This is a genomic window from Streptomyces sp. Y20 (genome assembly GCF_043195475.1).
Lineage (GTDB): Bacteria > Actinomycetota > Actinomycetes > Streptomycetales > Streptomycetaceae > Streptomyces.
The window spans coordinates 339,771-395,626 of the sequence record NZ_JBIDDP010000003.1 but is presented as its reverse complement, the minus strand read 5'-3'; the positions used below and the strand labels follow the sequence as shown (position 1 = coordinate 395,626).

At 72.9% G+C, this 55,856-nt stretch carries 48 protein-coding genes and 1 pseudogene; 26 read left to right on the top strand and 23 right to left on the bottom strand.

Annotated elements, in window-relative coordinates; all coding sequences use genetic code 11:
- The first annotated feature begins 134 nt into the window (after positions 1-134).
- The 7 genes and pseudogenes from pdhA (ACGFT1_RS10090) to ACGFT1_RS10060 all read left to right on the top strand — a co-directional run bounded on the left by pdhA (ACGFT1_RS10090) (position 135) and on the right by ACGFT1_RS10060 (position 7,596).
- Positions 135-1,289, top strand: coding sequence for a pyruvate dehydrogenase (acetyl-transferring) E1 component subunit alpha (gene pdhA, locus ACGFT1_RS10090; protein WP_373908549.1), 1,155 nt, complete (start codon positions 135-137; stop codon positions 1,287-1,289).
- Complete coding sequence (locus tag ACGFT1_RS10085) at positions 1,286-2,290, top strand: alpha-ketoacid dehydrogenase subunit beta (RefSeq protein ID WP_356819002.1); 1,005 nt, start codon at positions 1,286-1,288, stop codon at positions 2,288-2,290. Before pdhA (ACGFT1_RS10090) ends, ACGFT1_RS10085 begins: the two co-directional genes overlap by 4 nt.
- The gene (locus ACGFT1_RS10080) at positions 2,290-3,804 is read left to right on the top strand and encodes a dihydrolipoamide acetyltransferase family protein (protein WP_373908548.1); all 1,515 of its coding nucleotides are present in this window, start codon (positions 2,290-2,292) and stop codon (positions 3,802-3,804) included. Before ACGFT1_RS10085 ends, ACGFT1_RS10080 begins: the two co-directional genes overlap by 1 nt.
- Positions 3,805-3,922: 118 nt before the next feature.
- On the top strand, positions 3,923-4,834 hold the full coding sequence (locus ACGFT1_RS10075; RefSeq protein WP_373908547.1) for an NTP transferase domain-containing protein: 912 nt from the start codon (positions 3,923-3,925) through the stop codon (positions 4,832-4,834).
- Positions 4,831-6,237, top strand: a complete 1,407-nt coding sequence (locus ACGFT1_RS10070; protein ID WP_373908546.1) for a molybdopterin molybdotransferase MoeA — start codon at positions 4,831-4,833, stop codon at positions 6,235-6,237. The genes ACGFT1_RS10075 and ACGFT1_RS10070 overlap by 4 nt, the downstream gene beginning before the upstream one ends.
- Before the next feature lie 40 nt (positions 6,238-6,277).
- A pseudogene (locus ACGFT1_RS10065) lies at positions 6,278-6,586 on the top strand (Ion channel protein); the annotation flags it as partial.
- A gap of 29 nt (positions 6,587-6,615) precedes the next feature.
- Positions 6,616-7,596: an NAD(P)H-quinone oxidoreductase gene (locus ACGFT1_RS10060; protein WP_373908545.1), complete on the top strand. Its 981-nt coding sequence runs from the start codon at positions 6,616-6,618 to the stop codon at positions 7,594-7,596.
- A gap of 67 nt (positions 7,597-7,663) precedes the next feature.
- Here the strand turns inward: ACGFT1_RS10060 and ACGFT1_RS10055 are convergent, their stop codons facing one another.
- Positions 7,664-8,434: a hypothetical protein gene (locus tag ACGFT1_RS10055; RefSeq protein WP_373908544.1), complete on the bottom strand. Its 771-nt coding sequence runs from the start codon at positions 8,432-8,434 to the stop codon at positions 7,664-7,666.
- 174 nt (positions 8,435-8,608) lie between these two features.
- Between ACGFT1_RS10055 and ACGFT1_RS10050 the strand changes: the two genes are divergently transcribed.
- Positions 8,609-9,154 carry a bacterial proteasome activator family protein gene (locus ACGFT1_RS10050; protein WP_373908543.1) on the top strand — a complete coding sequence of 182 codons (546 nt, stop codon included), beginning with the start codon at positions 8,609-8,611 and terminating at the stop codon, positions 9,152-9,154.
- A 113-nt stretch (positions 9,155-9,267) separates the two neighbouring features.
- Here ACGFT1_RS10050 and ACGFT1_RS10045 read toward each other — a convergent pair whose 3' ends face one another.
- Positions 9,268-10,911, bottom strand: coding sequence for a protein kinase (locus ACGFT1_RS10045; protein WP_373908757.1), 1,644 nt, complete (start codon positions 10,909-10,911; stop codon positions 9,268-9,270).
- Positions 10,912-11,246: 335 nt separating this feature from the next.
- Here ACGFT1_RS10045 and ACGFT1_RS10040 point away from each other — a divergent pair, with 335 nt between their 5' ends.
- The gene (locus ACGFT1_RS10040) at positions 11,247-12,887 is read left to right on the top strand and encodes a protein kinase (RefSeq protein ID WP_373908542.1); all 1,641 of its coding nucleotides are present in this window, start codon (positions 11,247-11,249) and stop codon (positions 12,885-12,887) included.
- A gap of 67 nt (positions 12,888-12,954) precedes the next feature.
- Here the strand turns inward: ACGFT1_RS10040 and ACGFT1_RS10035 are convergent, their stop codons facing one another.
- Positions 12,955-13,971, bottom strand: coding sequence for a phosphotransferase (locus tag ACGFT1_RS10035; protein ID WP_373908541.1), 1,017 nt, complete (start codon positions 13,969-13,971; stop codon positions 12,955-12,957).
- Between the two features lie 551 nt (positions 13,972-14,522).
- On the opposite strand from ACGFT1_RS10035, the gene pdhA (ACGFT1_RS10030) reads away from it, so the two are divergent.
- Genes pdhA (ACGFT1_RS10030) through ACGFT1_RS10020 form a run of 3 tightly spaced genes read left to right on the top strand, consistent with a single transcriptional unit; the run spans position 14,523 to position 18,115 of the window.
- A complete protein-coding gene (gene pdhA / locus ACGFT1_RS10030) occupies positions 14,523-15,731 on the top strand; it encodes a pyruvate dehydrogenase (acetyl-transferring) E1 component subunit alpha (protein WP_373908540.1) in 1,209 nt (402 codons plus the stop codon).
- 1 nt (position 15,732) lies between these two features.
- Positions 15,733-16,710, top strand: a complete 978-nt coding sequence (locus ACGFT1_RS10025; RefSeq protein WP_373908539.1) for an alpha-ketoacid dehydrogenase subunit beta — start codon at positions 15,733-15,735, stop codon at positions 16,708-16,710.
- Positions 16,711-16,720: 10 nt separating this feature from the next.
- Entirely contained in the window at positions 16,721-18,115 is a 1,395-nt protein-coding gene (locus ACGFT1_RS10020) for a dihydrolipoamide acetyltransferase family protein (RefSeq protein WP_373908538.1), read from the top strand.
- A 74-nt stretch (positions 18,116-18,189) separates the two neighbouring features.
- On the opposite strand, the gene ACGFT1_RS10015 is transcribed toward ACGFT1_RS10020, so the two are convergent.
- Both ACGFT1_RS10015 and ACGFT1_RS10010 read right to left on the bottom strand, forming a co-directional pair.
- The gene (locus tag ACGFT1_RS10015) at positions 18,190-19,194 is read right to left on the bottom strand and encodes a Bro-N domain-containing protein (protein ID WP_373908537.1); all 1,005 of its coding nucleotides are present in this window, start codon (positions 19,192-19,194) and stop codon (positions 18,190-18,192) included.
- A 161-nt stretch (positions 19,195-19,355) separates the two neighbouring features.
- On the bottom strand, positions 19,356-20,258 hold the full coding sequence (locus tag ACGFT1_RS10010) for a D-alanyl-D-alanine carboxypeptidase family protein (protein WP_373908536.1): 903 nt from the start codon (positions 20,256-20,258) through the stop codon (positions 19,356-19,358).
- Between the two features lie 188 nt (positions 20,259-20,446).
- Between ACGFT1_RS10010 and ACGFT1_RS10005 the strand changes: the two genes are divergently transcribed.
- Positions 20,447-21,121 (top strand): GntR family transcriptional regulator, encoded by a 675-nt coding sequence (locus ACGFT1_RS10005; RefSeq protein ID WP_373908535.1) that lies wholly within the window; start codon positions 20,447-20,449, stop codon positions 21,119-21,121.
- Positions 21,118-22,428: a nitrate/nitrite transporter gene (locus ACGFT1_RS10000; RefSeq protein WP_373908534.1), complete on the top strand. Its 1,311-nt coding sequence runs from the start codon at positions 21,118-21,120 to the stop codon at positions 22,426-22,428. The genes ACGFT1_RS10005 and ACGFT1_RS10000 overlap by 4 nt, the downstream gene beginning before the upstream one ends.
- Before the next feature lie 201 nt (positions 22,429-22,629).
- On the opposite strand, the gene ACGFT1_RS09995 is transcribed toward ACGFT1_RS10000, so the two are convergent.
- Entirely contained in the window at positions 22,630-23,454 is an 825-nt protein-coding gene (locus ACGFT1_RS09995) for a maleylpyruvate isomerase family mycothiol-dependent enzyme (RefSeq protein ID WP_373908533.1), read from the bottom strand.
- Positions 23,455-23,637: 183 nt separating this feature from the next.
- Between ACGFT1_RS09995 and ACGFT1_RS09990 the strand changes: the two genes are divergently transcribed.
- The gene (locus ACGFT1_RS09990; RefSeq protein WP_373908532.1) at positions 23,638-24,462 is read left to right on the top strand and encodes a carbon-nitrogen family hydrolase; all 825 of its coding nucleotides are present in this window, start codon (positions 23,638-23,640) and stop codon (positions 24,460-24,462) included.
- 14 nt (positions 24,463-24,476) lie between these two features.
- Here the strand turns inward: ACGFT1_RS09990 and ACGFT1_RS09985 are convergent, their stop codons facing one another.
- Positions 24,477-24,971 carry an LURP-one-related family protein gene (locus ACGFT1_RS09985; protein ID WP_356818973.1) on the bottom strand — a complete coding sequence of 165 codons (495 nt, stop codon included), beginning with the start codon at positions 24,969-24,971 and terminating at the stop codon, positions 24,477-24,479.
- A 449-nt stretch (positions 24,972-25,420) separates the two neighbouring features.
- Here ACGFT1_RS09985 and ACGFT1_RS09980 point away from each other — a divergent pair, with 449 nt between their 5' ends.
- Together ACGFT1_RS09980 and ACGFT1_RS09975 are read left to right on the top strand one after the other, a co-directional pair.
- On the top strand, positions 25,421-26,299 hold the full coding sequence (locus tag ACGFT1_RS09980; RefSeq protein ID WP_373908531.1) for a calcium-binding protein: 879 nt from the start codon (positions 25,421-25,423) through the stop codon (positions 26,297-26,299).
- A gap of 69 nt (positions 26,300-26,368) precedes the next feature.
- The gene (locus ACGFT1_RS09975; protein ID WP_373908530.1) at positions 26,369-28,234 is read left to right on the top strand and encodes an NHL domain-containing thioredoxin family protein; all 1,866 of its coding nucleotides are present in this window, start codon (positions 26,369-26,371) and stop codon (positions 28,232-28,234) included.
- On the opposite strand, the gene ACGFT1_RS09970 is transcribed toward ACGFT1_RS09975, so the two are convergent.
- The 3 genes from ACGFT1_RS09970 to ACGFT1_RS09960 form a co-directional block, all read right to left on the bottom strand.
- The gene (locus tag ACGFT1_RS09970) at positions 28,222-28,470 is read right to left on the bottom strand and encodes a DUF6458 family protein (RefSeq protein ID WP_373908529.1); all 249 of its coding nucleotides are present in this window, start codon (positions 28,468-28,470) and stop codon (positions 28,222-28,224) included. The genes ACGFT1_RS09975 and ACGFT1_RS09970 overlap by 13 nt on opposite strands.
- 119 nt (positions 28,471-28,589) lie before the next feature.
- Positions 28,590-29,888 (bottom strand): M18 family aminopeptidase, encoded by a 1,299-nt coding sequence (locus tag ACGFT1_RS09965; RefSeq protein ID WP_373908528.1) that lies wholly within the window; start codon positions 29,886-29,888, stop codon positions 28,590-28,592.
- A gap of 115 nt (positions 29,889-30,003) precedes the next feature.
- Positions 30,004-31,830, bottom strand: coding sequence for an acyl-CoA dehydrogenase (locus tag ACGFT1_RS09960; protein WP_373908756.1), 1,827 nt, complete (start codon positions 31,828-31,830; stop codon positions 30,004-30,006).
- 287 nt (positions 31,831-32,117) lie between these two features.
- On the opposite strand from ACGFT1_RS09960, the gene ACGFT1_RS09955 reads away from it, so the two are divergent.
- On the top strand, positions 32,118-32,603 hold the full coding sequence (locus ACGFT1_RS09955; RefSeq protein ID WP_356818959.1) for an SseB family protein: 486 nt from the start codon (positions 32,118-32,120) through the stop codon (positions 32,601-32,603).
- A 122-nt stretch (positions 32,604-32,725) separates the two neighbouring features.
- Entirely contained in the window at positions 32,726-33,697 is a 972-nt protein-coding gene (locus tag ACGFT1_RS09950; protein WP_373908527.1) for a pirin family protein, read from the top strand.
- 152 nt (positions 33,698-33,849) lie between these two features.
- On the opposite strand, the gene ACGFT1_RS09945 is transcribed toward ACGFT1_RS09950, so the two are convergent.
- From ACGFT1_RS09945 to ACGFT1_RS09925, 5 genes are all read right to left on the bottom strand, one after another.
- Positions 33,850-34,458, bottom strand: a complete 609-nt coding sequence (locus tag ACGFT1_RS09945) for an alkaline shock response membrane anchor protein AmaP (RefSeq protein WP_373908526.1) — start codon at positions 34,456-34,458, stop codon at positions 33,850-33,852.
- A 30-nt stretch (positions 34,459-34,488) separates the two neighbouring features.
- Positions 34,489-35,157: a DUF6286 domain-containing protein gene (locus ACGFT1_RS09940; protein ID WP_373908525.1), complete on the bottom strand. Its 669-nt coding sequence runs from the start codon at positions 35,155-35,157 to the stop codon at positions 34,489-34,491.
- Between the two features lie 52 nt (positions 35,158-35,209).
- Positions 35,210-35,623, bottom strand: coding sequence for an Asp23/Gls24 family envelope stress response protein (locus ACGFT1_RS09935; protein WP_373908524.1), 414 nt, complete (start codon positions 35,621-35,623; stop codon positions 35,210-35,212).
- Entirely contained in the window at positions 35,620-35,790 is a 171-nt protein-coding gene (locus ACGFT1_RS09930; RefSeq protein ID WP_361990024.1) for a hypothetical protein, read from the bottom strand. Before ACGFT1_RS09930 ends, ACGFT1_RS09935 begins: the two co-directional genes overlap by 4 nt.
- Positions 35,791-35,866: 76 nt before the next feature.
- Positions 35,867-36,355, bottom strand: a complete 489-nt coding sequence (locus ACGFT1_RS09925; protein ID WP_373908523.1) for an Asp23/Gls24 family envelope stress response protein — start codon at positions 36,353-36,355, stop codon at positions 35,867-35,869.
- A 153-nt stretch (positions 36,356-36,508) separates the two neighbouring features.
- Here ACGFT1_RS09925 and ACGFT1_RS09920 point away from each other — a divergent pair, with 153 nt between their 5' ends.
- The 4 genes from ACGFT1_RS09920 (at position 36,509) to ACGFT1_RS09905 (ending at position 39,324) form a co-directional block, all read left to right on the top strand.
- A complete protein-coding gene (locus ACGFT1_RS09920; RefSeq protein ID WP_373908522.1) occupies positions 36,509-37,084 on the top strand; it encodes an RNA polymerase sigma factor in 576 nt (191 codons plus the stop codon).
- On the top strand, positions 37,075-37,755 hold the full coding sequence (locus ACGFT1_RS09915; RefSeq protein ID WP_373908521.1) for a hypothetical protein: 681 nt from the start codon (positions 37,075-37,077) through the stop codon (positions 37,753-37,755). The genes ACGFT1_RS09920 and ACGFT1_RS09915 overlap by 10 nt, the downstream gene beginning before the upstream one ends.
- The gene (locus ACGFT1_RS09910) at positions 37,752-38,129 is read left to right on the top strand and encodes a hypothetical protein (protein ID WP_373908520.1); all 378 of its coding nucleotides are present in this window, start codon (positions 37,752-37,754) and stop codon (positions 38,127-38,129) included. The genes ACGFT1_RS09915 and ACGFT1_RS09910 overlap by 4 nt, the downstream gene beginning before the upstream one ends.
- 130 nt (positions 38,130-38,259) lie before the next feature.
- Positions 38,260-39,324 (top strand): AI-2E family transporter, encoded by a 1,065-nt coding sequence (locus ACGFT1_RS09905; RefSeq protein ID WP_373908519.1) that lies wholly within the window; start codon positions 38,260-38,262, stop codon positions 39,322-39,324.
- Here the strand turns inward: ACGFT1_RS09905 and ACGFT1_RS09900 are convergent.
- Positions 39,276-41,429, bottom strand: coding sequence for a SpoIIE family protein phosphatase (locus ACGFT1_RS09900; RefSeq protein WP_373908518.1), 2,154 nt, complete (start codon positions 41,427-41,429; stop codon positions 39,276-39,278). The two genes, ACGFT1_RS09905 and ACGFT1_RS09900, sit on opposite strands and share 49 nt — an antisense overlap.
- Before the next feature lie 176 nt (positions 41,430-41,605).
- On the opposite strand from ACGFT1_RS09900, the gene aspS reads away from it, so the two are divergent.
- Positions 41,606-43,369, top strand: a complete 1,764-nt coding sequence (gene aspS / locus ACGFT1_RS09895; RefSeq protein WP_373908517.1) for an aspartate--tRNA ligase — start codon at positions 41,606-41,608, stop codon at positions 43,367-43,369.
- 68 nt (positions 43,370-43,437) lie between these two features.
- Here aspS and ACGFT1_RS09890 read toward each other — a convergent pair whose 3' ends face one another.
- Positions 43,438-44,166 carry a hypothetical protein gene (locus tag ACGFT1_RS09890; RefSeq protein WP_373908516.1) on the bottom strand — a complete coding sequence of 243 codons (729 nt, stop codon included), beginning with the start codon at positions 44,164-44,166 and terminating at the stop codon, positions 43,438-43,440.
- 171 nt (positions 44,167-44,337) lie between these two features.
- Between ACGFT1_RS09890 and ACGFT1_RS09885 the strand changes: the two genes are divergently transcribed.
- A complete protein-coding gene (locus ACGFT1_RS09885; RefSeq protein WP_373908515.1) occupies positions 44,338-45,681 on the top strand; it encodes a polysaccharide lyase family 1 protein in 1,344 nt (447 codons plus the stop codon).
- Positions 45,682-45,759: 78 nt separating this feature from the next.
- On the opposite strand, the gene metG is transcribed toward ACGFT1_RS09885, so the two are convergent.
- From metG to ACGFT1_RS09860, 5 genes are all read right to left on the bottom strand, one after another.
- Positions 45,760-47,481, bottom strand: a complete 1,722-nt coding sequence (metG, locus tag ACGFT1_RS09880) for a methionine--tRNA ligase (RefSeq protein WP_373908514.1) — start codon at positions 47,479-47,481, stop codon at positions 45,760-45,762.
- Positions 47,482-47,630: 149 nt separating this feature from the next.
- On the bottom strand, positions 47,631-49,523 hold the full coding sequence (locus tag ACGFT1_RS09875; protein WP_373908513.1) for a VWA domain-containing protein: 1,893 nt from the start codon (positions 49,521-49,523) through the stop codon (positions 47,631-47,633).
- Positions 49,524-49,611: 88 nt separating this feature from the next.
- The gene (locus ACGFT1_RS09870) at positions 49,612-51,555 is read right to left on the bottom strand and encodes an FUSC family protein (RefSeq protein WP_373908512.1); all 1,944 of its coding nucleotides are present in this window, start codon (positions 51,553-51,555) and stop codon (positions 49,612-49,614) included.
- Positions 51,556-51,588: 33 nt separating this feature from the next.
- Positions 51,589-52,545, bottom strand: a complete 957-nt coding sequence (locus ACGFT1_RS09865) for an endonuclease/exonuclease/phosphatase family protein (RefSeq protein WP_373908511.1) — start codon at positions 52,543-52,545, stop codon at positions 51,589-51,591.
- A 16-nt stretch (positions 52,546-52,561) separates the two neighbouring features.
- The gene (locus ACGFT1_RS09860; protein WP_373908510.1) at positions 52,562-53,344 is read right to left on the bottom strand and encodes an alpha/beta fold hydrolase; all 783 of its coding nucleotides are present in this window, start codon (positions 53,342-53,344) and stop codon (positions 52,562-52,564) included.
- 87 nt (positions 53,345-53,431) lie between these two features.
- Here ACGFT1_RS09860 and ACGFT1_RS09855 point away from each other — a divergent pair, with 87 nt between their 5' ends.
- On the top strand, positions 53,432-54,778 hold the full coding sequence (locus tag ACGFT1_RS09855; RefSeq protein WP_373908509.1) for a PLP-dependent aminotransferase family protein: 1,347 nt from the start codon (positions 53,432-53,434) through the stop codon (positions 54,776-54,778).
- Here the strand turns inward: ACGFT1_RS09855 and ACGFT1_RS09850 are convergent.
- A complete protein-coding gene (locus ACGFT1_RS09850; protein ID WP_373908508.1) occupies positions 54,678-55,601 on the bottom strand; it encodes a hypothetical protein in 924 nt (307 codons plus the stop codon). The genes ACGFT1_RS09855 and ACGFT1_RS09850 overlap by 101 nt on opposite strands.
- Between the last annotated feature and the right edge of the window lie 255 nt (positions 55,602-55,856).

The window sequence follows — 55,856 nt, the reverse complement described above, 5'->3', positions numbered from 1 at the left end:
AGGCTGTGCAGAACCGTTTGTCCACAGCCTGACGGTGCCTGTAGCCAAAATGCGTCGGCGACCGAACAATCGGTTGGTGAGGCGGGTCACATCCGACACGCCTCCCGTAGCCGCTCCCACGAGGAGGTGCCGTCATGACGGTTCTGGAGCAGCGGGGCGCGTACCGGCCTTCGCCGCCGCCCGCCTGGCAGCCCCGTATGGACCCCGCGCCGCTGCTGCCCGACGCCGAGCCCTACCGCGTCCTCGGCACCGAGGCGGCCGGAAAGGCCGACCCGGACCTGCTGCGCCGGCTGTACACCCAGCTGGTGCGCGGGCGCCGCTACAACACGCAGGCCACCGCGCTGACCAAACAGGGCCGGCTCGCCGTCTACCCGTCCACCACCGGTCAGGAGGCCTGCGAGATCGCCGCCGCGCTGGCCCTGGAGGAGCGCGACTGGCTCTTCCCGAGCTACCGCGACACGCTCGCCGTCGTCGCCCGCGGCGTGGACCCCGTGGAGGTCCTCACCCTCCTGCGCGGCGACTGGCACAACGGCTACGACCCCCACACCCATCGGGTGGCCCCGCTCAGCACCCCGCTCGCCACCCAGCTCCCGCACGCCGTCGGCTTGGCCCACGCCGCCCGCCTCAAGGGCGACGACGTGGTAGCGCTGGCCATGGTCGGCGACGGCGGCACCAGCGAGGGCGACTTCCACGAGGCGATGAACTTCGCCGCGGTCTGGCAGGCGCCGGTCGTCTTCCTGGTGCAGAACAACGGCTTCGCCATCTCGGTCCCGCTCGCCAAGCAGACCGCCGCGCCCTCCCTGGCCCACAAGGCCGTCGGGTACGGCATGCCGGGCCGGCTGGTCGACGGCAACGACGCCGCGGCCGTGCACGAGGTCCTCAGCGACGCCGTACGGCACGCGCGCGCCGGCGGCGGTCCGACCCTGGTGGAAGCGGTGACGTACCGCATCGACGCCCACACCAACGCCGACGACGCCACCCGCTACCGCGGCGACGCCGAGGTCGAGGCCTGGCGCGCGCACGACCCGGTCCAGCTGCTGGAGCGCGAACTGACCACGCGCGGGCTGCTCGACGGGGCCGGGATCGAGGCAGCCCGGCAGGACGCCGAGACGATGGCCGCCGACCTGCGGGAACGCATGAACCGGGACCCCGAACTGCGGCCCATGGACCTCTTCGACCACGTCTATGCCGAGAGCACCGCGCAACTGCGGGAGCAGCGCGCCCTGCTGCGGGCCGAGCTGGAGGCCGAGCAGGAGCAGCACGACACGCAGGAAGGCGACGCCCGATGACCACCGTGGCCGTCAAACCCGCCACCATGGCGCAGGCCCTCACGCGCGCGATGCGTGACGCGATGGCCGACGACCCGGCCGTGCACGTCATGGGCGAGGACGTCGGCACCCTCGGCGGTGTCTTCCGGGTCACCGACGGGCTCGCCAAGGAGTTCGGCGAGGACCGCTGCACCGACACCCCGCTCGCCGAGGCCGGCATCCTCGGCACCGCCGTCGGAATGGCCATGTACGGCCTGCGGCCCGTGGTGGAGATGCAGTTCGACGCCTTCGCCTACCCGGCGTTCGAGCAGCTGATCAGCCATGTCTCCCGGATGCGCAACCGCACCCGCGGCAGGATGCCCCTGCCGATCACCGTCCGCGTCCCGTACGGCGGCGGCATCGGCGGCGTCGAGCACCACAGCGACTCCTCCGAGGCCTACTACATGGCCACCCCGGGCCTGCACGTCGTCACACCGGCGACCGTCGCCGACGCCTACGGACTGCTGCGCCGGGCCATCGCCTCCGACGACCCGGTCGTCTTCCTGGAGCCCAAGCGGCTGTACTGGTCGAAGGACGCCTGGAATCCCGAGCAGCCCACGGACGTCGAACCCATCGGCCGGGCCGTGGTCCGGCGGCCGGGCCACAGCGCCACGCTCATCACCTACGGCCCCTCGCTCCCGGTCTGCCTGGAGGCGGCCGAGGCCGCCCGGGCCGAGGGCTGGGACCTGGAGGTCGTCGACCTGCGCTCCCTGGTGCCGTTCGACGACGAGACGGTCTGCGCGGCCGTCCGGCGCACCGGACGCGCGGTCGTCGTGCACGAGGCCACCGGATTCGGCGGGCCGGGCGGGGAGATCGCGGCCCGGATCACCGAGCGCTGCTTCCACCACCTGGAGGCGCCGGTACTGCGCGTGGCCGGGTTCGACATCCCGTATCCGCCGCCCATGCTGGAGCGGCACCACCTGCCCGGCGTCGACCGCATCCTGGACGCCGTGGCCCGGCTGCAATGGGAGGCCGAGGGCTGATGGCTCAGGTGCTGGAATTCAAGCTGCCCGACCTCGGCGAGGGGCTCACCGAGGCGGAGATCGTGCGCTGGCTGGTCCAGGTCGGTGACGTGGTGGCCGTCGACCAGCCGGTGGTCGAGGTCGAGACGGCCAAGGCGATGGTCGAGGTGCCCTGCCCCTACGGCGGCGTGGTCACCGCCCGCTTCGGCGACGAGGGCGCCGAACTGCCCGTCGGCGCCCCACTGCTGACGGTGGCCGTGGGGGAGGCGACGGCGGAACCCGAGGGTTCCGGGAACGTCCTGGTCGGCTACGGCACCCAGGCGCCGGCGGCGCGGAGGCGCCGGGTCAGGACGGCGACGACCGGGACGGCGACGACCGCGACCGGGACGGCGACGACCGCGACCGTGACGACGGGCACGGCGGCGGCCGGTACGGGCACGGCCGGTACGGCGACCGGGCACGGCCAGGGCGCGGAACCCGGACAAGGCGCAGGCTCCGGGCCGGGCGCCGGTCCTGGGCACGGCGCCCCCAACGGGCAGGCCGCAGCGCGCGGGAACACCTCGGCGGGCGTCCACGCGCGCGTGGCCGCAACGGCACCGGTACCCGCGCCGACCCCGGTGACCGACCCGCCCCCCGCGTCCGCCGACGGGCCGGTCCCCGTGATCTCTCCCCTCGTGCGCCGGCTCGCCCGTGACAACGGGGTGGATCTGCGGCAGCTGGCCGGCTCGGGGCCGGACGGGCTCATCCTGCGCGCGGACGTCGAGGGCGCGCTGCGGGCCAAGGCCGTGCGGACACCGGCGGCCGAGGAGACGGCCGTAGGCACGTCCGTCGCCGCCCCGGCCGGGGGTGAGGTCCGCGTTCCGCTCAAGGGAGTGCGCGGTGCCGTCGCGGACAAGCTCTCCCGCAGCCGCCGGGAGATCCCGGACGCGACCTGCTGGGTCGATGCCGACGCGACCGAGCTGCTGCGTGCTCGGGCGGCGGTCAACGCGGCCGGGGGCCCGAAGATCTCCCTCCTCGCGCTGCTCGCCCGCATCAGCACGGCCGCCCTGGCCCGGTTCCCCGAGCTGAACTCCTTCGTCGACACCGACGCCCGCGAGATCGTCCGGCTCGACCGGGTCCACCTCGGGTTCGCCGCCCAGACCGAACGCGGACTGGTCGTACCGGTCGTCCGGGACGCCCACGCGCGGAACGCCGAGTCGCTGACCGCAGAGTTCGCCCGCCTCACCGAAGCGGGCCGCGCGGGAAAGCTCACGCCGGGGGAACTCACCGGCGGCACCTTCACCCTGAACAACTACGGGGTGTTCGGCGTCGACGGATCCACCCCGATCATCAACCACCCCGAGGCGGCCATGCTCGGCGTCGGCCGCATCGTCGCCAAGCCCTGGGTGCACGACGGCGAGCTGGCCGTCCGCCAGGTCGTGCAGCTCTCGCTCACCTTCGACCACCGGGTGTGCGACGGCGGCACGGCGGGCGGCTTCCTGCGGTACGTGGCGGACTGCGTGGAACAGCCGGCGGTGCTGCTGCGCACCCTGTGAGCGCGTCCCGTGGACGCACCCCGCGAGAGACGGAGCGCACCCCCGCGCGAGGTGAGCGGGCACACCGTGTGACGTACGCCGACACCGGAGGGAGAAGCCGGCAGGACATACTCGGAGGGTGACCGACACCACCCACGCCACGCCCGGGGCATCCGCGCCGTACGACGCCGTCGTACTGGCCGGCGGTGCCGCCCGGCGGCTCGGTGGGGCCGACAAGCCCGGTCTCCGGGTCGGCGGCCGTACGCTCCTCGACCGGGTGCTCGCGGCCTGCGCGGGCGCCCGGACGACCGTCGTGGTGGCCGCGCCCCGGCCCACCGCCCGGCCGGTGCGCTGGGCGCGCGAGGAGCCGTCCGGCGGCGGACCGGTCGCCGCGCTGGCGGCCGGCCTGCGGCACACCGCCGCCGCGCACACCGTCGTCCTCTCCGCCGACCTGCCGTTTCTTCAGCGGGCCACCGTCCGGCGGTTGCTGACCGCCCTACGGGACTCCGGCGCCGACGGCGCGCTGCTCACCGACCCCGGCGGCCGTGAGCAGCCGCTCGTGGCCGCCTACCGCACCGCCGCGCTCCGCCGCGAGCTGACCGCCCTCGCCGCCGCACCCGACGGCCTCTCCGGGCTGCCCCTGCGCCGGCTGACGGGCGCCCTCCGCCTCACCCGCGTCCCGGATGCGCAGGCGTCCTTCGACTGCGACACCTGGGACGACATCGCCCATGCCAGGGCACGGATCAGGGAGCATGGGCACGTGTTGGATGAATGGATCTCCGCAGTCAAGGACGAGCTGGGCATCGACCTGGACGTCGACACCGGCGGCCTGCTCGACCTGGCCCGTGACGCCGCGCACGGCGTGGCCCGGCCGGCCGCCCCGCTGACCACGTTCCTCGTCGGCTACGCCGCGGCACAGGGCCGGGGCGGCCCCGAGGCCGTCGCGGAGGCCGCCCGCAAGGCCGCCGCGCTGGCCCTGCGGTGGGCGGAGGAGAGTGACGGGGGCACGGAAGAGAGCAGCGGGGGCCCGAGCGCCCCGGACGCCGGATGACCGCCCCCGGCACCCGCGCCCAGGAAGCCACCGAGGAGAGCGACGACCTCGACGTCGAGGAGGCCCTGGCCCTCGTGAGGGAAGCCCCCCGGGAAGCCGGGAACGACAGCGAGGGCCACGCGACCGCCCCGGCCCCGCAGCCGTCCGGCGGGCAGCCCGCCGAGCGGCACAGGGCCACGGCCTGGCCCCGGGCCCGTGAGATCGCCGCCCGCGCCGCGCGCCCCCCCGCCCCGAACGGCACGGCGGCCGCGACCGCCGGTGCCCGCCGTACCCGCGTCTCCGTACCGCTCGGTGACGCCCTCGGACTGGTCCTGGCCGCCCCCCTCGACGCGCTGACCGACCTGCCCTCCTTCGACACCTCCGCGATGGACGGCTGGGCCGTGGCCGGACCCGGCCCCTGGCAGGTACGGGCCGAGGGCGTGCTCGCCGGGCACGCGCAACCCGGGCCGCTGACCGACGGCGAGGCGGTCCGCATCGCCACGGGCGCCCGGATCCCCGCCGACACGACCGCCGTCCTGCGCGCCGAGCACGGCCGTACCGACGCTCAGGGCCGCCTGCACGCCACCCGCGACATGCTCCACGGCCAGGACATCCGCCCCCGCGGCCAGGAATGCCGCAGCGGTGACCAGTTGCTGCCCGTCGGCACCCTGGTCACCCCGGCCGTCCTGGGCCTGGCCGCCGCGGCCGGATACGACACGGTCACCGCTGTACCCCGCCCCCGGGCCGAGGTCCTCGTCCTCGGCGACGAGCTGCTGACCGGCGGACTCCCGCACGACGGGCTGATCCGGGACGCGCTCGGCCCCATGCTGCCGCCCTGGCTGCGGGCGCTCGGCGCCGAGGTCGTCGCCGTACGCCGACTCGGGGACGACGCCCGGGCGCTCCGCAAGGCGGTCACCTCCTCCGGCGCCGATCTCATCGTCACCACGGGCGGCACCGCGGCCGGACCGGTCGACCACGTCCACCCGGTCCTGGAACGCATCGGCGCCGAACTCCTCGTCGACGGCGTCAAGGTGCGCCCCGGCCACCCGATGCTCCTGGCCCGCACGAACGAGAACCAGCACCTCGTCGGGCTGCCCGGAAACCCGCTCGCCGCCGTCTCCGGCCTGCTCACGCTCGCCGAGCCGCTGCTGCGCACCCTCGCCGCCCGTCCCGCCCCCGAGCCGTACACGCTGCCGCTGCGCGAGGCGGTGCACGGGCATCCGTACGACACCCGGCTCGTCCCCGTCGTGCTGCGGGGTGACCATGCCGTGCCGCTGCACTACAACGGCCCGGCCATGCTTCGCGGTATCGCCGCGGCCGACGCACTGGCCGTCGTACCGCCGGGCGGGGCCCGGCAGGACGAGGAGGCGGAGCTGCTGGACCTGCCGTGGGCGACCGCCGGGATCGGAGTGTGTTTCACGTGAAACCACCGGGACAGGACGCCCTCGCCCGCCAGGCGGGCGAGCATGCGTGGCCGGCCGGCTGCTGGGGCTCTCCGTGCCCAGCCCCGCCGCCGGCATGGTGATGGAGGACCTGATCCGGCAGGGCAGCGGGCTCGACATCGTCGAACGGCCGGTCGTCCGCGGCGAGGCGGGCAGGAAGCCGCGCGAGACGGACGACCTCGTGGTCAGCTTCGTCCGGGGACACCGCGTGCCCGGCTACGACGATCCGCCGCTCGGCACCCTCCAGCTGACCGACCGGCTCATCACCATCGTCCGTGTCACGCCCGGCGCCCGGATCACCCCGGACACCCGCCCCCTCCCACACGGGTGACGGGGCCCGCGGGGGGTAGCGTCACCCGCATGCATGCGATCACGATTCCCCAACCTGGTGGTCCCGAGGCTCTGGTGTGGGACGAGGTCCCCGATCCGGTGCCCGGCGAGGGCGAGGTCCTGGTCGAGGTGGTGGCCAGCGCCGTCAACCGCGCGGACATCATGCAACGGCAGGGCTTCTACGACCCGCCGCCCGGCGCGTCCGCCCATCCCGGCCTGGAGTGCTCCGGCCGGATCGCCGCGCTCGGCCCCGGGGTGTCCGGCTGGTCCGTCGGTGACGAGGTGTGCGCGCTGCTCGCCGGCGGCGGCTACGCCGAGAAGGTCGCCGTACCGGCCGGACAACTGCTGCCCGTCCCCCGGGGCGTCGACCTCCGGCAGGCCGCAGCGCTGCCCGAGGTGGCCTGCACGGTCTGGTCCAACGTGTTCATGGTCGCCCACCTGCGTCCCGACGAGACGCTGCTGGTGCACGGCGGCTCCAGCGGCATCGGCACCATGGCGATCCAGCTCGCCAAGGCCCTCGGCGCCAGGGTGGCGGTGACCGCCGGCACGAAGGAGAAACTGGACTTCTGCGCCGAGCTGGGCGCCGACGTGCTGATCAACTACCGCGAGCAGGACTTCGTCGCCGAGATCAAGGAAGCCACCGGCGGCGCGGGTGCCGACGTCATCCTCGACAACATGGGCGCCAAGTACCTGGACCGCAACGTCCAGGCCCTCGCCGTCAACGGGCGCCTCGCCATCATCGGCATGCAGGGCGGCACCAAGGGCGAGCTGAACATCGGCGCGCTCCTCGCGAAGCGTGCCGCGGTCAGCGCCACCTCGCTGCGCGCCCGTCCGCTGGACGAGAAGGCGACCATCGTCGCCGCCGTACGCGAACACGTGTGGCCGCTGCTCGCCGACGGCCACGTCCGCCCGGTCGTCGACCGCGAAGTGCCGATGCCCCAGGCTCCCGAGGCCCACCACCTGGTGGAGGCGAGCGGCCACATCGGCAAGGTGCTCCTGGTGGCGCCGTAACGGAAGCGGCCGGTGGACGGCTCGCGCGGGACCCGAGCGGGGCCGGGAACACCCGGGGTCCCGGGAGTCAGGTCCTGCGCAGTCTCAGGCCCAGGAGGGCCAGGGCCAGGCCCAGGCCGATGAGGACCAGGCCCGTGCCCAGCGGGAGGATCCGCAGGACCGGCTCCGTGGGGCCCTCGCCCTGCTGGACCGCCTGCCGGGCCGCCGGCCGCAGGGAAGGCCTGGCGGGGTCGAGTCCGGCTTCCTCGGGCGGCGGTGAGGCCGTCGGCGTCCCGTCCGGTACGTCCGCCGTCTCCGGCTCCTCCGCCCGCGCGGCCTCGGTGTCGGGCTCGTCGCCCTCCACCTCGGCGGCGGGCCCGTCCGGCCGGCCCGGCCGTATCCGTCCCTCACCCGCCCGGCTGCCCGCCCGGGACGGTTCGGCGGCGAGGCGGGCGGAGACCGAGGGGCGGACCGACGCCGACGCCGGGCCGGACGGCACGGGGACGACGGCGGCCGGCGGTTCGCCGGCGGGCGGGTCCGGGTCGCGCGGGCCCGGCGCGGGACCGAGGGCGGCGGTGGCGGGAGCTGGGAGGCCGTGACCCGGCCGGCCGTGGCCCGGGTCACGGCCGTCGGGCCCGTCCCGGCCGGGCCGCCCGAGGCCCGGTGCCGTGGCGCCCGGTAGCGCCGGCCCCGGCGGGACCCGGTGCCCCGGAGCCGACGGGCGGACGGGACCCCGCTCGCCGGCGTGGGCAGGTGTGGCGCCGTACGCGACGGTGGTGCCGTACGCCGGCAGAGCCGCCGCCGTGAGGAAGAGCAGCAGCCCTACGCAGCGCGGCGCGAGCCGCAGGCATGGAGTCACGTCGGTGACCTCCCGGAACCCAGGTGTCGTGACCGATGGAAAACCGACGGGGACAAGCCTCACATTCGTCGGCTGCTGGGGCATTTCGGGTTGCGCCGTCAGGTCTAAACGGCGGATCGGCCACACGGGGGGGCACCACGGTGGTGAGGTGGTGGCGTGCGAGACAATGGCGCCATGGAGATGCCGAGGAACGAACGGTCGCCGGAGAATCCCCAGATCCTCGTCGTGGGGCAGGACGGGATGGCGCTCGGTGGCGGCGGGGACGAGGACTCCCGCGAGACCCCGGTGACGGAGATGGTGGAACAGCCGGCCAAGGTGATGCGGATCGGCAGCATGATCAAGCAGCTCCTGGAGGAAGTGCGCGCGGCTCCCCTCGACGAGGCCAGCCGGGTGCGGCTGAAGGACATCCACGCCAGCTCGGTGAAGGAGCTGGAGGACGGACTGGCGCCGGAGCTGGTCGAGGAACTGGAACGGCTCTCCCTGCCGTTCACCGACGAGGTGACCCCGAGCGACGCGGAACTGCGGATCGCGCAGGCGCAGCTGGTGGGCTGGCTGGAGGGCCTCTTCCACGGGATCCAGACGACGCTGTTCGCCCAGCAGATGGCCGCGCGGGCCCAGCTGGAGCAGATGCGCCGCGCGCTCCCTCCGGGCGTGTCCGGCCCCGACGGGCTGGTCGACGACCCCCGCGGCGGCGCCCACACGGGCGGACCGTACCTGTAGGCAGCCGATCCCACCCGGCCACGAGGCCACGGGTCACGACATCCGAAGGGCCCGGCGGACACCCGCCGGGCCCTCACCGCGTCCGGTTCGGCCTCACCGTGCCCGGCAGGGCGTCACTGCGGCGGATTGCCCGTCGACACGCTCAGGTCGATGGTGCCCACGTTGTGGGGGTTGACGTCGGTGCCATGGTCGGGGAACTGCTTCAGCACGGTCCCCTCGCCCCAGGTGTCGTCGTCCTCGTGGTCGATGCTCCACTTCCAGCCCGCGGCCTGGAGGCACTTCTTCACGGAGCCGATGTCCTTGTACCGGAAGTCGGGCATCTCGACCTTCTTCGGGTCGGTGTACGACTCCTGCGGCTCGGTGCACTCCGACTTGTCGATCCGCCGCGTGGTGTCCGGCCCGCGGTAACCGGTCCGGTGCGAGGCGGACGCCGAGGCGCTCGAACCACCGGCCACACCCTTGATGTCGTCGCCGGCGTTCTTCAGCGTGAGGGCGACGATCAGTCCGGCGACCGCGACGGCCGCCACCGTGATCGAGCCGATCACCAGCGGCCGGCGGCGCTTGCCCGGCCCGGCACCGGAGGGATGCGGGGCAGGCTGCGGCGTGACGGTGTACGGCGGCGGGGTCGGGGCGGTCTGCGGGCCGTAGCCCATCGGGGGCGTCTGGTAGCCGCCCTGCTGGGGGTAGCCGTAGGCCGGAGCGGGCGTCGGCTGGCCGTAGGGGTTGTGGGCCGGGGTGGGCTGGTACGGCGTCTGCACCGGCCCGTGCGGCGCCGGGGCCGACCGGTCGACCGGCGGGAACACCGCGGAGGCGACGCCCGCCCCGCTCTGGGCCGGGCCGGCGCCCGGCACGATGCTCGGCGGGGCCGCCCGGAGGGACCCGGCGACGCGCAGGCACTCGTCCCGCATGGACTCGGCGGTCGGGAAACGCTCGTTCGGGTTCTTCCTCAACGCGCGGGCGACCAGCGCGTCCACGGCCGGCGGCAGCGCGCGGTTGACCGAGGAGGGCGCCACCGGCTCCTCCTGCACGTGCGCGTACGCGATCGCCAGCGGCGAGTCCGCGTCGAACGGCAGCCGCCCGGTCACCAGCTGGAACAGCATGATGCCGACCGAGTACAGGTCGGAGCGGGCGTCCACACCGCGGCCGAGGGCCTGCTCGGGCGAGAGGTACTGCGGGGTGCCGACGACCATGCCGGTCTGGGTCATCGAGGTGACGCCGGACTGCATGGCGCGGGCGATGCCGAAGTCCATGACCTTGACCACGCCGCGCTTGGTCATCATCACGTTGCCCGGCTTGATGTCGCGGTGGACCAGCCCCTTCTCGTGGCTGATCTCCAGTGCGGCGAGCACGTCGGCGGTGAGCTTCAGGGCCTTGTCGGCGGGCATCGCGCCGTACTGCCGGATGTCCTCGGCCAGGACCGAGCCCAGCGGACGGCCCTCGACGTACTCCATGACGATGTACGGCGTCGCCATGCCGTTCAGCTCGTCCTCGCCCGTGTCGAAGACGGAGACGATGTTGGTGTGGGTGAGCTTGGCCACGGCCTGCGCCTCGCGGCGGAACCGCTCGCGGAAGGCCTGCTCCCGGCCGAGTTCGGTGTGCAGCGTCTTGATGGCCACCTGGCGGTCCAGCACGGCGTCGTACGCGAGGTGCACCGAGGCCATGCCGCCCTCACCCAGCAGATCGCGCAGCTGGTAGCGGCCACCGGCCAGCGCCTGCCCCGCGTACCGGCCGTGGCCGTGTGCGCCGTCCTGGCTCATCTCCGCGTCCCCCACCGGCCCCGGCGCCGTCACCGGCGAGGCCTTGATCGAATGGCTCATTCCCGGCCAAGTCTGCCCCAGGGCACGGGCACGTCAAGCTCGGTGCCCGTTCCGTGACCGTACGCGCAAGAAGCGTCGCGCAAGCGTTACCGGTGTCGTACGGCAGGCATACGGAATTTGCACGACAGCGCGTGCTACAGGTTTCATGACCGGTCCGTCGCGGACCCGTCCCGGTCGTGGTTCCGGACCGGTGGCCCCCGCGGAGGCTGTAGCGTGGCCGACGGAGACCGTGACAACACCGCGCGCACCGCGGGCAGAAACGACGGCGAGGACTGATGGCACAGCAGCAGCGCTCTCAGGGCCCGTCCGACCCCGAGGCGACTGGCGGCGGCATGTCGGACGCGCCGGAGATGTGGGGCAACGGAGGGCTCGTCGGCGACGGCCGGTACCGGCTCACGCACCGGCTGGGCCGGGGCGGCATGGCCGAGGTGTTCGCGGCGGAGGACGTCCGCCTGGGCCGTACCGTGGCGGTCAAACTGCTCCGCGCGGACCTGGCCGAGGACCCGGTCTCCAAGGCCCGCTTCACCCGTGAGGCCCAGTCGGTCGCCGGCCTCAACCACCACGCGATCGTCGCCGTGTACGACTCCGGCGAGGACAGCGTGGGCGGCCAGTCCGTGCCGTACATCGTCATGGAGCTGGTCGAGGGCCGCACCATCCGCGACCTGCTGCTGAACGCCGAGGCGCCGGGCCCCGAACAGGCCCTGATCATCGTCTCCGGGGTACTGGAGGCGCTCGCCTACTCGCACCAGCATGGCATCGTGCACCGTGACATCAAGCCGGCGAATGTCATCATCACCCACAGCGGTGCCGTCAAGGTGATGGACTTCGGCATCGCCCGCGCCCTGCACGGCGCGTCCACGACGATGACGCAGACCGGCATGGTCATGGGTACCCCGCAGTACCTCTCCCCGGAGCAGGCGCTCGGCAAGGCCGTCGACCACCGCTCCGACCTGTACGCCACCGGCTGCCTGCTGTACGAACTGCTCTCGCTCAGGCCCCCGTTCACCGGTGAGACGCCGCTGTCGGTGGTCTACCAGCACGTCCAGGACATCCCGGTGCCGCCGTCGCAGGTCGCGGAGGGGACGTGCCCGCCGGAGCTGGACGGCCTGGTCATGCGCTCCCTCGCCAAGGATCCCGACGACCGGTTCCAGACGGCCGAGGAGATGCGCGGCCTGGTGCAGTACGGCCTCCAGATGCTGTACGAGCAGGGCGGCCACACCGGCACCTGGAACACCGGCGCGGTGGTGGCGCACGACGGCCGGCACACCCCGGTGGGCGGCTTCGCCGGCACGACCGTGATGCCGCACCCGATGGACGCCTCGGGCACCGCGCAGATCCCGCAGCCGATCCTGCCGACGGGCTACGGCAGCGGTGACGACGGCGGTTTCGAGGGGCACGGCAACAAGGGCAGCGGACGCGGCAAGATGTGGATCCTCGCCGTCCTCGCGGTCGTCGCGATCGCGGCCGGGGTGGCGCTGGCGCTGAAGGGCGGCGGCGGCAGCGGCGGCGGCGGTACGGGCACCGACACCAAGCCGTCGAGCACCCACTCCAAGAGCACCAAGCACGAGAAACCCTCCGCGAGCCCGTCCGACGAGGACACCGGCCGCCCCTCGGACCCGTCCACGCACACGGGCTCGGACACCGGGACCGGGACCGGCAACGGCTGGCCGCCGGCGTCCACGCCGTCCTACACCCCGTCGCAGCCGACCGACTCCACCCCGAGCGACGAGCCGTCGGACCCGCAGACCTCGCAGTCCCAGCCCACGGACCCGACGAACGGCGGCACGGACGCCGGCACCACCGACGGGGGCACGGACACCGGGACCACCGACGCGGGCGCGGACGCGGGCACCGGGGACGGCGGTGCCACCGCGGGCACCACGACGGACGGCAGCACGGGCGACACCACCGGTTGAAGGACACCCACGGCGACCGGGACGGCGATCCCCGGGGTCTGACCCCGTTCCCGGCCCGCCGCCCGGCTCACCGCACGAACGCGTCGCACACGGCGTCGTACTCGCGGGTCCACCACACCGCGAGCGCCGACGCGGCCGGGAACTGGCAGTCCGCGCGCGTGTCGCCGCGTTCGTAGTGCCAGCGCAGCATCCAGAAGTCGTTCAGCCGTTCCCACCACACCCGGTGCGCGGCCGCCGCGAGCTCCGCGGACGGGGCACCGGCCGCGCGCCGGTAGGCGCGCGCGTAGGCACGCACTTTCGGCAGGTCCAGCGTCCCGCCGGGGCGGACGAAGAAGATCACCGCGGCACGTACGGCCTCCTCCGCGCGCGGCTGCACGCCGAGCCGGTCCCAGTCCACGATGGCCGCCGGGGCGTCGTCCTTGTAGAGCAGGTTGAACGGGTGGAAGTCGCCGTGCACCCAGCCCACCGAGCCGCCACGCGGCGGGCGCCGGCCGGCGTGCTGCTCCAGGAGCGCGCGGCGTTCCAGCAGCCGGTGCCGGGCCAGCTCGTCGAACGCGTCGGCTGGACGGTGCCGGCGTACGAGGCCGAGCAGGGCGTCGATGAGGGCGAAGGTGTCGGCCGGCTCGGCGCTCCGCACGGGATGGGGGCCGGTCGCCGGGGGAGTGCGCCCCTTGGGTGGCATCACGCGCTCCAGACAGGCGTGCACGGCCCCCAGGAGGGCCCCCAGGCGTGCGCTCTGCCCGCGCGTGAGCTGACCGCCGTGGCGGTGCCTGCCGTCGATCCAGGGGTGCAGTGCGTAGGCGTGGCCGCCGACGACGGCGACCGTACGGCCCCCGCGGTGGGCGAGCGGCGGGGCGACCGGGACACCGAGGTCGGCCAGGCGCTGGGTGGCCCGGTGCCGGCGCTCGATGGCGGCCGGGTCGGCGGTGTCCGGGTCGAAATGGTGCTTGAGGAAGTAACGGCCGCGCGTGGTGCACAGCCGGTATCCGCGGTTGAGCAGCCCCTGGTCGACCGGCTCACAGGCGAGGGCGGTGCCCGCCCCGTACAGGCGCAGCAGGGGGCCCAGAGGGGGCGCGTGGGACATGAGGGGTGGTACACATGAGCGCGGCACGCGGCAGATGGTAGGGCACACGCAGGCCCTGTGAGCTGCGCGTTGTCACACGCAGTCGCCGACGGTCGCTTTCGGTCACACGAGGTGATTTTCCGTCGGCCGGCGAAGCATCCGGGGTCCCGCCCGGTGGGCGTCGCCGGGCGCGGCGGCGGACGAGGACGGGACGGTCGCGGGAGATATCCGGACTTGTCACTCTTCGTGTGCGAGGTCGGACTCACATACGACTCTTCCCGTGACCTGGGTGCGCGGGATAACGTGCGGTTGCTCCGGACTGCCGCAAGGCTGTGACCAGCACGCTTTCCCGTCCCCTCGATTTACTTGGAAATCCAAGCAAAATCGCAGGTCAAAGGGGGTTTCACAGAAATGTGAAGCACTGGGTAACGTGTTGACCGCAGGGCGCTCGCCGGGGCACCTGTCACGCCTGTTCCCGGCCGAGTGGCACCCACCCCGTGCCCGGTGGTCGGACAGGTGAGCCGCACTGGCCTACCGGCAACCCCGGGGGCCGGAACGACGGAGGAGCACACGTGACCGTGGAGAGCAGTGCCGCGCGCAAGCCGCGACGCACCGCCGCAGGCAAGGCCGGCACGTCCGGCGACACGACCGGAGCCACCGGCACCAAGCGCACCACCCGCAGCACCGCCGGAAAGGACGCCGGCCCGGAACTGGTGCAGCTCCTGACCCCCGAGGGCAAGCGGGTCAAGAACGCCGAGTACGACGCCTACGTCGCCGGCATCACCCCCGACGAGCTGCGCGGCCTGTACCGCGACATGGTGCTCACCCGCCGCTTCGACGCCGAGGCCACCGCCCTGCAGCGCCAGGGAGAGCTGGGCCTGTGGGCCTCCCTGCTGGGCCAGGAGGCCGCCCAGATCGGCTCCGGCCGGGCCACCCGCGAGGACGACTACGTCTTCCCGACCTATCGGGAGCACGGCGTCGCCTGGTGCCGCGGCGTCGACCCGACCAACCTGCTCGGCATGTTCCGCGGCGTGAACAACGGCGGCTGGGACCCGAACAGCAACAACTTCCACCTGTACACGATCGTCATCGGCTCCCAGGCGCTGCACGCCACCGGCTACGCGATGGGCATCGCCAAGGACGGCGCGGACTCGGCGGTCATCGCGTACTTCGGTGACGGCGCCTCCAGCCAGGGCGACGTGGCCGAATCGTTCACCTTCTCCGCGGTCTACAACGCCCCCGTGGTGTTCTTCTGCCAGAACAACCAGTGGGCGATCTCCGAGCCGACCGAGCGCCAGACCCGCGTGCCGCTCTACCAGCGCGCCCAGGGCTACGGCTTCCCCGGCGTCCGCGTCGACGGCAACGACGTGCTGGCCTGCCTCGCGGTCACCAAGTGGGCGCTGGAGCGCGCCCGCAACGGCGAGGGCCCGACCCTGGTCGAGGCGTACACCTACCGCATGGGCGCCCACACCACCTCCGACGACCCCAGCCGGTACCGGGGCGACGAGGAGCGGCTCGCCTGGGAGGCCAAGGACCCGATCCTCCGCCTGCGCCGCTACCTGGAGGCGTCGAACCACACGGACGAGGGATTCTTCGCGGAACTCGAGGCCGAGTCCGAGACGTTGGGCAGACGAGTGCGCGAAGCGGTCCGCGCCATGCCCGACCCGGACCACTTCGCCATCTTCGAGAACGCGTATGCGGACGGGCACGCGCTCGTCGACGAGGAGCGCGCCCAGTTCGCCGCCTACCAGGCGTCGTTCGCGGAAGAAGGGGGTCACTGAGATGGCCGAGAAGATGGCGATGGCCAAGGCCATCAACGAGTCGCTGCGCCGCGCCCTGGACGCCGACCCCAAGGTCCTCGTCATGGGTGAGGACGTCGGCAAGCTCGGCGGCGTCTTCCGTGTGACGGACGGCCTCCAGAAGGACTTCGGCGAGAGCCGGGTCATCGACACCCCCCTCGCCGAGTCCGGCATCGTCGGCACCGCTATCGGCCTCGCCCTGCGCGGCTACCGCCCGGTGGTGGAGATCCAGTTCGACGGCTTCGTCTTCCCGGCCTACGACCAGATCGTCACCCAGCTCGCCAAGATGCACGCCCGCTCGCTGGGCAAGGTCAAGCTGCCGGTCGTCATCCGCATCCCCTACGGCGGCGGCATCGGCGCGGTCGAGCACCACTCCGAGTCCCCGGAGGCCCTGTTCGCGCACGTGGCGGGCCTGAAGGTGGTCAGCCCGTCCAACTCCTCCGACGCGTACTGGATGATGCAGCAGGCCATCCAGAGCGACGACCCGGTCATCTACTTCGAGCCCAAGCGGCGCTACTGGGACAAGGGCGAGGTCGACCCCGAGGCGATCCCGGCCCCCCTGCACAGGGCCCGCGTGGTCCGCGAGGGCACGGATCTCACCCTGGCCGCCTACGGCCCGATGGTGAAGCTGTGCCAGGAGGCCGCGGACGCAGCGGCCGAGGAGGGCAAGTCCCTGGAGGTCCTGGACCTGCGCTCGGTCAGCCCCCTCGACTTCGACGCCGTCCAGGCCTCGGTGGAGAAGACCCGCCGTCTCGTGGTCGTCCACGAGGCACCGGTGTTCTTCGGCTCCGGCGCGGAGATCGCCGCGAGGATCACCGAGCGCTGCTTCTACCACCTGGAGGCACCCGTCCTGCGCGTCGGCGGCTACCACGCCCCGTACCCGCCGGCCCGCCTGGAGGAGGAGTACCTGCCCGACCTGGACCGCGTGCTCGACGCCGTCGACCGCTCACTGGCGTACTGAGGAGAGGGTCGTGACGACGATGACGGAAGCGTCCGTACGCGAGTTCAAGATGCCCGATGTGGGCGAGGGACTCACCGAGGCCGAGATCCTCAAGTGGTACGTCCAGCCGGGTGACACGGTCACCGACGGCCAGGTGGTCTGCGAGGTCGAGACCGCCAAGGCGGCGGTGGAGCTCCCCATCCCCTACGACGGTGTGGTCCGCGCACTGCACTTCCCCGAGGGCACCACGGTGGACGTGGGCACGTCCATCATCGCGGTGGCCGTGGCGGGCGCGGCCGCTCCCGATGCCCCGGCCGAACCGGCCCGGGCGGTGCCCGAGCAGCCGAAGGAGGAGCCGAAGCCGGAGGGCCGCCAGCCGGTGCTGGTCGGCTACGGCGTGGCCACCTCCTCCACCAAGCGCCGCCCGCGCAAGGGCCCCGAGGTCACCGTCCCGGCGGCGGCGCAGGCGGTCGAGGCGGTCCAGGCGGAGCTGAACGGCCACGGCGCGGTGGCGGACAGGGTCCGTCCGCTGGCCAAGCCCCCGGTGCGCAAGCTCGCCAAGGACCTGGGCGTCGACCTCGCCACCATCACCCCCTCCGGCCCGGACGGCGTCATCACGCGCGAGGACGTCCACGCGGCGGCCACCCCGCGCACCGCCGAACCGGCGGCACCGGTCGCGACAGCTCCCACGGCGCCCCCGGCACCCGTGGCGTCGTACGACACCGCGCGTGAGACCCGCGTCCCGGTCAAGGGCGTCCGCAAGGCGACCGCGCAGGCGATGGTCGGCTCGGCGTTCACGGCGCCGCACGTCACCGAGTTCGTGACGGTGGACGTGACGCGCACGATGAAGCTGGTCGAGGAGCTGAAGCACGACAAGGAGATGCAGGGTCTGCGGGTGAACCCGCTGCTGCTGATCGCCAAGGCCCTGCTGGTCGCGATCAAGCGCAACCCCGACGTCAACGCGTCCTGGGACGAGGCCGGCCAGGAGATCGTGCGCAAGCACTACGTCAACCTGGGCATCGCGGCGGCCACCCCCCGGGGACTGATCGTCCCGAACATCAAGGACGCGCACGACAAGACGCTCCCGCAGCTGGCGGAGGCGCTGGGCGAGCTGGTGACGACGGCCCGCGAGGGCAAGACCTCGCCCGCCGCCATGCAGGGCGGCACGGTGACCATCACCAACGTCGGCGTGTTCGGCGTCGACACCGGCACACCGATCCTCAACCCGGGTGAGTCGGCGATCCTCGCGGTCGGCGCGATCAAGCTCCAGCCGTGGGTCCACAAGGGCAAGGTCAAGCCCCGGCAGGTCACCACGCTGGCCCTGAGCTTCGACCACCGCCTGGTGGACGGGGAGCTGGGCTCCAAGGTGCTGGCGGACATCGCGGCCGTCCTGGAGCAGCCCAAGCGGCTGATCACTTGGGCGTGAAGGCCTTCACCGGGTAATCTCCACGCCTGCGGGGGACGGCCGCAACTTCGGTTTGTGACCGTCCCCCGCTTCTTTCAGCCCTGGTGGAGCACGTACACCGGTGCGCCGTCCTCGGCGCCGCCCTGCGAGCGGATGCAGGCGTGCGTGCGCAGCAGGCGCAGACACGCGTTGACCTGGCGCACCGTCAACCCCGTCCGGGACGCGATGGATTCCAGCGGCTCGCGCAGTTCACCCGTCTCGACCAGGACCGGGGCGATCGCCACGGCGACGGTCCACACGTCCTCCGTCACGGACAGCCGCTGACGCCAGTCGGCCAGTACGGACTCCGTGGTGGCCGGCGCCGCGAGGCGGCTCCCGGGGGCCGGACGCGCGAGCATGAAGGCGTCGAGCCGGTCCGCGATGCGTTCCATGGCCCGGACCATGGCCTGATGCACGGCCAGTGTGGCCTTCTGTGTCGCCAGCGTCTCCCGTTGGACGGTCAGCGTCTCCCGCTGGACGTCCAGCATCTCCTTCTGCAGCGCGTTCGATTCCCGCTGCCCGTTCGCGAGCTCCTCGTCCAGCTGGAGGTTGTGCGCCTCGAGCCGGACGATGGCCTCCGCGACCTGTTCGGGCATGGCGTACGCGACGGGTGCCCCCGGTTCGGCCGGCTGCACCTCGGCCTCTTCGAGAGTGTAGGAACCCTCCCGCTGCACGGTCTCGATGACCTCGGCGACCCACTGCTTGAAGGGGGCGCAGGCGGGCTTGGTGCAGGCGCTGACAAGGAGGATGAGACCTTGCAGAGAGATGATGTTCAGGTCTCGGCGCCACTCCCTACCTGCGGGAATGCTGAGACCGTAAGCTCCAGTTACGGTCTCGAGAATCTCTCGGTGGCTCTCGGGGACATGGTCGGAGAGTGCCTGCCGAGAGTTGGTGTGCCCGAGTTCCTTGCAGACGTCGACCGCCGGGAACCAGTGGCTTCCGTCCGGCATGGTCAGCCTGCGGACGCGGGCGCCGGTCGCGGCGTACACGAAGTCACTGACGTCGATCGCCTCGCGCCGTGCCGCCGAGTCGGACTCGGATCGCTTCCTGGGTTCGTTCATGTGAACCACCTCCGCTGCGGAACGTAGAGCGGATGAAATGGAATATGCCAGCGGAAAGAGGGATGTTCACGATTGCGAGTGAAAAGGGGCGATATCGCTGGCCGGAGACGGCGAAGGGCCCGCCGCATCGCTGCGACGGGCCCTTCCTCGTACCGCCGGTGTCAGCCGAGCTTGGCGAAGCTGTAGGTGAGGAGCTTCTTCGCGTCCGTCTCGCGCTGGGCGATGGAGGTGGAGGCGAGGACGGTGCCGACGACCGTCCTGCCGTTCCGGGTGGCGGCGAAGACCAGGCAGTACTTGGCCTCCGGGCCGGAGCCGGTCTTCACACCGATGGTGCCGCTGTAGCTGCTGAGCAGCCCGTTGGTGTTCTTCCACGCGTTCATCGTGCGCGTGCTGCCCGTCTTGGTGATCGTCTTCGCGGTGTACGACTTCGTCTTGACGATCGTGCGGAACGTGGAGCTCTTCATCGCGCTGCTGGCGATCTTCGTCAGATCGCGCGGCGTCGAGTAGTTGGAGCCGCTGCCGATGCCGTCGAAGGAGTCGAAGTGGGTGTTCTTCAGGCCCAGGTTCCTGGCGGCGGTGTTCATCTTGCCGATGAACGACTTCACGCGCGCGTCGGTGGAGGAGCCCGAGCCGTACTTGTCGGCGAGCGCGTAGGCGGCGTCGCAGCCGGACGGCAGCATCAGGCCGTACAGCAGCTGGCGGACGGTGACCTTGTCGCCGACGATCAGGTGTGCCTGGGAGGCGTTGTTCCTGACGACGTAGTCGCTGTAGATCTTCTTGATCGTGACCTTGGAGTCGAGGTTGAGGTTCGACTGCGCGAGCACGACCTTGGCGGTCATGATCTTGGTGGTGGAGCCGGTGGACCGCTTGGTGTCGGCCGTCTTGGTGTACAGCGTCGAGCCGGTGACGTTGTTCATCACGTAACCGCCCTTCGCCACGATGGAGGGCGTCGTGACGGCTTGCGCGGGCGCTGCGGTGAGGGCACCGGTGGCGAGCAGCGCGCCGGAGCTGACGGCGACGACGGCGGCTCTGCGGAGGCGGGTGCCCTGAATGCCGGTAATCAAAGTGATATACCTCGAATGTCTTGAATGCCCGTTGAGTGCGGCCGAGTTGAGGTGACAACGGAGCGAGCCGCACGTGTGTGACACGTAAGTAGCACAGAAGGTTGTGCGGTCGCTGCGACGGGCTTTCCTCATGTCCGCATGATGGACGGCGCCCCTGCTTGCGTACGCGTTGTATCTATGCTGTCGGCATGGAAACGGCCGTCGAGCAGTCCGCGCCCCAGTCCCTGAAGCCGCCACCCGCTGCCGACCGCGTGTACGCCCATGTCAAGCAGGGTGTGCTCGACCGCCACTACGAGGGCGGCACCCTGCTCACCGAGGGGGAGCTCGCGGAGGCCGTCGGGGTCTCGCGCACCCCCGTCCGGGAGGCGCTGCTGCGGCTGGAGGCCGAGGGCCTGATCCGCCTCTACCCCAAGAAGGGTGCCCTCGTCCTGCCCGTCTCCGCGCAGGAGATCGCCGACGTGGTGGAGACCCGGCTGCTGGTCGAGGAGCACGCGGCCCGCAAGGCCGTACCCGCTCCGCCGGGCCTGCTGGCCCGGCTGACGGAGCTGCTGGCGCGGCAGAAGGCGCAGGCCGCCGCCGGTGATCTGGCCGCCGCCGCCGTCACCGACCGCTGCTTCCACGCCGAGATCGTGCGCAGCGGCGGCAACGAGATCCTCTCCCGGCTCTACGACCAGCTGCGCGATCGCCAGCTGCGGATGGGCGTCGCCGTCATGCACTCGCACCCCGACCGGATCGCCAAGACGCTCGCCGAGCACGAGGAGATCCTCGACGCGCTGCGCGCCGGGGACGCCGAGGCGGCCGTCGGGGTCGTGCACCGGCACGTGAGCTGGTTCTCGCACCTCGCGCGAGGTGAGGTGCGATGAGCGGCCCCGCGCGCAACGCCACCCTTCCGGGTGATCCGCCCGGCGGCCGGGGCGCCGTCGCCGTGTGGTCCATAGGCGTGGCCGTCTACTTCGTCGCCGTCATCTTCCGTACGTCGCTGGGCGTGGCCGGACTCGACGCGGCCGCCCGCTTCCATGTGAACGCCTCCGCCCTGTCGACGTTCTCCATCCTCCAGCTGCTGGTCTACGCCGGCATGCAGATACCCGTCGGCCTGCTGGTCGACCGGCTCGGTACCAGGAAGGTGCTGAGCATCGGGGCGGTGCTGTTCACCGCCGGGCAGCTGGGCTTCGCCTTCTCCCCCTCGTACGGCACCGCGCTCGCCTCCCGCGCCCTGCTGGGCTGCGGCGACGCGATGACCTTCATCAGCGTGCTGCGGCTCGGCACCCGCTGGTTCCCCGCCCGGCGCGGCCCACTGGTCGCACAGCTCGCGGGCCTGGTCGGCATGGCGGGCAACCTGGTCTCCACCCTCGTCCTCGCCCGGCTGCTGCACGGCATCGGCTGGACCCGGGCGTTCGCGGGCAGCGCGCTCGCGGGCGTGGTCGTCATCGTTCTGACCCTGCTGTTCCTGAAGGACCACCCCGAAGGGCACGAACCGGAGCCGTCGCCGCACCGGGGTTCGGTCTACGTCCGCCGGCAGATCGCCGCGGCCTGGCGGGAGCCGGGGACACGGCTCGGGCTGTGGGTGCACTTCACCACCCAGTTCCCGGCGATGGTGTTCCTGCTGCTGTGGGGGCTGCCGTTCCTGGTGCAGGCGCAGGGGCTCAGCCGGGCCACGGCCGGCGAGCTGCTCACCCTGGTGGTCCTGTCCAACATGGTGATCGGCCTGGTCTACGGCCAGATCGTCGCCCGGCACCACGCGGCACGGCTGCCGCTGGCGCTCGGCACGGTGAGCGCGACGGCGCTGCTGTGGGCGGGAACGCTCGCCTACCCCGGGGAGCACGCGCCGATGTGGCTGCTCGTGGTCCTGTGCGCGGTGCTCGGGGCGTGCGGGCCGGCGTCGATGCTCGGCTTCGACTTCGCCCGGCCGGCCAACCCGCCCGAGCGGCAGGGCACCGCGTCCGGCATCACCAACATGGGAGGGTTCATCGCCTCCATGACGACGCTGTTCGCGATAGGCGTGCTGCTGGACGCCACCGGGGACGACTACACCATGGCCTTCTCCGCGGTGTTCGTGCTCCAGGCGCTCGGGGTCAGCCAGATCCTGCGGCTGCGGGGGCGGGCGGTTCGGCGGGAGCGGGAACGGTTGGTGGCGAGCCGGGTGGAGACGGTGCACGTGCCTGTGGCTTGAGGCGGTGGCTCGCCCACCCGCGCGCTCCGCCTCCGTGGGCCAGCCGGGACGACTCCCGCGCAACACCGGCCCCCGGTACAACTCCCGCGCAACACCGGCCCCCGGGACGACTCCCGCGCAACACCGGCCCCCGGGACGTCTCTCCCGGGGTGCCCCGGACGCGGGGCGCGTGGGCTCGGGGCGTTCCCCGCGCCCGACCCCCTACGGCGTCACCGTGAAGTTGCGGAGGATGGCTGCCGCCAGGTCCTGGTCGCCCTCGGTCTTCACCCGGTCCGCCACCGCCTGGGGGGTCACCCGGCCGCAGGCCAGGCGGACATAGGTCTCCCAGTCGAGGGTGAGCGTGGCCGCGGGGCCGAGGGCCGGGGCGGTTTCCACGGTGCCGCGGCCCTGGATGTCGACGCGGACGGTGCGCAGGAACTCGACCGGGCCGTGTACGTCGAACACGATCGCAGAGCTGCGCGGGGCGTCCGCGTCCTTGGCGACGACCTTGGGCAGCGCGTCCAGCAGGACGTCCCGGGTGACGTACGCGCCCGGCGAGTCCAGGTTCCCGGGGCGGCCGAGGGCCGTGCGCAGGTCCTGTTCGTGCACCCACACGTCGAACGCACGTGCGCGATAGGCCTGTTCCAGGGTGATCTCACTGCCGAGCGGGCCGCGCACCGTGGTCGCGGGGTCGCGGGACTCGTTGCGCAGCTGGCGGTTGCGGCGGATGACGGTGTACTCCAGCTCGGCCGTCATCTCCGGAGCCGTGTGGTGACGACGGACGTCGACCTGCATCTCCATGTACCGCTGGTGCTCGGTGGCGACGTGGAAGAGGTCGCGCGGCAGGGCGTGGATGGGGCGCGGGTCGCCGAGCATCTCGCAGTCCAGGCCGATGACGTGCGACACGATGTCCCGGACCGACCAGCCGGGGCAGGGGGTCCGCCGGTTCCACTCGCCCTCGACGAGCGGCTGCACCATTTCGGATATCGCTTCGATGGAGTGCGTCCAGGCGTCGGCGTAGGGCTGGAGGGTGGGATGCAGACTCACGGAAACGGGACCCCTCGGCGGTCGGTACACGGGCAGGTTGTGGCGGCGTTGCCAGCGGGCGGCGGCTGCACTTCGGCGGGTGTCTTGACGCTAAGTTACGCTGCGGAGAGGCACCCCGGCAGTGCTTTCGTGTGACGATCGTAGGCCCGTGTGGACGACTCGAAGTGCCAGGACGGTGGTAGTGTGCGCGCCTCGCTGATCCAGATCGCCGTGGACGAGGACGAATCGGTCGGCTCCCGGCGGCGGCGGGCCGCCGCGCTGGTGCGGGCACAGGCCGGTGCGGACCTCGTCGTACTGCCCGAACTGTGGACCACCGGCGCCTTCGCCTACGAGGACTTCGGACGCGAGGCCGAGCCGCTCGAAGGGCCGACCTGTCAGGCGATGGCCGGGGCGGCGCGTGACGCGGGCGTGTGGCTGCACGCCGGCTCCGTTCCCGAACGGGCGGCGTCCGGTGGCGGCTCCGCCACGCAGGACGGTTCCCTCTACAACACGTCTCTCGTCTTCTCCCCCTCCGGTGAACTGGCCGCGGCCTACCGCAAGATCCACCGCTTCGGCTTCGACAAGGGCGAGGCCGTGCTGATGGGCGCGGGCCGGGAGCTGGTGACGGTCCGGCTGCCCGGGACCACGCTCGGCGTGGCCACCTGCTACGACCTCCGTTTCCCCGAACTCTTCCGTGGGCTCGTCGACGCCGGCGCCGAGATGCTGGTGATCCCGGCGGGTTGGCCCGAGCGGCGACGCGCGCACTGGACGCTGCTGGCTCAGGCGCGGGCGGTGGAGAACCAGGCGTTCGTGCTCGCCTGTGGAACGGCCGGGACCCACGCCGGAGTTCCGCAGGCGGGTCACTCGATCGTGGTCGATCCGTGGGGCGAGGTGCTCGCCGAGGCGGGCTCGGGCGAGGAGGTCCTCACCGTCGACCTCGACCCGGCGAAGGTGTCCGCCACCCGCGAGCAGTTCCCGGCGCTGAAGGACCGCGTCCTCGGTCTTCAGGCGCCCCCGCACCGGGGTTAGCCCCGCCGCCGAAGTCAGTCCTCCTCCCCCTCCTTCTCCGAGAGGTGGATGACGCACACCGCCACCGCGATCAGCAGCGCCGGGTCGGCGTCCTCCCGTACGACGTCGACGCCGTAGGTGTCGCGCACGGTCAGCCAGCGGCGGGAGATCACCGCGAGCAGTTCACCGTCGTACTCGACGGCGAACTCGCGGTCCAGGATCTTTCCGCTGACGTCGAGTTCCGTGCCGTCCACCAGGGAGACCCGGTAGTGGTTGCGCAACAGGGACAGCCGTTTGCGCCTGATCCTGGCCAGGGCCTCGCCGTCCCGTTCGATCACCATCGTGTCGCGCAGGGCGAACATCTTCTGGTGGATGTCGATCAGGATCCGCCCCTGGGCGTCCTTCAGCTCGAAGGTGTCCCGCAGCCGCATCGCCTTGCCGTCGACGAGGAACACCTTCCGGCCGTGCTCGTCCTCGATCCACCAGTCGTCACCGATGCCGAGGATCCGGTCGCGTACGAGGAATCTCATACAGGTCATGCTTCCCCGGCACCTGGTGATCGTCACAGGGCCGTGCCCGCCCGTCTCCTCCCGGCCCGGACGTCATGGTCCACCGGGGCTCCTCCACGAGGCCGACGGCTGCGGCTGCGGCTGCGGCGCTCGCGGCAGCGGGGCCGCCCGCACCGAGAAGCAGGGCCGCACGCTCCGGGCCGACCGACGGCCGCCCCTTCCGCAGCCCCTTGTGCCGTTCCCCCCGCCGTCCCCTCACCTGACGGGTTCCCAGCCGACCGAGGCCACCGGGCGGCCCCAGCGGAGCGGGCCTCGTCCGACCGGGCACCGGAATCCGCCGGGACGCCGGGTGACGCCCGGGTGAACTTCCCGCTTCTGCGGGGCGGGCGGCCAACCTGCGGACGGGCCCGCGGGTCGGACCGGACGGAAGCCGGCGACAACGCCGTACCCGTTCCTCCCGGAGGTCCGCCATGTCCGCTCGACCCGCCCGCCCCCGCCCCGTGCGCACGCTCGCCCTGGCCCTCGGCACGGCCGCCCTCGCCGTGCCGTGCGCCCTGGCCGGCGGTGCCGCCGCGGCCGTCCCCGCGGCTGCGTCCGCCCGCGCGACTGTCCCCGCGGCCACCGCGGAGGTCAACCGGTACGGCTGGCAGCTCGCCTACACCGCCGCGCCGGGCCAGGTCAACAAGGCGACCGTGACCGCGTCCCGCACCGGTGACGGCATCACCTATGTGATCGACGACGTCGTCCCGATCGACGCGGGCCACGGCTGCGCCCGTCCGGACGCCGCCGATCACACCAGGGTCTCCTGCACGGTCACCGCCGAGGAGAGCCAGGACCCGTACGCCGCCCTCACGATGGACCTCGGCGACCGCGACGACACCGTCGCCTACGCGAACGGGACCGACCAGGTGTACCGCTTCGCCCGGATCTCCCTGGGCCCCGGCGACGACAGGCTCACCGACAGCGGGCGCCTCGACGGCAACGACGTCTCGGGCGGCGCGGGCGACGACACCCTCACCGTCGGCGAGGCGGGGCTGGCCTTCGGCGGGGACGGCGACGACACGGTCCACGCCGACGGCGACCTGGTCATCGCCAAGGGCGGCAAGGGCGACGACGTGCTGCGGGGCGGTGCCGCCGGCCAGGACCTGTCCGGCGACGACGGTGACGACACCCTCTACGGCGGGGCCGGCGCCGACACCCTGTACGGCGGCAGGGGCGCCGACACCCTGTACGGCGGCGCCGGAAGCGACAGGCTCTACGGCAACAGCGGGAACGACCGGCTGCACGGCGGCCCCGGCCGGGACACGCTCTCCGGCGGCCCCGGCCGTGACGTGGTCCACCAGGACTGACGACCGGACGGCCCGGAGTCGTCCACAGGGCCGGAGTGGCCGTCGGCGCCGGATGGCACCCTGGGAACCATGACCGATTCCGCACCCCGACGCGTCCGCGTCCGCGCCCCCGAGCTGACCGGCAGGGGCGGTTGGATCAACACCGGCGGGAAGAACCTGACGCTCGCCGACCTCCGCGGCCGCATCCTGGTGCTGGACTTCTGGACCTCCTGCTGCGTCAACTGCCTGCACGTCCTGGACGAGCTGCGTCAGCTGGAGGAGAAGTACCGGGACACGGTCGTGGTGGTCGGGGTGCACTCGCCGAAGTTCGTGCACGAAACCGACCACCGGGCGGTCGTGGACGCGGTCGAGCGTCACGGCGTGACGCACCCGGTGCTGGACGACCCGGAGCTGGCCACCTGGAAGCAGTACGCCGTCCGGGCGTGGCCGACGCTCACCGTCGTCGACCCCGAGGGGTACGTCGTCGCGCAGCACGCGGGGGAGGGCCACGTGCACGCCATCGGGCGGCTGGTGGAGGAGCTGGCGGCCGAGCACGGGGCGAAGGGCACCCTGCGCCGCGGTGACGGCCCGTACGTGCCACCGGAGCCGGTGCCGACGACGCTGCGCTTCCCCGGCAAGGCGCTGCTGCTGCCGTCGGGGAACTTCCTGGTCAGCGACACCACCCGGCACCAGCTGGTGGAACTGGCCGAGGACGCCGAGACCGTCGTACGCCGGATCGGTTCCGGCGCGCGCGGGTTCACCGACGGCGGCCCGCGGGAGGCGTCCTTCAACGAGCCGCAGGGTCTCGCGCTCCTCGACGGCGGTGCGGTCGTGGTCGCCGACACCGTCAACCACGCCCTGCGCCGACTGGATTCGGCCACGGGTGAGGTGACCACCCTGGCGGGCACCGGGAAGCAGTGGCGGCGGGGATCGCCGACCTCGGGTGCGGCCCGTGAGGTGGATCTGTCCTCACCGTGGGACGTGGCGGTCTTCGGCGGCCGGGTGTGGATCGCCATGGCGGGCGTCCACCAGCTGTGGACGTACGACCCGGCCGCCCGTACGGTCGCCGTGGCGGCGGGCACCACCGACGAGGGCCTGGTGGACGGCCCCGCCGCCGAGGCCTGGTTCGCCCAGCCGTCCGGGCTGGCGGCCACCGCCGACCGGCTGTGGCTCGCCGACTCCGAGACGAGCGCCCTGCGCTGGGTGGACCACGACGGGCAGGTGCACACGGCCGTCGGGACCGGCCTGTTCGACTTCGGCCACCGGGACGGCGCCGCGGACCGGGCCCTGCTCCAGCACCCGCTGGGGGTCACCGCCCTGCCGGACGGCTCGGTCGCCGTCGCCGACACGTACAACCACGCCCTGCGCCGCTACGACCCGGCCACCGGTGAGGTCACCACGCTCGCCACCGATCTGCGCGAGCCCGGCGACGCGGTCGTCGCCGGCGCGGACATCGTGGTCGTGGAGTCGGCGCGGCACCGGCTGACCCGGCTGCGGCTGCCCGGGGAGGCGGCGTGGGCGGAGCCGGCCGCGCACCGCGCCCGGCGGGCCGCCACGGAGGTCGCTCCCGGCCGACTCCGCCTGGATGTGATCTTCCAGGTCCCCGCGGGCCGGAAACTCGACACGAGCCATGGGGCCGCCACCCGCCTGCTGGTCTCCTCCACCCCGCCCGAGCTGCTGCTCAAGGGCGAGGGAGCCGGCACGGACCTCTTCCGGGAGCTGGAGCTGGACCCGGCCGTCCCGGAGGGCGTCCTGCACGTCTGTGCGATGGCGGCGTCCTGCGACGGCCCCGCGTCCGGCGGCGACCCGGCCGGGGACGCCGACGCGTATGCCGCCTGCCGTGCCCACCAGCAGGACTGGAGTGTCCCGGTCCGTCTCACCGAGGGCGGCGCGGACCGCCTGCCGCTCGTCCTGGCGGGCCCGGACGAGCAGGAGGCGGTGTATCAGACGCCGTAGCCGTCGGAGTAGCCGTCGACGTGGTGGTGGCGGGGCTCCTCTTCCACCACCGGTGTCGTCGGCACCACGACGCGGCGGCGGCGCGCGATGCCGCTGAACGTCGCCACCCCGATCAGGCCCACCGCCATCAGGATCAGACCGACCACGGTGACGTTGACGCCCGTCATGTGCCAGTCGGTCGCGAACGTCAGGATGGCCCCTATGGCGATGAGGATGATGCATCCGCCGAGACCCATGAGACCTCGCCTCCCCTTCCGGTTCCGGAATCTCCGGTGCCGTCCGGGTACCCGGCGCGGGCCCGACTAGGCCGTGCCGCCGAACTCCCGCCGCTTTCCCCGGGGATGGCGGCTGGGGATCAGCTCTCCAGGAAGGCCTTGAGGGCGTTCGCGAGGAGGAACGGGTCGTCCGCGCCGCACAGTTCGCGCACACTGTGCATGGAGAGGATCGCGACGCCGATGTCGACCGTGCGGATGCCGTGCCGGGCCGCGGTGATGGGACCGATGGTGGTGCCGCACGGCATGGAGTTGTTGGAGACGAAGCTCTGGAAGGGGACGTCCGCCTTCTCGCAGGCCGCGGCGAACACCGCGCGGCCCGAACCGTCCGTGGCGTAGCGGTTGTTGACGTTGACCTTCAGGAGGGGGCCGCCGTTGACCCGCGGGTGGTGCGTCGGGTCGTGCCGCTCGGCGTAGTTGGGGTGCACGGCGTGGCCCGTGTCGGAGGACAGGCAGATCGTGCCGGCGAAGGCCCGGGCCCGGTCCTCGTACGTGCCGCCGCGCGCGAACACCGAGCGTTCAAGGACCGATCCGAGCAGCGGGCCGTCGGCGCCGGTGTCCGACTGGGAGCCGTTCTCCTCGTGGTCGAAGGCGGCCAGCACGGGGATGCGGGCGGGCGGGACGTCCGAGGCGGCGACGGCGGTCAGCGCGGCCACACCGGCGTGCACGGACAGCAGGTTGTCCATGCGCGGGCCGGCGACGAGCTCCCGGTCCCGGCCGAGGTAGGCGGGCGCCTCCACCGGGTGCGTCATCAGGTCCCAGCCGGCCACCGAGCCCGCCGCGAGCCCGGCCTCCTGCTCCAGGAAGGCGATCAGGTCGCCGTCGCGCACCTCGCCGCCGAGACCCCACACCGGCTGGAGGTGGCGCTGCTTGTCCAGCTTGAGTCCCTCGGCGGAGACCGAGCGGTCCAGGTGGATGGCGAGCTGCGGCACCCGCAGCAGCGGCCGGTCGACGTTGACGAGGGCCGAGGAGCCGTCGCGCAGGGTGAGCCGGCCGGCCAGGCCCAGGTCGCGGTCCAGCCAGGAGTTCAGCAGCGGGCCGCCGTAGATCTCCACGGCGACCTGGCGCCAGCCGTGCGCCCCGCTGTCGGGGCGGGGCTTGACGCGCAGGCTGGGGGAGTCGGTGTGCGCGCCGATGATGTGGAAGGGGGTGTGCGGCTCGGCGCCCTCGGGGACGTACCAGGCCACGATGGCGCCGCCGCGCAGCACGTACCGGCCGCCGTGCGTGCCGTCCCAGGCATCCGTCTCGGCGACCTGCCGGAAGCCTGCCTTCTCCAGCCGTTCGGCGGTGTTCGCGACGGCGTGGTACGGCGTGGGGCTCGCCGCCAGGAAGGTCATCAGGTCGTCGGTGTGGCCGCGGTCGAAGCGGGCTGCTGCGCTCATGGGTTCACCTTAACGACGTGCACGGGCCCGCTCCCGGTGGGAGAGCGGGCCCGTGCGGGCAATCAACGGATACGGACGCCGGATTCCGGTTTGTGCTCCGGGGCCGGCCCGGGGCCTAGAAGGCGGCCTCGTCCAGCTCCATCAGGTCGAGCTCGACGCCGGCGGCGACCTTGCGGGCGAGCGTGACGCCCGGCAGGACGTTCGCCGCGAAGAACTTCGCCGCGGCGATCTTGCCGGTGTAGAACGCCTTGTCCTTCGCCGAGGCAGTGGCCAGCTTCTCGGCGGCGATGGCGGCGCCCCTGAGCAGCAGGTAGCCGACGACGACGTCACCGGAGGCCATCAGCAGGCGGGTGGTGTTCAGGCCCACCTTGTAGATGTTCTTGGTGTCCTGCTCGGTGGCGGCGAGGTCGGTCAGCATCAGGCCGACGATCGCCTCCAGCTCCACGGCGGCCTTGGCCAGGTGCTCACGGGCGCCGGCCAGGTCCTCGCCGCCGGTGCCGAGCGCGAGGAACTTCTTGATGTCCTCGGCGAGCGAGTTCAGCGCGGCGCCCTGGTTGCGGACGATCTTCCGGAAGAAGAAGTCCTGGCCCTGGATCGCCGTGGTGCCCTCGTACAGGGTGTCGATCTTGGAGTCCCGGATGTACTGCTCGATCGGGTACTCCTGGAGGAAGCCGGAGCCGCCGAAGGTCTGGAGCGACTGGGCGAGCTGCTCGTAGCCCTTCTCGGAGCCGTAGCCCTTGACGATGGGCAGCAGCAGGTCGTTCAGCGCGTGCTCGGCGGAGGCGTCCTCACCGTTCGCCTCCTTGATCTGGATGGCGTCCTGGACCGAGGCGGTGTGGAGCACGAGGGCGCGCATGCCCTCGGCGTACGCCTTCTGCGTGATCAGGGCGCGGCGCACGTCGGGGTGGTGGGTGATGGTGACCTTGGGCGCGGTCTTGTCCAGGAAGTTGGCCAGGTCCGGACCCTGGACGCGCTCCTTGGCGTACTCCAGCGCGTTGAGGTAGCCGGTGGAGAGCGTGGAGATCGCCTTCGTGCCGACCATCATGCGGGCGAACTCGATGATGCGGAACATCTGGCGGATGCCGTCGTGCTTGTCGCCGATCAGCCAGCCCTTGGCGGGGTGCTTGTCGCCGAAGGTCATCTCGCACGTGTTGGACGCCTTGAGGCCCATCTTGTGCTCGACGTTGGTGGCGTAGACGCCGTTGCGCTCGCCCAGTTCGCCGGTCTCGAAGTCGAAGAGGTACTTCGGGACGAGGAAGAGGGACAGGCCCTTGGTGCCGGGGCCGGCGCCCTCGGGGCGCGCGAGGACGTAGTGGAGGATGTTCTCCGACATGTCGTGCTCACCCGAGGTGATGAAGCGCTTCACGCCCTCGATGTGCCAGGAGCCGTCCTCCTGCTGGACCGCCTTGGTGCGGCCGGCGCCCACGTCGGAGCCCGCGTCGGGCTCGGTGAGCACCATGGTGGAGCCCCACTGCTTCTCCACGGCGACCTTGGCGATGTGCTTCTGGACCTCGTTGCCCTCCTCGAAGAGGATGCCGGCGAACGCGGGGCCCGAGGAGTACATCCACACGGCCGGGTTGGCGCCCAGGATCAGCTCGGCGTAGGCCCAGATGAGGGAGCGGGGCGAGGTGGTGCCGCCGATCTCCTCGGGCAGGCCGAGCCGCCAGTACTCGGAGTCCATGAAGGCCTGGTAGCTCTTCTTGAACGACGCGGGGACCGGCGCGGTGTTGGTCTCCGGGTCGAAGACGGGCGGGTTGCGGTCCGCGTCGGTAAAGGACTCGGCCAGTTCGTTCTCGGAGAGGCGGGTCAGCTCCTCCAGGACGCTCTTGGCGGTCTCGACGTCCATCTCCTCGAACGGGCCGGTGCCGTAGACCTTGTCGCGCCCGAGTACCTCGAAGAGGTTGAACTCGATGTCGCGGAGATTCGACTTGTAGTGCCCCATGGCGACGGCTCCGTTGAGAGATCGGCGAGGCACTGGCTCCTCGCACCTAGTTCACGTACCAACAAGTAGCTCCGATGATGCTACCCGTCGGTAATAAGACGCAACCCCTCCCGGCCGAAGTGTGAGAAGGGTCTACCCGGCCGCGCCTGTGAACAGGGTCGTCCGGCGGTCGGGCTGACCGGCCGAAGGCGGGCGACCGCCCGGTACGGGCACCCCGCGCGCTCCGGGACGGCGCCCCGCCCAGGACGGGGCCCTTCCCGGGCCGCCGCCTCGGTACGCTTGCGCGCATGTACGGATACGGCCAGCCGATGGACGGGGGCACTGCCCAGCAGCAGTACGCCCCGCCGCAGCAGCAGATGCCGGGCGGTGCGGGCGGGTACGGCCAGCAGCCGCCGCTCTACCCGGAGCCGTCCCCGCCGTCGCTCGCGGACGCGGTGCGCGCCTTCACCACCGGCCAGCTGGCCGCCGAGGACTTCCAGCAGATCTTCGCCACCTCGAAGGTGTACTGCCCGCGCGGCGACACCCCCGGCTTCCTGGCCCTGCACAACACCCAGCAGCCGGTGATCCCGATGTTCACCTCCCTCAAGGAGCTGCGCCGGTACGCGGGCAAGGAGTCCAAGTACTTCGTCATCACCGGCGCCGAGGTGATCGACCTGCTGCCGACCGGCTACGGCTTCGTCCTGGACATGGAGGGCGAGCACCGGATGGTCTTCGACGCGAAGGCCGTCGAGCAGATGGTCGACTTCGCCATGCGCCGGATGTACGGCGGCTGAGCGGCCCTGTCTCGACCCAGGCGGAAAGAGTGACCCGGAGGGAATGCCCTCCGGGTTTCTCTTGTTCTGGGGAGCGAGAAGTTCAATCGTCAACTAAAGTGGGCCGTACCAAGGAGGTACCCATGCCTGCAGTGACCGTCGAGAACCCGTTGACGCTGCCCCGTGTGACCGCTCCCGCCGACGCCGTGGCACGTCCCGTGCTGACCGTCACGACCGCGCCGAGCGGTTTCGAGGGCGAGGGTTTCCCGGTGCGCCGGGCGTTCGCGGGGATCAACTACCGCCACCTCGACCCGTTCATCATGATGGACCAGATGGGTGAGGTGGAGTACGCGCCGGGCGAGCCCAAGGGCACCCCCTGGCACCCGCACCGCGGCTTCGAGACGGTCACGTACATCATCGACGGGATCTTCGACCACCAGGACAGCCAGGGCGGTGGCGGCACCATCACCAACGGCGACACCCAGTGGATGACGGCCGGTGCGGGCCTGCTGCACATCGAGGCGCCGCCGGAGTCCCTCGTCGTGTCCGGCGGCCTCTTCCATGGCCTCCAGCTGTGGGTGAACCTGCCGGCCAAGGACAAGATGATGGCGCCCCGCTACCAGGACATCCGCGGCGGCAACGTCCAGCTGCTCACCTCCCCCGACGGCGGCGCGCTCCTGCGCGTCATCGCCGGTGAACTGGACGGCCACGCCGGTCCCGGCATCACCCACACCCCGATCACGATGGTCCACGCGACCCTCGCGCCGGGCGCGGAGATCACCCTGCCCTGGCGGGAGGACTTCAACGGGCTGGCGTACGTCCTCGCGGGCCGCGGCGCGGTCGGTGCGGAGCGGCGCCCGGTCCACATGGGCCAGACGGCCGTCTTCGGCGCCGGTTCCTCGCTGACCGTCCGCGCGGACGAGCGGCAGGACACCCACACCCCGGACCTGGAGGTCGTCCTCCTCGGCGGCCGGCCGATCCGTGAACCCATGGCGCACTACGGCCCGTTCGTCATGAACACCCGCGAGGAACTCCAGCAGGCCTTCGAGGACTTCCAGAAGGGCCGCCTGGGCACGGTCCCGGCGGTCCACGGCATGTCCGAGGGCGGGCTGTAGGGCCTTCCGGGGCCGGGTCACCGCCAGTGGTGACGGGCCAGGTCATCGACCCGCGGTGATCGTCGCCGCGCTTCGGTGACCTGGCCCTGTGCGGTTGACCGACGATGCGTCCGTTCGGGGAGCCAGCGCGGACGCGGGCACGTCCGGTTACCTCATTCCGCGCGGTGCGGTCTGCGGGACGCCACCTGCAGGCGGACCTCGGTGGGCAGGTCGGGCAGGCCGGTGGACCGGCGGGCGGTGCGCAGCGGGCCCGCGCACAGGGCACCGAGAGCGGCGCCGGGTGCGGCCTGCGGGGCGAGGACGAGCCGGACGTGGGCGCGGGGGTGGGTGGACCGGCCGGTGACCCGTACGGCCGCGTGCTCGGACTCCGGCAGGGCGCCGGTCTCGGTGGCGATCGCGTCGCTGAGCGCGCGGTCGCGCACTTCGACGCCTTCCTGCGGGGGTGAGCCGCCGACGGACAGCGCTCCGGGGCGGCGTCTGCGCAGCTGGAGGAGCAGCCACCACAGGGCGAGCAGGGCGGCGAGGGCGAGTGCGGCGATGACCGCGGGCCACCACCACCAGCCCTGGCTGCTCCAGCGGGCTCGGTCGGCGGAGCCGAGCAGGACGTCGTCCGCGGTGGTCAGGGGCCAGCCGCCGGGCGGGAGCAGATCGTGTCGCCGGTAGAGGTCGAGTCCGGCGAAGAGCACGAGCAGTCCGCCGCCGAGCAGGACCAGTCCGGTGAGGGCCAGCAGACTGCGGTTGAGTACGTGTCGCGGCGTCATGGTGCGGGCTCCCGGTGTGCGGGTTCTCGGTCAGTCGGTGCGTCGCCGCACCCGTACGACGATGCGGGGAGGGCGGGCGAGGGCCAGCCGGTCACGTTCCTCACCGAGGGCGGCGGTGAGGTCGTCCTTCACCTGCCGGAGGTCGCGGAAGCCGACGTCCGCGCGGGCTCTGACGCGATGGCGGCGCACACGGATGCGGGCCCTGGCGACGCCGGGCACCCGCAGGGCGGCGTCGCGCAGCAGCTCGGCCGCGCCGTCGCGGTCCAGGGAGGCCCGCACGCCGGGTACGGGGGAGCGTAGGGGCAGCCAGTGGCGGAGCCCCGGGGTGAGAGCCAGGACGATCAGCCAGACGCCGAGGGCGGCGGCCACGGAGGCTCCCGCGAGCATCCAGACGTCGTCCACGGAGCGTGTGGCCAGTTCGTCGGCCAGATGCCGTCGCCAGGCCGCCGCCGGGCGTCCCACCCGTACGGCGATGACGTCGATCAGTGCCGCGGCCGCCGCCACGAGGATCACCGAGGCGACCAGCGCCGCCGGGATGCGGCGCGCGGACCATGGCCGGTGGGTCCGGCGCCCCCCGCCGTGCTCACCGTCGGTCAGGTTCTCGGGGGGCGCGTCGCCTTCGGGCGGAACAGGCTCCTGCGTCGACGCGACCGTGGCCGGGACGGAGCCGGGGCCGGGGGGACCCGGGTCGGATGTCATCACGGAGCCCCTTCCTGCACGGCGCACCCGGCGACCCGGGCCGCGCGGCCTCTCACCGGACCCGCCCCCGGCCCGCGTCGGCGGCGGTCAGCAGCCGCCGGACGGTGAGGGTGACCTCTCCCACCCGGAAACCGGTCAGCCGAGCCACTCGTTCGGCGACGTCCTGCTGGATCCGCTCGCAGACCCGGGGGATGTCGGTGGGGTAGGGCAGGTCCATGGTGAGGTGCACGCGCACCGATCCGGCACCGACGGCGGCGGAGGCGCTCGGTGTCATCGGCGCGCTCCGGTCGGGTGGCACGGCGGCGCGCCGCGACTGGGCCGTGCGCGCGGCCTGGACGGCGATACGGGCGACCACCCTGTCCGGGATGACGGTGGCGCCCCGTTCGGCCGGGGGCGGCAGGCCGGCGGCCCGTTCCGGCGGGCCGGGCCCCTGGCCGGCCGGGGGCGAACCGGGCCCGGTCCTCACCGCTGTCTCCGTGTCCGGAGGTCGAGGTCGCCCTGCACGGCGAGACCGACGATCAGGCCCGCCGTCCCCAGGACCAGAACCAGCAGAAAGGCCCAGAAGCCGCCGAAGTAGCCGGCGAAGCCCAGGGCCATGCCGGCCACGAGGCCCGTGGTCGCTGCGTTCATCATGTGCACTCACCCGTCTCGCGAACGTACGTCACCGTTCCCGCGATGACCCGCGCCCGCCCGGGGCGCGGCGGTCGGATCACCTCACGCGGCTCTCGTCCGGTTCGGCCTCTTCCCTCTCGTCGGGAAGGTGGACGTCGTCGACGGCGATGTTCACCTCGACGACTTCGAGTCCCGTCATCCGCTCCACGGCGCCGATCACGTTGGTGCGTACGTCGCCGGCGACGTCGACGATGGAGACGCCGTACTCGACGACGACATCCAGGTCCACGGCGGCCTGGCGCTCGCCGACCTCGACCTTCACCCCTCGTGTGACGGCCGCGCTTCCGCTTCCGCCGGGGACGCGTTCCCGCATCGCCCCGAAGGTGCGGGACATGCCCGCCCCGAGGCTGTGGATCCCGGATGTCTCGCGGGCGGCCATGCCCGCGATCTTGGCCACCACGCCGTCGGCGATGGTGGTCCTCCCCCGTGTCTCGGCCGGGGCCCCGGCCCCGGTACGGCCCTTGAGGGCGCTCACGCCCGCGTCGGACCTGCCGCCCCCGCCGACGCTGGTGATGTTTTCCGTCATGGCGGTCGCCTCGATCGGTCGGCCGGACACCGGTGCGGCGTCCGTCGAAAGGTTGGACACGCGGGGCAGCACGGTCCTCACATCCATGGTGTGTGACGTGCATCACACACCCGGCCGGGGGTACCCGTCCGTCCGAGCCTGCTCGGGAGCGTCATGACCGAACGCACTGTTGCCCCGCGGCTGGGGTACGACCTGCCGGACCGGCTGCTGGCCGTACGTGCGGCCGAAGGGGACGAGGATTCCTTCGCCGTTCTCGTCCAGCGGCACGGCCGCCCCCTCCTGGCCCTGGCCCGTCACATGCTCGGCAACCCCCAGGACGCCGAGGAGGCCGTTCAGGACGCCTTCATCAGCGCCTGGCGGCGACTGCCGGAGTACCGCCACGACGCGGAGTTCCGCACCTGGATGTACCGGATCACGGTCAACCGCTGCCTGACCATGCGCCGCCGCCGGCCGCCGACCCTGCCCCTGGACGCCGTCGCCGAACCCGAGGCGGGGAACGCCTGGAGCCAGCCCGCCCGGACCGCCGAGCAGGAAGCGGCCACCACCGCCCTGTCCCGGGCGCTCTTCGAGCTGGACGCCGGGCAGCGGATTTGCTGGATCCTGCGTGAGGTGCAGGGCCTGTCCTACCGGGAGATCGCCCAGGTGACACGGAGCAGCGAACAGACGGTGCGCGGCAAACTGTTCAGGGCACGCCGATCCTTGCAGGAGGCGATGGGCCCATGGCGCTAGACGATCCGAACGCACGGCTTTCCCGGGCCTCCGAGCCGGACGGACCCCGCACCGGCCCGGCCGCCGAGGACGTGCCCCCGTTCGCCGGTGACGAGGTGCTGCCCTGCGGCCGCCTGCTCAGCCGGGTCTGGGAGCAGGCGCGGGACGCGCCGCCCGCCGCGGACCCGCACACCGTCTCCTGCCCTTACTGCCACGAGGCCGTCGAGGGACTGGCACCGGTGAACGCGGCCACCCGGGCGCTGCGCGCCGAGGGCACCCCGGGCCTGCACGCACTGGCCAGCCGTGTCATGGACATCGTCAGGGCGGAGGTGCGGCTCGGCCGGCTGCTGCCCCTGGCCGACCCGGACCGCGACCTGCGGATCGCCGAGAGCGCCGCCGCGAGGGTACTGCGGCAGGCCGCTGACACCGTCCCCGGTGCCAGGTCCGCGACCTGCCGGCTCGTTCCCGAGGGCCAAGGCACCGACGTGCGGGTGACCATGACGCTGGCCGCCGCTCTCGACCGCCCGCTGCCCTGCCGGGTCCACCAGGTACGCCGATCGGTCCTCGACTCGGCCGGACAGGACCTGGGGCTCGCCGTGACGGCCGTCGACATCACCGTGTTCGACGTCCTCGAGCCGGAGCCGGAGCCGCCCCTCGGTCCCGGCCTCCCGGTCGGCGGGGGTACGCGATGACCGCCGTCCGCCCGCACACGCTTCTCGGCGTGGCCGCCGAAGCGGCCCTCGCGACCCCCGGCGTGGCCGGACTGCACCCCCGCCTCGCCCACCGCCTCGCGGCGGCCGCCGCACCCGCCCGTACGGACACCACGCCTCACCGCGCGTCGCCCGAGGCGGGTGTCCGCGCCGACCGGGCGCCGGACGGTTCGGGATGGCGCATCGAGGTGCGCTGCGTCCTGGACGAGGGCCGGCGGGTGCTGGACATCGCCCGGGACGTCCACGACCGGGTGGCGGCGGCCGCCATCTCCCACCTCGCCGCCCTCGGTGCCGCGGAGCGGGTCACGGTCGAGGTCACGGTGACCCGGGTCGGACCCCGGCGCGAGACGGCATGAGTGCCGGGTCGTCCGCCGCACGGCGACCCGGGCGGCGGACACCGTGCCGGCGGGGTCGCCCCTCTCACCGGCTCACCCGCCCGGCCCCTCGTCGTAGGACAGGTGCCGGGGTATGTGGTCGGGTGGGGGTGTGCTTCTGTTGCCCGCGGCCGTTCGGCGGCTCGCTGCCTGGTGTGTCGTGCTGTTGCTCGTCGCCGGGGTGGGGTGGGTCGGGGTGCGGTTGTGCGCGCAGTTGCGTACGGCCGTCACGCCGGTGCTGCTCGCGCTGCTCGGGACCGCGCTGCTCGGGCCGCTGTACCGGCGGATGGTGCGGGCCGGGGTGCAGCCGTCGGTCGCGGCGGGGCTGACCTGCGTCGCCGTGGTGGCCGTCGTCGGTGGGGCCCTGTACATCATCGTCGCCGCGCTGATCGACACCGGCGGGCAGATCACCGCCTCGCTCCGGGACGCCGCCCGCAGCGTCACACGGCACTTCGGGGCCTCCGGTGCCGGGTTCGGCGACCTCTCCGGCAACGCGCGCACCCTGCTGGGGAAGTTCGGCGGCACCGCCGTGTCCAACGTCATCAGCGGGGCCGGTGTCGTCGCCGAGACCGTCGCCATGGCCGTACTCGCGCTGCTCCTCGTCTTCTTCTTCCTGCGTGACTCCGACCGGGCCGTGGCCGCGGCGAGGTCCCTCGCGCCCGGCGGCACCGCCGACACCGTCGAGGCCATCGGCCGGCGGGCCTTCGCCGCGGTCGAGGGGTTCATGCGCGGGACCACTCTCATCGCCCTCATCGACGCCCTGTGCATCACCGTCGGCCTGCTCGTCCTCAGGGTGCCCGGCGCGGTCGGGCTGGGCGCGCTCGTCTTCGTCGGCGCCTACATCCCGTATCTGGGGGCGTTCGTCTCCGGTGCGGTGGCCGTGCTGGTCGCCCTCGCCGACCGGGGGTTCGTCATCGCGCTGTGGGTGTTCGCGGTGGTGCTCGCCGTGCAGCTGCTGGAGGGGCACGTGCTGCAGCCGGTGATCCAGAGCCGGACCGTGCAGATGCACCCGGCCGTGGTGCTGCTGGCGATCACCGCGGGCGCCTCCGTCGCGGGCGTCCTCGGCATGCTCCTCGCGGTCCCGCTGACCGCGGCGGCCTTCGGGGTCGTACGGGAACTGAGGGAACGTCACACGGCCGGGCCCGGACCGTCCGCCGGCGCGTCCGGCGGCTCGTAGAGGACGAACCAGATGCTCTTGCCCTCGCCCCGCGGGTCCACCCCCCAGGCGTCCGCGAGGAGTTCGATCAGCATCAGGCCCCGGCCGGAGGAGGCCAGTTCGCCGGGGCGGCGCTTGTGCGGCAGGTCGTCCCCGGTGTCGAAGACCTCCACCCGCAGCCGCCGCCCGCCGCCCTCGCCCGTGACCTCGGCCAGCAGCAGCGCGTCGGCGTCGGTGTGCACCAGCACGTTGGTGACCATCTCGGAGACCAGCAGCACCGCCGAGTCCACCTGCTCGGCCGACGCCCAGTCGTGCAGCAGGTCGCGCAGGTACTGACGGGCCTCGGCGATCCGCTCGGGTTCGTCCTGCCCCACCGACAGCAGGGTGCGCCGCACCCTGGGCCGTACGGTCGTGCTCCGCACGGCGGCGGTCCCGCAGCCGCCGTCCTCGCCGGGCCGGCAGAGCAGCAGCAGCGCGATGTCGTCCTCGCGGCGGTCGGCCAGCGGACCGGTGGTGTGGTGCGAGGACGGCCCGTGCACGCCTTGCACCAGCGCGTCGGCCAGCGTCTCCAGGTCGTCCGCGTGGTCCTCCAGGATCGCCCGCAGCCGGTGCCAGCCGCTGGCCATGTCGTGTCCGCCGGTCTCGATCAGGCCGTCGGTGCACAGCATCAGCGTCTCGCCGGGTTCGAGGGCGAACCGGGTCGTCGGGTAGTCGGCGTCGGGGTCGATGCCCAGCGGCAGTCCCCCCGCCGTCGGGCGCAGCATCACCGTGCCGTCGGCCATCCGGATCACCGGGTGCGGGTGCCCGGCGCGGGCGATCTCCAGCATCCCGGTCGCCGGGTCGGCCTCGCCGTACAGGCAGGTCGCGAACCGCAGGTCGGTCATCTCCTCGTCGTGCGTGATCCCGTGCAGGAAGCGGGAGGCGCGGGAGAGGACGGCGTCCGGGCGGTGTCCCTCGGCGGCGTAGGCGCGCAGCGCGATGCGCAGCTGGCCCATGAGCCCGGCCGCGCGGACGTCGTGGCCCTGGACGTCGCCGATGACCAGCGCGAACCGGCCGGAGGGCAGCGGGATCATGTCGTACCAGTCACCGCCGACCTGGAGTCCGCCACCGGTCGGGATGTAGCGGGCGGCCACCCGCATGCCCGGGATCTCGGGACCCAGCGAGGGCAGCATGGAGCGCTGGAGGCCGTCGGTCAGCTCCCGTTCGGACTCGGCGGTGCCGGCCCGGGACAGGGCCTGGGCGAGCATCCGGGCGACCGTCGCCAGCACGGCCCGCTCGTCGGGCGTGAACGCCACCGGATAGGTGAAGCCCGCCATCCAGGTGCCCATGGTGCGCCCGGCCACGGTCAGCGGCAGGAACGCCCAGGACCGGCGGGCGAAGTGCCGGGCGAGCGGCCAGGTGGCCGGGTAGCGGGCCTTGTACTCCTCGGGGGAGGACAGGTAGACCGCGCGACCGGTGCGGACCACCTCGGTCGCCGGGTAGTCGGTGGTCAACGGCATGTACGCGAAGGGGCCCATGTCGCCGGGCTGGTGACCGTGCTGGCCGGTGATGGTCAGCCGGTCGCCCTCGACGCCGAACAGGATGAGGCCGTCCGGGGTGAACCCCGGCATCGACAGGCCGGCCACCACCCGCAGCACCTCCTCCGTCGAGCGGGCCTCGGCCAGCGCCCGGCCCGCGTCGAGCAGGAACGCCTCGCGGGAGCGCCGCCAGTCGCCGGTGACCGCGCTGCGGGCCGCCGCCGTGCCCGGGATCGGCTCGGTCACCTCCTGGAGGGTGCCGATCAGCTCGTACGCCCGCCGCTCGGGGTCGAAGGACGGCTTGGAGCGGCTGCGGACCACCCGCAGGACGGCGCCCTCCTCGTCCATGATCCGGATCCGGACCTCGGCGAGGGTGCCCTCGGCGACCGCCAGCGGCACCACACCGGTGATCTCGCTCCAGTCGACGGGGTGCAGCCGGGCCCGGGTCTCGGCTTCGGTGAGGGTGACCGGCTTCGGGGGCAGCCCGAGCAGCCGGGCCGCCTCCGCGTCCACGGTGACCAGCCCGGTTGCCGTGTCCCAGTGCCACATCCCGGTCGCGAGGGCGGCGAGGACGTCCTCGACGGACGGGAGGGGCTCGCCTGTGCGCATTGGCCTACTTTAGGAATAGATGACCGATAACTGCCACTGTAGCCGGGCGGACGGTGACGGTGGGGAGCCCATCTCGGCCTGCCCGGTACCCTTGACGGGTCCGGGCCCCCGTGCCCGTTCCCGCGGGTCGGTGAGCCGGCGGGAGAGAACCCCACCACGAAGGACGATGAACGACGATGCATCGGTACAGGTCCCACACCTGCGGCCAGCTCCGCGCCTCTGACGTCGGCACCGACGTCCGGCTGAGCGGCTGGCTGCACAATCGGCGCGACCTGGGCGGCATCCTCTTCATCGATCTGCGCGACCACTACGGCATCACCCAGCTGGTCGCCCGCCCCGGCACCCCCGCGTACGAGGCCCTGGACGGCATCTCCAAGGAGTCCACGGTCCGCGTCGACGGCCGCGTCGTCTCCCGCGGCGCCGAGAACGTCAACCCCGACCTGCCGACCGGCGAGATCGAGGTCGAGGTCGGCGAGGTCGAGCTGCTGGGCGCGGCCCAGCCGCTGCCCTTCACCATCAACACCGAGGACGGGGTCAACGAGGAGCGGCGCCTGGAGTACCGCTTCCTGGACCTGCGCCGCGAGCGCATGCACCGCAACATCATGCTGCGTACGGCGGTCATCGGCGCGATCCGCCAGAAGATGACGGCGCTCGGCTTCAACGAGATGGCGACCCCCATCCTGACGGCCACCTCCCCCGAGGGCGCCCGCGACTTCGTGGTCCCCTCCCGGCTGCACCCGGGCCGGTTCTACGCCCTGCCCCAGGCCCCGCAGCAGTTCAAGCAGCTGCTGATGATCTCCGGCTTCGACCGCTACTTCCAGATCGCGCCCTGCTTCCGCGACGAGGACGCCCGCGCCGACCGCTCGCCGGGCGAGTTCTACCAGCTCGACGTCGAGATGAGCTTCGTGGAGCAGGAGGACGTCTTCCGGCCGATCGAGCAGCTGATGACCGAGCTGTTCGAGGAGTTCGGGGGCGGACGCCACGTCACCTCCCCGTTCCCGCGCATCCCGTTCCGCGAGGCGATGCTCAAGTACGGCTCCGACAAGCCGGACCTGCGCGCCAAGCTGGAGCTGGTGGACATCACCGACGTCTTCGAGGGCTCGGAGTTCAAGGCGTTCGCCGGCAAGCACGTACGCGCCCTGCCGGTGCCGGCGGTCCAGGACCAGCCGCGCAAGTTCTTCGACCAGCTCGGCGACTTCGCCGTGACGCTGGGCGCGAAGGGCCTGGCCTGGGTCCGCGTCGGCGAGGACGGTTCGCTGTCCGGCCCGATCGCGAAGTTCCTCACCGAGGAGAACGTCGCGGAGCTGACCAAGCGGCTCTCCCTGGCCCCCGGCCACGCGGTCTTCTTCGGCGCGGGCGAGTTCGACGAGGTCTCCAAGATCATGGGCGCGGTCCGCGTCGAGGCCGCCAAGCGGGCCGGCCACTTCGAGGAGAACGTCTTCCGCTTCTGCTGGATCGTCGACTTCCCGATGTTCGAGAAGGACGAGGAGACCGGCCGGATCGACTTCTCGCACAACCCGTTCTCCATGCCGCAGGGCGGCATGGACGCGCTGGAGAACCAGGACCCGCTGGATGTCCTGGCCTGGCAGTACGACATCGTGTGCAACGGCGTCGAGCTGTCCTCCGGCGCGATCCGGAACCACGAGCCGGACATCATGCTGAAGGCCTTCGAGATCGCGGGCTACGACCACGAGACCACCGAGCGCGAGTTCGCGGGCATGCTCCGCGCGTTCCGCTTCGGCGCCCCGCCGCACGGCGGCATCGCCCCGGGCGTGGACCGTATCGTCATGCTCCTCGCGGACGAGCCCAACATCCGCGAGACGATCGCCTTCCCGCTCAACGGCAACGCCCAGGATCTGATGATGGGCGCCCCGACCGAGCTGGAGGAGTCCCGCCTGCGCGAGCTGCACCTGAACATCAGGAAGCCGCAGCCGAAGTAGGCGGCACGGCAGTGCCGGCGCGCGCCGATCCGTCCTGACCCGCTCTCGACGACCGGCGCGCGCCGCCCCTAGACGCCGGCGCCCGGGCCGGCCGAGTCGTCGTCGCCCCCGTCCCCGTCCTCCTCCTCGGCGTCGGGAGAGGCTCCGTCCTCCAGCAACCGTTCGGCGATGTCGTCGGACCAGTGCTGGGCCCAGGCGCGCAGAGCGGCGATCCGCTCACCGTCCAGGCCGAGGCGGAGGAAGTCGGCGTCGGCGTAGAAGTCCGTGCCGGTCAGCCGGGACTGCAGGGTGGGCAGGTCGAAGGGGTCGTGGGCGTGCCGGCGCCCCAGCTCCTCCAGCCGCGGCAGGGAGAACCGGGCCGCCGCCGCCCGCGCGTCCACGAGGTCGACGGCCGCGCCCCGGTCGTACAGCGCGCGGATCTTCGTACCGACCGCGTCCTCCAGGGAGAGCGCCAGGCCGTACCCGGTGAGTTCCGGCGGCTGCCAGAACACCTCCTTGTGCAGTGTGAGCGCGCACTCCTCGCCGCTCACCGGATCCGTGACCATCAGCTGCGCGGTGAGCGCGGTGCGGGCTCCGGTGCGCACCTGCCGCCCCCGCGCCTCCAGCGCCGCGCCGACGGCGGCGGCGATGTCCTCCATGGCCCCGGAACTCTCCGTGGCGAGGTCGAGATCGGCGTGCGGGCGCCGCAGCAGCCCATGGGCCTGGAGCGCGTACCCGCCGGCGAGCACCAGGCCGTACGGTCCGCCCACCGGGACGACGTCCGCGAGGAGGCGGTGATGAGGTTCGGGGATGTCCACGGGGAGATCATTTCCGGCTTACGGGGACGCACACGCGACGCCCGGCGCGACAGGGGCGCCGGAAGCCCGCGGATCACCCGAAGGAATTGCTCCGGACGCGGCAACCTTGCGGCGGGCGGCGGCCACTGAGGGAGCGTAAGACTCGTTCAGCAGACCCGTAAGGACTCCTCCGTGGCAGCTCCCTCCCACCGCCGGTCCCTCCGCGGGCGGCGCACCCTCGCCGTGTCCGCCGCCGTCGTGGCCGCCGGTGTCGGCGCCGGGGTGTTCGTGATGACCGCGAACGCCGACGCCGTCGACCTGTACCACCAGACGCTCCCCGCCAAGGACGGCTGGGCCGCCGCCGGCACGGGGACGACCGGCGGCGCGAAGGCCGACTCCGCGCACACCTTCACCGTCACCAGCCGCGCCCAGCTCGTGAAGGCGCTCGGCTCGGCCTCCGACACCGCGCCCCGCGTCATCAAGGTCAAGGGCACCATCGACGCCAACACCGACGACAGCGGCAAGAAGCTGACCTGCGCGGACTACGCGGCCGGCACCGGGTACTCCCTGGCGGCCTACCTCAAGGCGTACGACCCCGCCACCTACGGCCGCTCCAAGCTGCCCTCCGGCACCCAGGAGAAGGCCCGCGCCGCCGCCCAGGACAAGCAGGCGAAGAACATCGTCTTCAAGGTGCCCGCCAACACCACGATCACGGGCGTGCCCGGCACCGGCGCCGGAATCACCGGCGGCAGCCTCCAGGTGAAGAGCGTCGACAACGTCATCATCCGCAACCTGGCCTTCTCCGCCACCGAGGACTGCTTCCCGCAGTGGGACCCGACGGACGGCGACGACGGCAACTGGAACTCCGCCTACGACGCCGTCACCCTGCGCGGTGCCACGCACGTGTGGGCGGACCACAACTCGTTCACCGACGCGCCCCACCTCGACCGGGCAAACCCCGAGTACTTCGGCCGCGAGTACCAGATCCACGACGGCGCGCTCGACATCACCAACGGCTCCGACCTGGTGACCGTCGAACGCAACCGGTTCACCGACCACGACAAGACGATGCTGATCGGCTCCAGCGACAAGGACAGCACCGGCAAGCTGCGGGTCTCCATCCACCACAACGTGTGGAAGGGCATCGTCCAGCGCGCCCCGCTGGCCCGCATCGGCCAGATCCACGTCTACGACAACGTGTACGACACGACGACCGTCGACGGCTACGCGCCCCTGTACAGCATCAACTCCCGCGCGAAGGCCCAGGTCGTCGCCGAGGACAACTACTGGACGGTGCCGTCCGGCGGCAAGGTCGCCAAGCTGCTCAGCGGCGACGGCACCGGCTCGGTCGCGGGCAGCGGCAACCTCGTCAACGGCACGGCCACCGACCTGGTCGCCGCGTACAACGCCGCTTCCTCGAAGAAGATCAGGACGACCGTGAACTGGACCCCGACGCTCACCGCGGGCCTGCAGACGTCGGCGAAGAACCTGCCGACGGAACTGGCGACGACCACGGGTGCCGGTGTGCTGAAGTGACCCGGTAGCGCCGGACGGCATGCGAAAGGGCGCCGAGCACCCGGCTCGGCGCCCTCAGCGGGCATCAGCGCGGCGCGGTCAGCCCTCGTCGCCGCCGAAACGCTCCTTGTACGTGGCCAGGTCCTCGTCCGTCAGCTTGGCGAACAGCACCGGCGGCACCGTGAACGGGGTCCCGGCCGGGACGGAGGCCAGGGTCTTCGCCTCGTCGGCGGTGACCCAGGCGGCGGTGTCGTCCGACAGGGCGAAGGCCGCGCGCATCACCGCCGAGCTGGCCGGGATCAGCGGCTCGGAGACCACCGCGTACAGGTGGATCAGGTTCATCGCCGTACGCAGGGTGAGGGCCGCGCCGTCCTTGTCCGTCTTGATCTCCAGCCAGGGGGCCTTCTCCTCCAGGTAGGAGTTGCCGGCCGACCACAGGGCGCGCAGCGCCGCGGCGGCCTTGCGGAACTGGAGGGCCTCCATCTGCTCCTCGTACTCGGCGAGCAGCCGGGCGATCTCCTCGCCGAGCCGCGTCTCCGCCTCGCCGGGCGTGCCGCCGGCCGGTACGTCGTCGCCGAAGCGCTTGCGGGAGAAGGACAGCACGCGGTTGACGAAATTGCCGAGGGTGTCGGCGAGGTCCTTGTTCACCGTGGCGGTGAAGTGCTCCCAGGTGAAGGACGAGTCGTCCGACTCGGGGGCGTTGGCGACCAGGAAGTAACGCCAGTAGTCGGCGGGCAGGATGTCCAGCGCCTGGTCGGTGAAGACGCCCCGCTTCTGCGACGTGGAGAACTTGCCGCCGTAGTACGTCAGCCAGTTGAAGGCCTTGACGTAGTCGACCTTCTTCCACGGCTCGCGCACGCCCAGCTCGGTGGCCGGGAACATCACGGTGTGGAAGGGGACGTTGTCCTTCGCCATGAACTCGGTGTAGCGGACGGTGTCGTCCGCCTCGTACCACCAGGACTTCCAGTCCCGGGTCTCCCCGTCGGGGGCGGCGTCCGCCCACTCCTTCGTCGCACCGATGTACTCGATCGGGGCGTCGAACCAGACGTAGAACACCTTGCCCTCGGCCGCCAGCTCCGGCCAGGTGTCCGCCGGCACGGGAACGCCCCAGTCCAGGTCACGGGTGATCGCGCGGTCGTGCAGGCCCTCGGTCAGCCACTTGCGGGCGATGGAGGAGGCGAGCTGCGGCCAGTCGTCCTCGTGCCGGGCGACCCAGGCCTCGACCTCGTGCTGGAGCTTGGACTGGAGCAGGAAGAGATGCCTGGTCTCGCGGACCTCGAGCTCCGTGGAGCCGGAGATCGCCGAGCGCGGGTCGATCAGGTCGGTCGGGTCCAGGACGCGGGTGCAGTTCTCGCACTGGTCGCCGCGGGCCTTGTCGTAACCGCAGTGCGGGCAGGTGCCCTCGACATAGCGGTCCGGGAGGAAGCGCCCGTCGGCCGGGGAGTACACCTGGCGGATCGCCCGCTCCTCGATGAAGCCGTTCTCGTTCAGCTTCCGCGCGAAGTGCTGGGTGATCTCCACGTTCTGCGGGCTGGAGCTGCGGCCGAAGTAGTCGAACGCCAGCGCGAAGCCGTCGTAGATCGCCTTCTGCGCGTCGTGCGCCTGCGCGCAGAACTCGTCCACCGGCAGGCCCCGCTCCTTCGCGGCCAGCTCGGCGGGGGTGCCGTGCTCGTCGGTCGCGCAGATGTACAGGACGTCGTGGCCGCGCTGGCGGAGGTAGCGGGAGTACACGTCCGCCGGGAGCATGGACCCCACCATGTTGCCCAGGTGCTTGATCCCGTTGATGTACGGAAGGGCGCTGGTGATGAGGTGTCGAGCCATCGCGGCTGCTCCCAGGTCGGGGGGTTGTACGAACCTTGAAATCGTAGCCGAGACGGGTGGGCCGCCCGCCTCCCGTTTTGCAGAGTGGGAAGGGGCGGCCGGGTCGCGCGGTGATGGCGCGGGCGGTGGCGTGCCGGGTGACCGGCTGGTCACGGGCGCCAGGTGGCCAGTACGCCCTGGTACAGCTCGGTGTCCGTCAGCTCGCGGGGCGTGGGGCCGGCGTGGAAGAAGGACGTGTTGCCGGTCTTCAGCTTGCGCAGGTAGTCGAAGGCCTTGTTGTCGTGCTCACCGAAAGCGACGAAGGAGAAGCAGACGGCGGGGCGTCCGGCCGCGGCCTTCGTGAGGGACTGGGTCGCCGGGGTCTTCGCGTCCGGGGCGCCGTCGGTCTGGAAGACGACCAGGGCCGGGGTGCCGGGGGCGGCGTTCTCGTCGTAGTGGGCGAGTACGGCCTCCACGGCGGCGTGATAGCTGGTACGGCCCATGCGGCCGAGGCCGGCGTGCACGTCGTCGATCTTCGTCTCGTGGTCCTTGGTGAGGGTGAGGTCGGTCGTGCCGTCCACCTCCGTGGAGAAGAAGACGACGTGGACCGTGGCCTCCGGATCCATGTGGGCCGCGAGGGCGAGGGTCTGGTCGGCGAGGGCCTGCGCGGAACCGTCCTTGTAGTACGGGCGCATGCTCGCGGAGCGGTCCAGCACGAGGTAGAGCTTCGCTCGCGTGCCGGTGAGGCCGGTCTTCTCCAGGGTGGCTGCCGCGGCCTTGTACGCGGTGGCCAGAGCGGGGGCCGCACGCTTCAGCTCCGCGAGGGGGAGGGCGGGGGTGGGCTTGCCGGCGTCGGCCTCGGCGTCGGCCTCAGCCTCAGCCTCGCTTTCGCCTTCGGCGTCGGAGTCGGCGTCGGCGTCGGAGTTCCCACCCGCATCACCCGTGCGTGTCTCGTCGTCGGCTGCGGGTGCCTCCTGCGGGGCGTCCTCGCCGTCGGCGGCCTGCGGGGGCGCCGCCTCCGGCGCTTCCTCCGTGCCGACCTCGGCCGCCGTCGGCTCCGGGGTGTCCTCGCTCGCGCCCGACTCCGGTTCCGGCGCCGACTCGGTCGTCTCGTCCACGGGCGTGCTCCGCTCGGGCTCGGGCTCCGCCTCGGCGGCCGGAGCGGTGCGCTCGGCCTCCTCGGCCCCCGCTGCGGGCGTCTGCGGGTCCTCGGCCGTCGTCCCGGCGGCCTTCGTGCCGGTCGGTTCCGCCTCGGTCTGCGCCCCGGCCGTGAGCGGCTGCCCGGCGGGCTCCGGACCGACCTCGGCCGTGGGCGGCTCCTCGGCGGCGTCCTCGGCCGGGGCCGTCTCCTGGGCAGCCTCCTCAGGCTCGGCTTTCTCTTCGGCCGCGACCTCAGCCTCGGTAGCCTCGGTGTCCTTCTCGGCCGCCGCCTCAGCGTCAGCCGCGACCTCAGGCTCGGTCTCCTCCTTCGTCTCGGCGATGACCGCGGGCTCGGGAGCCTCGTCGGGCTCGGCGGCGACCTCAGTCCCGGAGACAGCCTTCGCCTCGGAAGTGCCGTCCGGCTCGGGAGCCTCGTCGGCCTCGGCCGCGACCTCAGCCCCGGGAGCCCCACCGGTCTCTGCGGTGACGGCCGGCTCGGCAGCCTCAGCAGCGACCGTCGGCTCGGCCTCAATAGCGACCACCGGCTCGGCCTCAATAGCGACCGTCGGCTCGGGAGCCTCAGCAGCGACCTTCGGCTCCGCCTCAATAGCGACCACCGGCTCGGCCTGAGTGGCGGACACCGGCTCGGCGGCCTCAATCGTGACCGCCTCAGCAACCCCCTCGGCGGCCCCCTCGGTCTCGGCCCTGAACCCGGCCGCGGAGTCCTGCTCCGTCGCCGTCCCCGTCGATGCGGGGGTTTTCACCTTGTCGAAGGCCGCCGCCACCAGTTCGTGTTCGTCGGTGGGGGCCGGAATGGCGGGGTCGGGGGTGCGCTCGGGGGACCGGTCCGCACCCTCCGCCTCGGTGGCTCGTGCCTTGCGTGAGCGGCCGAACGCGTTCCGCAGGAGAGTGAGAATGCCCATGTGCGCAACCCTTCGTGTGAGTTGTAGCCCTTAAATCACTGGCCAGGACGGACACGTAAGGTTAGCGGCCCCGGATGGCCGGTCCGCGTCAGTGCGGGGACGTGATCGAGCGGGCCGCGGCCAGCTCCTGGCGGAGGGGTTCGAGGACGCTGCCCGCGGGGCCGGTGAGGTCGGTGCGGACGGCGGTCAGGGTCTGCGCGCCGCGGACGGCCTCGGACAGCTCGCGCAGTTGCAGGGTCACCTGCGCGAGTTCGACGCCGGAGGGGGCCGCGGCGCCGTGGCGGACGCGGACGCGGGCGGCTGTCGTGGCGTCCACGACGCGTTCGACGGCGACGACGAGCGGCCACCACGCGGCGGCGCGCCGGCCGGTCGGCGGAGGTTCGGTCAGGGCCCGCTGGAACTCGGTGCGGATGACGGACAGGTCGCGGTAGAGGCGGCGGCGCATGCGGGCGCGGGCGGCGGGGTCGGGGGCGGGTCCGAAGGCCGCTTCGACGTAGGCCGCCGTGTCGGCGACCGCGTCGGCCAGGCGGGCGCCGACGCGGGTGTGCCAGCTCTCGGGCCACAGGAGGTAGCCGGCGATCAGGGCGATGGCGCAGCCCAGGAGGGAGTCGGTCAGCCGGGGGAGCAGCAGGGCCGTTCCCTTGTGGTTGAGGATGTCGGAGAGGAGCAGGATCACGGGGGTGATGGCCGCGGTCTGGTAGCCGTAGCCCCGGGGGGTGAGGGCCGGGACGAGGGGGGCGAGGAGGAAGAGCGTCGGGACGTCCCACCAGCCCAGCGGGACCTCGGCGAGGACGACCGCGGCGACGACCAGGCCGGCCACCGTGCCGAGGGCGCGCAGCAGGGCGCGGGAGAAGACCGAGCCGAAGTCGGGTTTGAGGACGAAGGTGATGGTCAGGGCGACCCAGTAGGAGCGGGGGACGGGGATGAGGGAGACCAGGGCCTGGGCGATGCCGATGCACAGGGCGAGGCGTACGCCGTAGCGCCAGGAGTTGGCGGACAGGACGACGTCGCGTGCCGCGCGGGCGGCGCGGACGCGCAGGGCGGCGGGGCGGCCGAGGCGGTCGTCGGTGCCCCGGGGGTCGACGTCGGGGTGGGCGACGACCTCGGCGGCGTGGCGCAGCGCGTGGTCGACCGCGCGGGCCGTCTCCGTGAGGGGGAGGGGGAGCGTGAGGGGGGTGGTGGGTGTCCGTCCGGTTTCGACGGCGTCCGCCAGGTGGTGCAGTGCGGCGGGGATCGGCTGGGGGAGGGGCCGGGCGGCCAGGTGGGCCGCGGGGGCGGCCTCGATCAGCGGGGTGATCGCGTTCAACTGGGCGAGCATCCGGGTCAGTTCGGGGCTGCGGCCGTGGTGGCGGGCGCGCCGGGCCAGGATCAGGTCGTAGGACTGGTTCAGGGACTGGGTGACGGTGCGGCGGGCCTCCTCGTACTCCTCGGCGCGGTCCGTGCCGGCGGTGGTGAGGAGGGTGGCGACGGCGCGGTAGGTGGCGGCGACCGCGGCGCGTTCGGGGACGCCCGCGCGCAGTGGCCAGGCCAGCAGGGCGAGCAGGAGGATCAGCAGGCCGCCGCCGGTCATCAGGGCCGGGGCCAGCCACCAGGGGGAGGGCAGCGGGAGGCCCGCGCCGATCACGCAGTTCAGGAGCAGCAGCAGGCCGGAGACGGAGGCGACCGCGCCGATCGTGGAGATCATGCCGGAGAGCAGGGCGACGCCGGTGACGGCGGCCACCGCGTACCAGCCGTGGCCCTGTGCCAGTGCGCCCAGGGCCACGCCGGCCGCGCCGAAGAACTGGGGGACGGCGATGTTGAGGACGCGCATGCGGTAGGCGTCGGCGGTGTCGCCGATGACGCCGGACAGGGCGCCCATGGAGGCCAGGGCGCCGTAGGCGGGATAGCCGGCGGCGAGGCCGAGGGCCAGGGGGAGGGACATGCCGAGGGCGGCGCGGGCGAGGGCGGGCCGGTTGAGGGGGGCCTGCTGGGGCCTGAGGTTCCGGACCAGCCAGTCGGGAGGGGTGAGGCCGATGGGGAACTCTCGGGACATGCGCTCATTATGGCCGGTTCGATCGCTGCCGGTTCAGGTGCGCCGGCGCAGGGTGAGGTCCACGACGAGGGCGCGGTGGTCGGTGCCGGCCAGGGGCAGGAAGCGGGTGCCGGCCGCGGTGAAGTCCCGGGAGACCAGGACGTGGTCGATCTGGACGCCGATGACGGAGGCGGTGCGCGACGGCCAGCTGGGGACGCGGTCGTGCCCGGTGAGGCGGGCCGCGTCGGTCAGGCCCGTGTCGAGGATGTGCCGGAAGGCCGCGTGGTCCTGGGAGGCGTTGAAGTCGCCGGCGAGGACGGTGGGGGTGCGGGGGCCGGCGGCGGCGAAGGCGCGGAGCCGGCCGAGTTCGCGGCGCCACACGCCGACCTGGCCCGGCAGCGGCGGCATCGGGTGGGCGAGCTGGAGGCGTACGGGGTGGCCGTGGACGTCGGCGACCGCGCCGGGCATGCCCAGGGTGCCGTGGACGCCGGGGGCCGCGGTCAGCGGGTAGCGACTGAGGACGAGGGAGCCGCGGGAGCCGTCCGCCTCGACGGCCCGGCGGTGCGGGTAGCGGGTGCCGGTGCCGCGTTCCAGGGTGGCCCGGCAGCCGGCGTCGCATTCCTGCACGAAGACGACGTCCGGGTGCCGGTCGCGCACGGCACGGGCGAGGGCGGGGGCGGCGTGGCCGAACTCGACGTTGGCGGTGAGGACGCGGAGGGCGGCGAGGGGCGGGCCGTCGGGCTCGGCGGTCCTGCCGTACGGCTCCAGGTACCAGGCGAGCAGGCCGAGGACGGCGACGGCCCAGACCAGGCCCGTCCACCAGCGGGTGAGCAGCGCGCACAGCAGGGCGAACGCGGCCGGTGCGAGCAGCCAGGGCAGGAAGGCGAGCAGCTGGGGCACGGGGGTGATGCCGTCGGTGCCGGCGATCCGGCAGCCGATGACCGCGCTCACCCCGGCGAGCAGCAGACCGGCGCACCAGGCGCCGGGCCTGCGTCCGCGGTGCTGGGTCACGGGGACGAGCCTACGATCACCCGTCGAGCCGCGCCAGGAAGGCGGCCAGGGCCCGGTTGAACTCCTCGGGCCGCTCCAGGTTGGGCAGGTGGGCGGCGCCGTCGATGACGTGCAGGACGGAGTCGGGCAGGGCCGCGTGCAGGGCCTCGGCGTCGGGGACGGGGGTGTAGGTGTCGTCGGCGCCGACCAGGACGAGGGCGGGCACGCTCACCCTGGTCAGCAGGTCGCGGTAGTCGGGGCGTTCGGCCCGGCCGCGCAGGGCCGCCGCGGCGCCCTCCGGGGAGGTGGCCGTCATCATGCGGTGGACGTGCGTCTTGACCTCGGGGCGGGCCCAGGGGGCGACCATCTTCTCCAGCACCTCGTCGGCGTAACCGCGCATGCCCTCGGCAAGCAGCCGGCCGGCCATGGCGTAGCGGGCGCGCCGTCCCTCGGGGGTCTCGGCGTCGGCGAAGGTGTCGGCGAGGACCAGGCCCCGGAGGCGGTCGCCGAGGCGGCCGGCGCACTCCATGGCGATCTGGCCGCCCATGGACAGGCCGGCGAGGGCGAAGGTGTCCACCCCGAGGTGGTCCAGGAGGGCGGTGATGTCCTGGGCGTGCCGGGAGAGCGGGACCGGGCCGGGGGTGACGGGGGAGGCTCCGTAGCCGCGCAGGTCGGGGGCGATCACCCGGCGGCCGGCGGCGAACTCGGCCAGCTGCGGCTGCCACATGGTGCGGTCGAAGGGGTGGCCGTGGACCAGGACGAGGGGAACCCGGGAGGACGTTTCGGGGCCTTTGTCCTCGTATGCGAGGTAGGGGGGCATGATCCGACCCTAGGCCGGTCCGTCACTCGGTGCAATAAGATCTTTGCTCTCGGTGCAATGTCAAGAGGCCGATGAACGGGGGGACTTGTGGACGACTACCGGCGTATCGCCGACCTGATCGCGCGGGACATCACGGGCGGCCGGCTGCGGCCGGGGCAACGGCTGCCGCCGCAGCGGGTGTTCGCGCGCCGCCGGGGCATCGCGCCGTCGACGGCGGGCCGGGTGTACGCCGAACTCGTGCGACGCGGACTGGTGGTGGGCGAGGTCGGACGCGGCACCTTCGTCCGGGCCGCCGCGCCGGACCCGCAGCCCGGGCACGCCCTGGCCGAGGCCACGGGGTCCCCGCCCGTCAACCTGGAACTCAACTACCCTTCCGCGCCCGGCCAGTCGGAGCTGCTGGCGCCGGCCCTGGCGCCCCTGCTGCGGCCGGACGCGCTCGGCCAGGCGCTGCGGCCGGCCGCCGCCGCGGGCACCCCGGACGCCCGGGACGCGGTCGCCGCCCTGCTGGCCCGGACCGGGCTGCCGGCCCGCCCCGAGCGGCTCCTGTTCACCGGCAACGCCCGCCAGGCGATCGCCGCCACTCTCGCCTCGCTGGTCCGGCCCGGCGGCCGGGTGGGCGTGGAACCGCTGACGTATCCGCTGGTGAAGGAGATCGCGGCCCGCCTCGCCCTCACGCTCGTCCCGCTCGCCACGGACGAGGAGGGGCTGCTGCCCGGGTCGGTCGCCGCCGCGCACCGGGGCGCGCCGCTGTCCGCCCTGTACCTCCAGCCGACCCTGCACAACCCGACCTCGCGGACGACGGGTGCCGGGCGGCTGCGAGAGCTGGCCGAGACCGTCCACAGCCTGGGGATACCGGTGGTCGAGGACCGGATCTGGTCCTTCCTGCACCCGGGCGGCACACCTCCGCTCGCCGCGCTGGCACCCGAGCGCGTCCACCTCGTCGACGGCCTGTCCAAGCGGGTCGCGCCCGGCCTCACCGTCGGCTTCACCCTCGTACCGGACGACCGCGTCGACGCGGTCGCGCGGGCCGTCCGGTCCGGTGGCTGGAACGCGGGCGGCTTCGCGCTGGAGGCGGCCGTACGGTGGCTCGGCGACGGGACCGTGGACCGGCTGGTGGCCGCCAAGCAGCGCGACGCGCGGCGGCGGCAGCGGCTGGTCGCCGAGCAGCTGGCCGGCTTCGCCGTGCGCTCCGATCCGGCCGCCTACTTCGCCTGGTGGGAGCTGCCCGCGCCGTGGCGCGCCGACACCTTCACGGCCGCCGCGAGGGCGCACGGCATCGCCGTCACCCCGGGTACGGCGTTCTCGGTCGGCCCCGGCCGGACCCCGGACGCGGTCAGGCTCGGGCTCGCGTCGGTGCCGGAGCCGGAGCTGGCGCGGGCGCTGGCGACCCTGGCCGGCGTCGCCCGGGACGTGTCAGGCGCAGGTACCGGGTGAGCCAGGCGGTGAGGGCCACCGCGAGACCGAGACCGAACAGCAGCCAGGCCACGGTGCGCAGGGTGCCGGTGAGGGCGTCGTAGACGGCGCCCGCGGCCGGATGGGGCGCCCCGGCGGGCAGGCCGGCGAGGGTCAGGCGGCGGCCGGCGGCGAGGCAGCCGGCCAGCAGGGCGCCGCCCAGAGCTGTGCCCAGCGCCGTCGCGGTGACGGCCCGGCGGCGGCGGACGGCGAGGGTGATCCCGCCGACGGCGAAGGCGACGGCGGCCACCGGCAGCCAGAACCCGGCGACTTCGAGCACGTGGAACCCCTTCCGGAGCGCGGTCAGTTCGCCCGCCGGGAGTACGGCGACCGTGGTGTGCTGCACCGGGATGCGCGCGGCGAGCGGCACATGGTCGAGGGTGAGCTGGCGTTTGACCTGGGCGGTGACGGGCGCCAGGTCGACGGTGACGTCGCGGTCGTCCACCCCGCGCAGGGCACGCAGGACGGCGTCGTGGGTGACCTGGTTGCCGGTGTCCCAGGCCAGCCGGAAGGCCTGGGTCTGGGTGAAGGAGCGCACCGCGTCGCGCACGAACGGGCGTACCGGGCCGGGTACCGGCGGGACGTCCAGGTGCCGGCCCACCGCGCGCAGGATGCCGTCACCGACCGTGTCAGCGACGGCCTCGCGCACCGCCGGGTCGGTGGCGAGCGGCGCCATCGCGGTGACGTACCGGCCCGTGTCGGCGAGCCCGTACGCCGCCCAGGCCGCCAGTGCGCCGAACGGCACCAGCAGGCCCGACAAGGCGATCAGTACGGCCGACAGGGCGGTCCTGAGGCAGGGGGGCACGTTCCCAGGCAACGGCCTGCGGCGGCGGCGCGCGAGCGGGGCGACTGCTTCCGGGTGGCCGACGACCCGTTCGGCGCAGCCGTGTTCCCGCTCTCCGGTGGAGGGTCGGCCCGAAGGGGTGTTTCCTGGTGCTGAGGAGAAGAAGGCGGGTGCGGACCCGTCACCGGGCCAACGCCCGCGCGGCGCCCGGCACTCGGCCCACCGGCCCGCGCCGGCCGTACCCGGGACCAGGACCAGGACGGCCCGCGACGCCCG

Excerpts from the sequence above, each read along its gene's own strand:
- ACGFT1_RS09985 (WP_356818973.1), bottom strand. The coding sequence starts at position 24,971 with ATGAGATTCCTCGTACGCGACCGGATCCTCGGCATCGGTGACGACTGG.
- ACGFT1_RS09900 (WP_373908518.1), bottom strand. The coding sequence starts at position 41,429 with ATGCGCACAGGCGAGCCCCTCCCGTCCGTCGAGGACGTCCTCGCCGCC.
- ACGFT1_RS10060 (WP_373908545.1), top strand. The coding sequence starts at position 6,616 with ATGCATGCGATCACGATTCCCCAACCTGGTGGTCCCGAGGCTCTGGTG.
- ACGFT1_RS10080 (WP_373908548.1), top strand. The coding sequence starts at position 2,290 with ATGGCTCAGGTGCTGGAATTCAAGCTGCCCGACCTCGGCGAGGGGCTC.
- ACGFT1_RS09910 (WP_373908520.1), top strand. The coding sequence starts at position 37,752 with ATGACCGCCGTCCGCCCGCACACGCTTCTCGGCGTGGCCGCCGAAGCG.
- ACGFT1_RS10040 (WP_373908542.1), top strand. The coding sequence starts at position 11,247 with ATGGCACAGCAGCAGCGCTCTCAGGGCCCGTCCGACCCCGAGGCGACT.
- ACGFT1_RS09955 (WP_356818959.1), top strand. The coding sequence starts at position 32,118 with ATGTACGGATACGGCCAGCCGATGGACGGGGGCACTGCCCAGCAGCAG.
- ACGFT1_RS09980 (WP_373908531.1), top strand. The coding sequence starts at position 25,421 with ATGTCCGCTCGACCCGCCCGCCCCCGCCCCGTGCGCACGCTCGCCCTG.
- ACGFT1_RS09860 (WP_373908510.1), bottom strand. The coding sequence starts at position 53,344 with ATGCCCCCCTACCTCGCATACGAGGACAAAGGCCCCGAAACGTCCTCC.
- pdhA (WP_373908549.1), top strand. The coding sequence starts at position 135 with ATGACGGTTCTGGAGCAGCGGGGCGCGTACCGGCCTTCGCCGCCGCCC.
- ACGFT1_RS09875 (WP_373908513.1), bottom strand. The coding sequence starts at position 49,523 with ATGGGCATTCTCACTCTCCTGCGGAACGCGTTCGGCCGCTCACGCAAG.
- ACGFT1_RS09930 (WP_361990024.1), bottom strand. The coding sequence starts at position 35,790 with ATGATGAACGCAGCGACCACGGGCCTCGTGGCCGGCATGGCCCTGGGC.
- ACGFT1_RS09945 (WP_373908526.1), bottom strand. The coding sequence starts at position 34,458 with ATGACGCCGCGACACGTACTCAACCGCAGTCTGCTGGCCCTCACCGGA.
- ACGFT1_RS10035 (WP_373908541.1), bottom strand. The coding sequence starts at position 13,971 with ATGTCCCACGCGCCCCCTCTGGGCCCCCTGCTGCGCCTGTACGGGGCG.
- metG (WP_373908514.1), bottom strand. The coding sequence starts at position 47,481 with ATGGCTCGACACCTCATCACCAGCGCCCTTCCGTACATCAACGGGATC.
- ACGFT1_RS09940 (WP_373908525.1), bottom strand. The coding sequence starts at position 35,157 with ATGACATCCGACCCGGGTCCCCCCGGCCCCGGCTCCGTCCCGGCCACG.
- ACGFT1_RS10045 (WP_373908757.1), bottom strand. The coding sequence starts at position 10,911 with ATGAGCCAGGACGGCGCACACGGCCACGGCCGGTACGCGGGGCAGGCG.
- ACGFT1_RS10005 (WP_373908535.1), top strand. The coding sequence starts at position 20,447 with ATGGAAACGGCCGTCGAGCAGTCCGCGCCCCAGTCCCTGAAGCCGCCA.
- ACGFT1_RS10050 (WP_373908543.1), top strand. The coding sequence starts at position 8,609 with ATGGAGATGCCGAGGAACGAACGGTCGCCGGAGAATCCCCAGATCCTC.
- ACGFT1_RS10085 (WP_356819002.1), top strand. The coding sequence starts at position 1,286 with ATGACCACCGTGGCCGTCAAACCCGCCACCATGGCGCAGGCCCTCACG.
- ACGFT1_RS09950 (WP_373908527.1), top strand. The coding sequence starts at position 32,726 with ATGCCTGCAGTGACCGTCGAGAACCCGTTGACGCTGCCCCGTGTGACC.
- ACGFT1_RS10015 (WP_373908537.1), bottom strand. The coding sequence starts at position 19,194 with ATGAACGAACCCAGGAAGCGATCCGAGTCCGACTCGGCGGCACGGCGC.
- ACGFT1_RS09960 (WP_373908756.1), bottom strand. The coding sequence starts at position 31,830 with ATGGGGCACTACAAGTCGAATCTCCGCGACATCGAGTTCAACCTCTTC.
- ACGFT1_RS09915 (WP_373908521.1), top strand. The coding sequence starts at position 37,075 with ATGGCGCTAGACGATCCGAACGCACGGCTTTCCCGGGCCTCCGAGCCG.
- ACGFT1_RS09970 (WP_373908529.1), bottom strand. The coding sequence starts at position 28,470 with ATGGGTCTCGGCGGATGCATCATCCTCATCGCCATAGGGGCCATCCTG.
- aspS (WP_373908517.1), top strand. The coding sequence starts at position 41,606 with ATGCATCGGTACAGGTCCCACACCTGCGGCCAGCTCCGCGCCTCTGAC.
- ACGFT1_RS10000 (WP_373908534.1), top strand. The coding sequence starts at position 21,118 with ATGAGCGGCCCCGCGCGCAACGCCACCCTTCCGGGTGATCCGCCCGGC.
- ACGFT1_RS10025 (WP_373908539.1), top strand. The coding sequence starts at position 15,733 with ATGGCCGAGAAGATGGCGATGGCCAAGGCCATCAACGAGTCGCTGCGC.
- ACGFT1_RS10070 (WP_373908546.1), top strand. The coding sequence starts at position 4,831 with ATGACCGCCCCCGGCACCCGCGCCCAGGAAGCCACCGAGGAGAGCGAC.
- ACGFT1_RS09975 (WP_373908530.1), top strand. The coding sequence starts at position 26,369 with ATGACCGATTCCGCACCCCGACGCGTCCGCGTCCGCGCCCCCGAGCTG.
- ACGFT1_RS09925 (WP_373908523.1), bottom strand. The coding sequence starts at position 36,355 with ATGACGGAAAACATCACCAGCGTCGGCGGGGGCGGCAGGTCCGACGCG.
- ACGFT1_RS09965 (WP_373908528.1), bottom strand. The coding sequence starts at position 29,888 with ATGAGCGCAGCAGCCCGCTTCGACCGCGGCCACACCGACGACCTGATG.
- ACGFT1_RS09870 (WP_373908512.1), bottom strand. The coding sequence starts at position 51,555 with ATGTCCCGAGAGTTCCCCATCGGCCTCACCCCTCCCGACTGGCTGGTC.
- ACGFT1_RS09920 (WP_373908522.1), top strand. The coding sequence starts at position 36,509 with ATGACCGAACGCACTGTTGCCCCGCGGCTGGGGTACGACCTGCCGGAC.